This window comes from Fusobacterium sp., from assembly GCF_019012925.1.
GTDB lineage: Bacteria > Fusobacteriota > Fusobacteriia > Fusobacteriales > Fusobacteriaceae > Fusobacterium_A.
In genome coordinates, this window is sequence record NZ_JAGIRL010000043.1 from 1 (window position 1) to 57,671 (window position 57,671).

50 protein-coding genes, 2 pseudogenes and 1 riboswitch (1 of these 53 running past the window's edge) are annotated in these 57,671 nt (G+C 32.0%); of the genes and pseudogenes, 10 read left to right on the top strand and 42 right to left on the bottom strand.

Translation table 11 applies throughout. The features are described from left to right. The 14 genes and pseudogenes from QZ286_RS07590 to rimP all read right to left on the bottom strand — a co-directional run. Nucleotides 1-369, bottom strand: a 369-nt coding sequence (locus tag QZ286_RS07590) for a helix-turn-helix domain-containing protein (protein WP_291256358.1), incomplete at its 3' end; no start/stop codon positions are given. Nucleotides 370-400: 31 nt separating this feature from the next. Further along, a pseudogene (locus QZ286_RS07595) lies at nt 401-535 on the bottom strand (transposase); the annotation flags it as partial. 247 nt (nt 536-782) lie between these two features. Next, the gene (locus tag QZ286_RS07600) at nt 783-3,443 is read right to left on the bottom strand and encodes a valine--tRNA ligase (protein ID WP_291256359.1); all 2,661 of its coding nucleotides are present in this window, start codon (nt 3,441-3,443) and stop codon (nt 783-785) included. Continuing rightward, entirely contained in the window at nt 3,444-4,049 is a 606-nt protein-coding gene (yihA, locus tag QZ286_RS07605) for a ribosome biogenesis GTP-binding protein YihA/YsxC (RefSeq protein ID WP_291256360.1), read from the bottom strand. Between the two features lie 17 nt (nt 4,050-4,066). Next, nucleotides 4,067-6,373, bottom strand: coding sequence for an endopeptidase La (lon, locus tag QZ286_RS07610; RefSeq protein WP_291256361.1), 2,307 nt, complete (start codon nt 6,371-6,373; stop codon nt 4,067-4,069). Nucleotides 6,374-6,391: 18 nt separating this feature from the next. Next, nucleotides 6,392-7,627 (bottom strand): ATP-dependent Clp protease ATP-binding subunit ClpX, encoded by a 1,236-nt coding sequence (gene clpX / locus QZ286_RS07615; protein ID WP_291256362.1) that lies wholly within the window; start codon nt 7,625-7,627, stop codon nt 6,392-6,394. A gap of 14 nt (nt 7,628-7,641) precedes the next feature. Continuing rightward, nucleotides 7,642-8,217 (bottom strand): ATP-dependent Clp endopeptidase proteolytic subunit ClpP, encoded by a 576-nt coding sequence (gene clpP, locus QZ286_RS07620; protein ID WP_291256363.1) that lies wholly within the window; start codon nt 8,215-8,217, stop codon nt 7,642-7,644. Between the two features lie 114 nt (nt 8,218-8,331). Then, nucleotides 8,332-9,618 carry a trigger factor gene (gene tig / locus QZ286_RS07625; RefSeq protein WP_291256364.1) on the bottom strand — a complete coding sequence of 429 codons (1,287 nt, stop codon included), beginning with the start codon at nt 9,616-9,618 and terminating at the stop codon, nt 8,332-8,334. A gap of 16 nt (nt 9,619-9,634) precedes the next feature. Next, a complete protein-coding gene (gene recJ / locus QZ286_RS07630) occupies nt 9,635-11,353 on the bottom strand; it encodes a single-stranded-DNA-specific exonuclease RecJ (RefSeq protein WP_291256365.1) in 1,719 nt (572 codons plus the stop codon). A gap of 7 nt (nt 11,354-11,360) precedes the next feature. Next, the gene (gene rbfA / locus QZ286_RS07635) at nt 11,361-11,723 is read right to left on the bottom strand and encodes a 30S ribosome-binding factor RbfA (protein WP_291256366.1); all 363 of its coding nucleotides are present in this window, start codon (nt 11,721-11,723) and stop codon (nt 11,361-11,363) included. A gap of 35 nt (nt 11,724-11,758) precedes the next feature. Then, complete coding sequence (infB, locus tag QZ286_RS07640) at nt 11,759-13,936, bottom strand: translation initiation factor IF-2 (protein ID WP_291256367.1); 2,178 nt, start codon at nt 13,934-13,936, stop codon at nt 11,759-11,761. Between the two features lie 23 nt (nt 13,937-13,959). Then, the gene (locus tag QZ286_RS07645) at nt 13,960-14,487 is read right to left on the bottom strand and encodes a DUF448 domain-containing protein (RefSeq protein ID WP_291256368.1); all 528 of its coding nucleotides are present in this window, start codon (nt 14,485-14,487) and stop codon (nt 13,960-13,962) included. A gap of 1 nt (nt 14,488) precedes the next feature. Further along, the gene (nusA, locus tag QZ286_RS07650; RefSeq protein WP_291256369.1) at nt 14,489-15,553 is read right to left on the bottom strand and encodes a transcription termination factor NusA; all 1,065 of its coding nucleotides are present in this window, start codon (nt 15,551-15,553) and stop codon (nt 14,489-14,491) included. A gap of 23 nt (nt 15,554-15,576) precedes the next feature. Further along, the gene (rimP, locus tag QZ286_RS07655) at nt 15,577-16,056 is read right to left on the bottom strand and encodes a ribosome maturation factor RimP (protein WP_291256370.1); all 480 of its coding nucleotides are present in this window, start codon (nt 16,054-16,056) and stop codon (nt 15,577-15,579) included. A gap of 417 nt (nt 16,057-16,473) precedes the next feature. Between rimP and glmS the strand changes: the two genes are divergently transcribed. From glmS to asnA, 10 genes are all read left to right on the top strand, one after another. Continuing rightward, nucleotides 16,474-16,893 carry a methylaspartate mutase subunit S gene (glmS, locus tag QZ286_RS07660; RefSeq protein ID WP_291256371.1) on the top strand — a complete coding sequence of 140 codons (420 nt, stop codon included), beginning with the start codon at nt 16,474-16,476 and terminating at the stop codon, nt 16,891-16,893. 22 nt (nt 16,894-16,915) lie between these two features. Further along, nucleotides 16,916-18,322, top strand: a complete 1,407-nt coding sequence (glmL, locus tag QZ286_RS07665) for a methylaspartate mutase accessory protein GlmL (protein WP_291256372.1) — start codon at nt 16,916-16,918, stop codon at nt 18,320-18,322. Between the two features lie 38 nt (nt 18,323-18,360). Then, nucleotides 18,361-19,815 carry a methylaspartate mutase subunit E gene (locus QZ286_RS07670; protein WP_291256373.1) on the top strand — a complete coding sequence of 485 codons (1,455 nt, stop codon included), beginning with the start codon at nt 18,361-18,363 and terminating at the stop codon, nt 19,813-19,815. A gap of 44 nt (nt 19,816-19,859) precedes the next feature. Continuing rightward, nucleotides 19,860-21,107: a methylaspartate ammonia-lyase gene (locus QZ286_RS07675; protein ID WP_291256374.1), complete on the top strand. Its 1,248-nt coding sequence runs from the start codon at nt 19,860-19,862 to the stop codon at nt 21,105-21,107. A gap of 77 nt (nt 21,108-21,184) precedes the next feature. After that, the gene (gene citD / locus QZ286_RS07680; RefSeq protein ID WP_291256375.1) at nt 21,185-21,451 is read left to right on the top strand and encodes a citrate lyase acyl carrier protein; all 267 of its coding nucleotides are present in this window, start codon (nt 21,185-21,187) and stop codon (nt 21,449-21,451) included. Nucleotides 21,452-21,464: 13 nt separating this feature from the next. Continuing rightward, nucleotides 21,465-22,337: an aldolase/citrate lyase family protein gene (locus QZ286_RS07685; protein ID WP_291256376.1), complete on the top strand. Its 873-nt coding sequence runs from the start codon at nt 21,465-21,467 to the stop codon at nt 22,335-22,337. 21 nt (nt 22,338-22,358) lie between these two features. Beyond that, nucleotides 22,359-23,900: a citrate lyase subunit alpha gene (gene citF, locus QZ286_RS07690; protein WP_291256377.1), complete on the top strand. Its 1,542-nt coding sequence runs from the start codon at nt 22,359-22,361 to the stop codon at nt 23,898-23,900. A 103-nt stretch (nt 23,901-24,003) separates the two neighbouring features. Beyond that, a complete protein-coding gene (locus tag QZ286_RS07695; protein WP_291256378.1) occupies nt 24,004-24,615 on the top strand; it encodes an acetate uptake transporter in 612 nt (203 codons plus the stop codon). Between the two features lie 51 nt (nt 24,616-24,666). Next, nucleotides 24,667-24,754, top strand: a riboswitch (SAM riboswitch). An 87-nt stretch (nt 24,755-24,841) separates the two neighbouring features. Then, a complete protein-coding gene (metK, locus tag QZ286_RS07700) occupies nt 24,842-25,996 on the top strand; it encodes a methionine adenosyltransferase (RefSeq protein ID WP_291256379.1) in 1,155 nt (384 codons plus the stop codon). A gap of 365 nt (nt 25,997-26,361) precedes the next feature. Continuing rightward, nucleotides 26,362-27,357: an aspartate--ammonia ligase gene (gene asnA, locus QZ286_RS07705; protein WP_291256380.1), complete on the top strand. Its 996-nt coding sequence runs from the start codon at nt 26,362-26,364 to the stop codon at nt 27,355-27,357. Between the two features lie 54 nt (nt 27,358-27,411). On the opposite strand, the gene QZ286_RS07710 is transcribed toward asnA, so the two are convergent. The 28 genes and pseudogenes from QZ286_RS07710 to QZ286_RS07845 form a co-directional block, all read right to left on the bottom strand. Further along, nucleotides 27,412-28,041 carry a hypothetical protein gene (locus tag QZ286_RS07710; RefSeq protein ID WP_291256381.1) on the bottom strand — a complete coding sequence of 210 codons (630 nt, stop codon included), beginning with the start codon at nt 28,039-28,041 and terminating at the stop codon, nt 27,412-27,414. Further along, the gene (locus tag QZ286_RS07715) at nt 28,034-29,179 is read right to left on the bottom strand and encodes an ATP/GTP-binding protein (protein ID WP_291256382.1); all 1,146 of its coding nucleotides are present in this window, start codon (nt 29,177-29,179) and stop codon (nt 28,034-28,036) included. The genes QZ286_RS07710 and QZ286_RS07715 overlap by 8 nt, the downstream gene beginning before the upstream one ends. A 375-nt stretch (nt 29,180-29,554) precedes the next feature. Further along, nucleotides 29,555-29,887, bottom strand: a complete 333-nt coding sequence (gene trxA / locus QZ286_RS07720) for a thioredoxin (protein ID WP_291256422.1) — start codon at nt 29,885-29,887, stop codon at nt 29,555-29,557. A gap of 49 nt (nt 29,888-29,936) precedes the next feature. After that, complete coding sequence (gene folP / locus QZ286_RS07725; protein WP_291256423.1) at nt 29,937-30,782, bottom strand: dihydropteroate synthase; 846 nt, start codon at nt 30,780-30,782, stop codon at nt 29,937-29,939. 3 nt (nt 30,783-30,785) lie between these two features. After that, nucleotides 30,786-31,196: pseudogene (locus QZ286_RS07730) on the bottom strand (GNAT family N-acetyltransferase); the annotation flags it as partial. Next, nucleotides 31,186-32,022: a 2-amino-4-hydroxy-6-hydroxymethyldihydropteridine diphosphokinase gene (folK, locus tag QZ286_RS07735; RefSeq protein ID WP_291256383.1), complete on the bottom strand. Its 837-nt coding sequence runs from the start codon at nt 32,020-32,022 to the stop codon at nt 31,186-31,188. The gene folK and the pseudogene QZ286_RS07730, both read right to left, overlap by 11 nt. A gap of 10 nt (nt 32,023-32,032) precedes the next feature. Then, nucleotides 32,033-32,584 (bottom strand): GTP cyclohydrolase I FolE, encoded by a 552-nt coding sequence (gene folE, locus QZ286_RS07740; protein ID WP_291256384.1) that lies wholly within the window; start codon nt 32,582-32,584, stop codon nt 32,033-32,035. Nucleotides 32,585-32,654: 70 nt separating this feature from the next. After that, the gene (gene glyS, locus QZ286_RS07745; protein WP_291256385.1) at nt 32,655-34,721 is read right to left on the bottom strand and encodes a glycine--tRNA ligase subunit beta; all 2,067 of its coding nucleotides are present in this window, start codon (nt 34,719-34,721) and stop codon (nt 32,655-32,657) included. 13 nt (nt 34,722-34,734) lie between these two features. Then, entirely contained in the window at nt 34,735-35,604 is an 870-nt protein-coding gene (gene glyQ, locus QZ286_RS07750; RefSeq protein WP_291256386.1) for a glycine--tRNA ligase subunit alpha, read from the bottom strand. Beyond that, nucleotides 35,601-36,071 carry a signal peptidase II gene (gene lspA, locus QZ286_RS07755; protein WP_291256387.1) on the bottom strand — a complete coding sequence of 157 codons (471 nt, stop codon included), beginning with the start codon at nt 36,069-36,071 and terminating at the stop codon, nt 35,601-35,603. The genes glyQ and lspA overlap by 4 nt, the downstream gene beginning before the upstream one ends. A gap of 8 nt (nt 36,072-36,079) precedes the next feature. Beyond that, nucleotides 36,080-38,881, bottom strand: coding sequence for an isoleucine--tRNA ligase (gene ileS / locus QZ286_RS07760; protein ID WP_291256388.1), 2,802 nt, complete (start codon nt 38,879-38,881; stop codon nt 36,080-36,082). Next, the gene (locus QZ286_RS07765) at nt 38,881-41,289 is read right to left on the bottom strand and encodes a sensor histidine kinase (protein WP_291256389.1); all 2,409 of its coding nucleotides are present in this window, start codon (nt 41,287-41,289) and stop codon (nt 38,881-38,883) included. Before QZ286_RS07765 ends, ileS begins: the two co-directional genes overlap by 1 nt. A 5-nt stretch (nt 41,290-41,294) precedes the next feature. Continuing rightward, nucleotides 41,295-43,460, bottom strand: a complete 2,166-nt coding sequence (locus QZ286_RS07770) for a Tex family protein (RefSeq protein ID WP_291256390.1) — start codon at nt 43,458-43,460, stop codon at nt 41,295-41,297. Nucleotides 43,461-43,582: 122 nt separating this feature from the next. Then, nucleotides 43,583-43,846, bottom strand: coding sequence for a 30S ribosomal protein S16 (rpsP, locus tag QZ286_RS07775; RefSeq protein WP_176846417.1), 264 nt, complete (start codon nt 43,844-43,846; stop codon nt 43,583-43,585). 57 nt (nt 43,847-43,903) lie between these two features. Then, the gene (ffh, locus tag QZ286_RS07780; protein WP_291256391.1) at nt 43,904-45,244 is read right to left on the bottom strand and encodes a signal recognition particle protein; all 1,341 of its coding nucleotides are present in this window, start codon (nt 45,242-45,244) and stop codon (nt 43,904-43,906) included. Between the two features lie 11 nt (nt 45,245-45,255). After that, nucleotides 45,256-45,567: a YlxM family DNA-binding protein gene (gene ylxM, locus QZ286_RS07785; protein WP_291256392.1), complete on the bottom strand. Its 312-nt coding sequence runs from the start codon at nt 45,565-45,567 to the stop codon at nt 45,256-45,258. 129 nt (nt 45,568-45,696) lie between these two features. Then, a complete protein-coding gene (locus tag QZ286_RS07790) occupies nt 45,697-46,785 on the bottom strand; it encodes an antitoxin (RefSeq protein WP_291256393.1) in 1,089 nt (362 codons plus the stop codon). Between the two features lie 89 nt (nt 46,786-46,874). Next, nucleotides 46,875-47,219, bottom strand: a complete 345-nt coding sequence (locus QZ286_RS07795; protein WP_291256394.1) for a DUF1667 domain-containing protein — start codon at nt 47,217-47,219, stop codon at nt 46,875-46,877. Next, nucleotides 47,220-48,482 carry an FAD-dependent oxidoreductase gene (locus QZ286_RS07800; protein WP_291256395.1) on the bottom strand — a complete coding sequence of 421 codons (1,263 nt, stop codon included), beginning with the start codon at nt 48,480-48,482 and terminating at the stop codon, nt 47,220-47,222. A gap of 13 nt (nt 48,483-48,495) precedes the next feature. Beyond that, complete coding sequence (locus tag QZ286_RS07805; protein ID WP_291256396.1) at nt 48,496-49,929, bottom strand: NAD(P)/FAD-dependent oxidoreductase; 1,434 nt, start codon at nt 49,927-49,929, stop codon at nt 48,496-48,498. A gap of 146 nt (nt 49,930-50,075) precedes the next feature. Next, a complete protein-coding gene (gene glpK, locus QZ286_RS07810; protein ID WP_291256397.1) occupies nt 50,076-51,578 on the bottom strand; it encodes a glycerol kinase GlpK in 1,503 nt (500 codons plus the stop codon). Nucleotides 51,579-51,604: 26 nt separating this feature from the next. Continuing rightward, nucleotides 51,605-52,345, bottom strand: a complete 741-nt coding sequence (locus QZ286_RS07815) for an MIP/aquaporin family protein (RefSeq protein WP_291256398.1) — start codon at nt 52,343-52,345, stop codon at nt 51,605-51,607. A gap of 190 nt (nt 52,346-52,535) precedes the next feature. Further along, nucleotides 52,536-53,099, bottom strand: coding sequence for a glycerol-3-phosphate responsive antiterminator (locus QZ286_RS07820; RefSeq protein ID WP_291256399.1), 564 nt, complete (start codon nt 53,097-53,099; stop codon nt 52,536-52,538). Nucleotides 53,100-53,173: 74 nt separating this feature from the next. Beyond that, nucleotides 53,174-54,790 (bottom strand): chaperonin GroEL, encoded by a 1,617-nt coding sequence (gene groL, locus QZ286_RS07825; RefSeq protein WP_291256400.1) that lies wholly within the window; start codon nt 54,788-54,790, stop codon nt 53,174-53,176. A gap of 18 nt (nt 54,791-54,808) precedes the next feature. Further along, nucleotides 54,809-55,078 (bottom strand): co-chaperone GroES, encoded by a 270-nt coding sequence (locus QZ286_RS07830; RefSeq protein ID WP_291256401.1) that lies wholly within the window; start codon nt 55,076-55,078, stop codon nt 54,809-54,811. 70 nt (nt 55,079-55,148) lie between these two features. Next, nucleotides 55,149-56,363: a M20 family metallo-hydrolase gene (locus QZ286_RS07835; RefSeq protein WP_291256402.1), complete on the bottom strand. Its 1,215-nt coding sequence runs from the start codon at nt 56,361-56,363 to the stop codon at nt 55,149-55,151. A gap of 14 nt (nt 56,364-56,377) precedes the next feature. After that, nucleotides 56,378-56,617 carry a hypothetical protein gene (locus tag QZ286_RS07840; protein WP_291256403.1) on the bottom strand — a complete coding sequence of 80 codons (240 nt, stop codon included), beginning with the start codon at nt 56,615-56,617 and terminating at the stop codon, nt 56,378-56,380. A gap of 102 nt (nt 56,618-56,719) precedes the next feature. Beyond that, on the bottom strand, nt 56,720-57,671 hold the 3' portion of the coding sequence (locus tag QZ286_RS07845; RefSeq protein ID WP_291256424.1) for a sodium:alanine symporter family protein. 383 nt of this gene lie beyond the right edge of the window; only the last 952 of its 1,335 coding nucleotides appear in the window; its start codon lies off the right edge, out of view — the gene reads right to left on this strand; the stop codon is at nt 56,720-56,722.

Sequence of the window (57,671 nt, forward strand, 5' to 3'; positions counted from 1 at the left end):
AATATTTACAGTTCCATTCTGATTATTAGTCGTATAACTTTGTACAGGATTTTTCTTGGATTTGAATTTAGGAAATCCTACTGACTTATCTCTAAAAAAGTTTTTATATCCTTTATCTAGATTCATTTGAGCATTAGCAAGAGCAAGACTATCAACTTCTTTTAGAAATTCATATTCTTTTTTATATTTTGCAGGGGTAGGATATTTTATTTTTTTATCAACATTACTCTTACTCTCTTCATATGCTTTAAGTCTATCATTTAGCATAAGATTATAGACAAGCCGAACACAACCAAAAGTTTTACTAAAAAATATTTTTTGTTCTTCGCTTGGATAAATTCTAAATTTATATGCTTTTAGCTGTTTCATTAGTCTACCTCCTTCAAAATTATTTACTCTTTTATCCTTGTTCCTCTATATACTTTTTTATGACTTCAAGTGGAGCTCCTCCAGTGGTCAACAAACAAAAACTTTTAGACCAAAACATTTCTTTCCAAAGATATTTTCTTGTATGTGGAAATTCTTTTTTTATTATTAATACAGCAAAAATACTGAATGACAATTACTATCTAATTCCATTGCTTTCACTCCTATTTTTATATATTTACTGATTATGTTATATCACTTTATCTTCTAAAAAGCAATAGAGCAAATTCATCGCACCACCTATAGAGGTGGGCAACTTCTTGCTCGTTAAGTTAAAAATTGAGAGTGACTCAAAAGCCACTCTCCAATCTTAAAACTATTATAATTTTATTAAAACCTTTTAGCTTTCCTATTTATTATTGAAAGTTCTTTAAGTTTTCAGTTAATTTATCCATCTTATCTTGATACTCTTTCTGGATTCTTCTCTCTCTCTCTAAAATGTGAGCAGGTGCTTTTGATGTAAATCTCTCATCAGCAAGTTTATTATTTACCTTATCTAGATCTTTTTGAACTTTTTCTATCTGTTCTTTTATCTTCTTAACCTCAGCCTCTACATTTAATAATCCTGTAAGTATCATATATACTTCTGAATTTCCTGTTACTCTAAATCCACTCTGATCAGGTTTAGCTACATCTTTTCCATAAGTCATCTCTTCTATTTTAGCTAATTTAGTTATAAATAGATAGTTATTTTCTAAAGTTTTTAACTCATTCTCGTCAGAAGTTTTAATTACAACCTTAACCTCTTTAGCTGGAGATATTCCCATCTCTGCTTTTATATTTCTAAGTGATGAGATCACTCCTTGAATATATTTAAATGAGTTTACAACTTCTGGTTTTATTTGAGCTTCATCTACAACTGGGAATCCCTCAAGCATAATAGTCTCTCCTGAAACTTTTATCTTTTGCCAAATCTCCTCAGTTATAAATGGCATAAATGGATGTAATAGCTTTAATCCTGATTCTAATACTGTCCATAAAACATATTGAGCTGTTAATTTTGATTGTTTTCCTGACTCCTCATTGTTGTATAGTCTTACTTTTGCAAGCTCTACATACCAGTCACAGAAATCTCCTCTCAAGAACTCATATACAGCTTTAGCTGCATCATCTAATTGGAATTTTTCAAGGTTTGTATGAACCTCTTTAGTAGTTTCATTTAATCTTGAGAATATCCACTCATCAACAAGTTCAAATTTTAACTCCTCTTTATTTACAGATTTTACATCAAATCCTTCTAGATTCATTATAACGAATCTTGCTACGTTCCATATTTTATTAGCAAAGTTTCTTCCCATCTCTAATAATTTTTCAGAGAAGTAAACATCTTGCCCTTGTGAAGTATTGTATAGCATTGAGAATCTTATTGCATCTGCTCCATACTCATCTATTAGATTTAATGGATCTGGTGAGTTTCCTAAAGATTTCGACATCTTTCTTCCAATCTCATCTCTTACTATTCCATGGAAGAATACATTTTTAAATGGTATCTCTTCCATCTCATATAGACCAAACATTATCATTCTAGCTACCCAGAAGAATATTATATCTGCTCCTGTTACTAGAGTTGAAGTTGGATAGAATGTATCTAACTCTTTAGTTTTTTCTGGCCAACCCATAGTTGAGAAAGGCCATAATGCAGATGAGAACCAAGTATCTAATACATCTTCCTCTTGAACTAACTCTACAGCTTTTCCATAATGAGCTTTTGCTTGTTCATGAGCTTCCTCTTCTGACATAGCTACGAACATGTGATTGTCTGGACCATACCAAGCTGGTATTCTGTGTCCCCACCATAATTGTCTAGAGATACACCAGTCTCTTATATTTTCTAACCAGTTGAAATAAATTTTTTCCATTCTTTTTGGAATAATTTTTATCTCTCCATTTCTTACTACTTCAAGAGCTTTTTTAGCTAATGGCTCCATCTTTACAAACCATTGTTTTGAAACTCTTGGCTCAACTACAGTAGAGCATCTATAGCAGTGTCCTACATTGTGCTTTAAGCTCTCTATTTTTACTAATACTCCGCTCTCTTCTAGCTCTTTAACTATTACTTTTCTAGCTTCAAATCTGTCCATTCCAGCATATTTAGGATAATCATCAACAATATTTCCCTCTGGAGTTAACATATTTATTATTGGTAGATCATATTTTTTACCTAAATTAAAGTCATTAGGATCGTGTGCTGGAGTTATTTTTAAAGCTCCTGTACCAAACTCCATCTCTACATACTCATCTGCTATTACAGGAATCTCTCTACCAACTAATGGAAGTATTAATTTTTTACCTACAAGATGCTTATATCTCTCATCTTCTGGGTGTACAGCAACAGCTACGTCAGCAAGCATAGTTTCTGGTCTTGATGTTGCAATAATTATATACTCATCAGAATCCTTTACTGGATATTTTAAATGCCATAGATTTCCATCTTTTTCTGAGTGCTCCACTTCATCATCTGCTAGAGCAGTTCCACATCTAGGACACCAGTTTACCATATATTCACCTTGATAGATCAATCCATCATTATATAGGTCTACGAATATCTTTCTAACTGCTTTTGAAAGTCCCTCATCCATTGTGAATCTCTCTCTATCCCAGTCAAGTGATGCTCCTATTTTTCTAAGTTGGTTAGTTATTATTCCACCATACTTCTCTTTCCACTTCCAAGTTTCCTCTAAGAATTTCTCTCTTCCTAAATCCTCTTTTTTTATACCTTGCTCTGCTAACATTCTCTCTACTTTATTTTGAGTAGCAATTCCAGCATGGTCACAACCTGGTACCCAAAGAGTATTTAATCCACACATTCTCTTATATCTTACTAGTGTATCTTGTATAGAGTTATCTAATATATGTCCCATATGAAGTATTCCTGTTACATTTGGAGGTGGTATAACTATTGAATAGCTATCTTTTCCTTCTTCCATTTTTCCAGCAAAATACTTGGAATCTTCCCATATTTTGTACCACTTAGACTCTATTTCCCTAGGGGAATATGTCTTATTTAACTCTTCCATTTACTCCTCCTCTTCTATTTCCTCTTTATTTAAAAGAGACTCTATATAATTTAAAATATCTTCTTTTCCAGTGTCATTAAGTGAAGAGTGATAAAAAACATCATCATTATGAAACTCGATTTTCTTTTTTATATCCTTTAAACACTTAAATTTCTCGTTATTTGAAACTTTATCTATCTTTGTAAATATTATTTTGAATGGTATATCATGGTGATCTAGCCATACAAGCATCTCAATATCCTCTTCACTCGGTACTCTTCTGATATCTAGTAGAACGAATACAAGTTTTTTACGATTACTTGCTACGTATCTCTCCATTGTTTTTCCCCATTCAGCTTTCATCTCTTTAGGTACTTTTGCAAAACCATATCCAGGTAGGTCAACTATATAGAACTCATTATTTACTTTAAAATAGTTTATAAGTTGTGTTCTTCCTGGTGTTTTACTTGTTTTTGCCAACTTTTTTCTTCCTGTTATACTATTTATAAGAGAAGATTTTCCAACATTAGAACGTCCTACAAAGGCAAATTCCATATTATTTAATTCTGCTGGATAATCTTTTTCATAAACTGCAGATTTTACAAATTCAGCCTGTTTTATCTTCATAATTACCTCACCTATCACTATTCAGCAAAAACTAGCTTCTCTACATCTTCATAAGTAGTAGCAAAATGTATCTTCATCTCTTTTGCTATCTCTGCTGGGATCTCATCTTTATCTATTCTATTATCTTCTGGTAAAATTACCTCTCTAATTCCAGCTCTGTGTGCTCCTATTACCTTCTCTTTTACTCCACCTATTGCTAAAACTTCACCAGTTATTGTTATCTCTCCAGTCATTGCTATATCCTGTCTAATTTTTCTACCTGTTAATACAGAGATTATAGCAGAAGTTATTGTTATTCCAGCAGAAGGTCCATCTTTTGGTGTTGCTCCCTCTGGAAAGTGTAGATGTATTCCTCTTTTCTCAAAGAAATCCTCTTGTTTAGGTTTATATTTATCAATATTAGCTTTTACAAATGTATAAGCAACTTGTGCAGATTCCTTCATTACATTTCCCAATGTTCCAGTTAGAGAGATCTCTCCTTTTCCTGGTATAGATACACCTTGAACTTCAAGAGTTACTCCTCCTACTGATGTCCAAGCCAATCCATTTACAACTCCTAACTTAGGTGTCTTTTCCTTCTGTTTCTCTGGTCTAAATTTAGGTTTACCTAAATATTTTTCCAATGTATTAGTTCTTACAACAATTTTTTTCTTGTTCTCTTCTACTACTTCTCTTGCTGCTTTTCTGCATAGAGTTATTATCTCTCTCTTTAGATTTCTCACTCCAGCTTCTCTAGTATACTCATCAATTATCTTCAAGATTACATTATCTGATAGTGTAAGCTCTATATTTTTCAAACCACTTTCCTCTTTAGCCTGTTTTACTAGATATTTTTGAGCTATGTGTAATTTCTCAAACTCTGTATATGAAGAGATATTTACTATCTCCATTCTATCTCTTAATGGAGCTGATATAGTTCTTAGATCATTTGCTGTGGCTACAAAGAATACCTTTGATAGATCAAAAGGCATATCTATGTAGTGATCTTCAAAATGACTATTTTGCTCTGGATCTAATACCTCTAACATTGCTGAGGCTGGATCTCCTTTATAGTCATTTGACATCTTATCTATCTCATCTAATAGTATTACTGGATTTTTTGTACCAGCTTCTTTTATCGCCTTTATTAATTTACCTGGCATAGATCCTATATAAGTTCTTCTATGTCCTCTTATCTCAGCTTCATCTCTTACTCCACCTAGAGATACTCTCACGAATTTTCTTCCCATTGCATCTGCTATTGATTTTACTAGAGATGTTTTTCCTATTCCAGGAGGTCCTGCTAAGCATAGTATACTTCCCTTCATATTAGGATTCAATTTTTTTACGGCTAAAAAGTCCAATACCTTGTTCTTAGCATCTTTTAAACCATAGTGATCTCTCTCTAAAATCTCACTTGCTTTCTTTAAATCAACTATATCTTTAGTTGATTTTTCCCAAGGTAACTCTATAACTGTCTCAATATAATTTCTTGAAACTGTTGCTTCTGCTGAAAAAGGAGGCATTTTAGCTAATTTTTTCATTTCACTATCAATTTTATCTTTTACATCTTTTGGAAGTTTTGCTTTCTTTACTTTTTCAACTAATTCAAGCATATCATCATCTTGTGAATAATCTCCCAATTCCTCTTTCATAGCATTTATTTTCTCTTTTATAAAGTAATTTTTTTGAGCTTCATTCATCTTAGCTTTTACTTTATCATCAATCTTTTTCTCTAATGAAACTATCTCCATTTCAGAAGTTAAAAGCTCTAGTATCTTAATTCCTCTTTCAGTTACATCTAAAACTTCTAGTAGCTCCTGTTTTTTCTCACTCTTTAATGGAAGATTTGCTGCAATTATATCTAAAGCACTATTTATATTTTTTATACCTTTTAAGTTTACCAATAGTTCTGATGAAACTTTTCCAGTAAGTCCTATATATTTTTCAAATAGTCCCAATACCTTTCTATATACTGCTTCAGCCTCTTTTGTAGCTCCATTTACACACTTTAATACCTTGTATTCAGCTTTATAAATGTCCTCTTCAACTGTAGTAGAATTTATCTCTACTCTCTCTTCTGCCTCTACTAAGACCTTTATATTATTATTTGGCATCTTAACTATCTGTAGTATATTAGCCACAACACCAATTTTATATATGTCTTTCTCTAAATTTGGCTCCTCTTTTGTTGGATCCTTTTGCATTCCAAGTACTAATTTACTCTTGCTACTTACAGCAACTTCAAGTGTACTTATACTCTTTACCCTACCTACATAAAGAGGGGTTACTATCCCTGGGAAAACTATTAAATCCCTAGTAGGTAAGAACAATGTTTTACTCATTAGTCATCCCTCCGTTTTTTACTTTTCTATTATAGCTTTAGTTGAATCAAGAATTGCATCTTCACCAATTATTACTTTTGAAATATCATCATCTGAAGGTACTTCATACATAAGTTCTAACATTGTTTGCTCTATAATAGCTCTCAATCCTCTTGCACCTATTCTTCTCTCTAAAGCTAACTGTGCTATTCTTTTTAATGCTTCTGGAGTGAACTCTAACTCTACCCCTTCAAGATCAAAAAGTTTTTTATACTGCTTAACTATTGCATTTTTAGGTTCTGTTAATATTTTTATTAAAGCATTTTCATCTAAGTCTTTAAGAGTTGTTATTATTGGTAATCTTCCTACAAGTTCAGGTATGATTCCCTGTTTTACTAAATCTTCTGGTAAAACTTTAGCAAATACCTCTCCAACTCTCTCCTCTTTCTCTTTTGAAATATCAGCTCCAAAACCAATTACTTTTTTATTCGTTCTAGATTTTATAACTTTTTCCAATCCTTCAAAGGCTCCACCTACAATAAATAATATATTACTTGTATCTATCTCTATTAGCTCTTGATTTGGATGTTTTCTTCCACCTTGAGGTGGAACTTGAGATCTTGTCCCTTCGATTATTTTTAGAAGAGATTGTTGAACTCCCTCTCCTGAGACATCTCTTGTTATTGAAACATTTTCAGATTTTCTTGCAATCTTATCTATCTCATCTATATATATAATTCCTCTCTCTGCTGCCTCTACATCATAATCAGCTGCTTGTAGTAGTCTAACTAAAACATTTTCAACGTCATCTCCTACATATCCAGCCTCTGTAAGTGTTGTTGCATCAGCTATTGCAAAAGGAACTTTTAAACTTCTTGCAAGTGTTTGTGCAAGAAGAGTTTTTCCCGATCCAGTAGGACCTATCAATAGTACATTTGATTTTTGTAACTCTACACTATTCTCATCAGATCTTTCCACATTATCTAAAATTCTCTTATAGTGGTTGTATACTGCAACTGCAAGAATTTTTTTTGTCTCATCCTGTCCTATTACATACTCGTCCAATTTCTCTTTTATCTCTTTTGGTGTAAGTAATGTTTCCTCTAACAACTCTTCTGGCATTGCTGTCTTTATATGCTCTTTTGAAAGTTCTAAAATATCTGAACAACTCTCAATACATCTATCACATATAAGTGCTCCATCTATTCCACTAAATAATTTTGATACTTCATCTTCAGTGCTTCCGCAGAAAGAACATCTAGCTTTTTTACTCATCTCTCTTCTCCTTTCTACTTTTTAAATACTTGATCAATTAATCCATACTCAACAGCTTCCTGTGCTGACATATAGTTATCTCTCTCAGTATCTTTTAATATTTGTTCAATATCTTTACCACTAGCATCTGCTAAAATTTGTGATAACATCTCTTTCATTCTCAATATTTCTTTTGCTTGTATCTCTATATCTGTAGCCTGTCCCTTTGCTCCACCTAATGGTTGGTGTATCATGATTCTTGAATGCTCAAGAGCAAATCTCTTTCCTTTTGCTCCTGCAGTCAATAATAATGCTCCCATACTTGCTGCTTGACCTATACATACAGTTTGAATATCTGGTTTTATATAGTTCATTGTATCATAGATAGCCATTCCAGCAGTTACCACTCCACCAGGACTATTTATATACATTATTATATCTTTCTCAGGATCTTCAGCTTCCAAAAATAAAAGTTGAGCCACTATAGCATTTGCAACATTATCATCTATCTCTGTTCCTAAAAATATTATTCTATCTTTTAAAAGTCTTGAGTATATATCGTAAGCTCTCTCTGACCTACCATTACTCTCTATAACAGTTGGATTATACATTTTTACCTCCCTTAAATAAATAGTTAAAAAATTAATATCATTTATTTCTTGACTATTTATTTAAATTTAATGGCATAGGAAGCAGAAAAATCTGCTTCCTATGTTTTAAATTAATTATTTTGCATTATTTACTATTACATCAATAGCTTTTTGCATTAAACATTCACCTTTAACAGTCATTTTAAAGTTGTCATAGTTGTTGTGTTTGTTTAACTCTTCTTCTAATTTAGCTAAATCCATTCCATACATTTTAGCTATTTCAGTCATTTTTTCTTTTACTTCATCTTCAGAAACTTCTAAGTTTTCAGCTTTTGCTATAGCTTCAAGAATTAAATCAGCTTTTACTTTTCCAGCTGCCATTGGAGCTATTTGAGCTTCTAATTTAGCTCTGTCCATTCCAGTCATTTGTAAGTACATATCGAATCCGATTCCTTGAGCTGCTAATTGTTGCTCCATCTCAGATATTCTAGCTCTTACTTCAGAAGCTATCATTGATACAGGAATTTCAACTGTACTTGTTCCAGAGATTTTCTCTAATAATTTTCCAACGTACTCGTTTTTAACTCTTGCTTCTTCTCTAGATTTGATTCTCTCTTCTGTTTTAGCTTTCATATCTTCAACATTTTCAAATCCAAACTCTTTTGCTAACTCATCGTTTAACTCAGGAGTTACTAATTTTTTAATACTGTTGATTTTTACTTTAAATACAGCAGGTTTTCCAGCTAAATTTTCTGCATGGTACTCAGCAGGGAAAGTTACATTTACTTCTCCTTCTTGTCCAGCTTCATATCCTACTAATTGATCTTCAAAGTTATCTATGAACATTTTTGATCCTAATTTTAATACGTGAGAATCAGCTTTTCCACCTTCGAATGCTACACCATCAACAAATCCTTCGAATGCTAAGTCTACAGTGTCTCCCATTTCAGCTTTGTATCCAGCTTCTGTATCTTCTAATTTAGATTTGCTGTTTACCATCATTTTGATCTCAGCATCTAATTTTTCTGGAGTCATTTCAAAAGTTTCTTTTTCTACTTCTAATCCTTTGTATTCTCCTAAAGTTACTTCTGGATATACATCTACAGTAAATGTTACTTCGAAGTCATCTCCTAAGTTAGCTTTTACACTGTTTATGTAGCTGATTGGCATTATTTTTTCAGCTTTTATTACTTCTTCATAGTATTTGTGTAAAACTTTATCAGTTACTTCTTCTTTTACTGCATCTTTAAATTGAGTTTCTACAGTACTTACAGGTACATGTCCTTTTCTGAATCCTGGAACCTCTACTTTTTTAGATAGTTCTTTTAAAACTTCCTCTTTTACTGGTTTTACTTCTTCAGCAGTAAGAGTTATTTTTATCTCAACTGCAGAATTTGCAACTTTTTTTAATTCGTGTTTCATTGTTCCTCCTTAAATTCTATTTAGTAAAAATTTCATAAAAGTCATCTTTTATTTTTATATCTTTAATTCTTATTTGCATAATCTCTTCTCCTTTATAATAAACTTTTTCAGGATAGTAGACTATATCAAATTTTTGAATTTTTGACTCTATCTCATTTATTTTATGACCTAAATCAAAGGCAACCATATGGTATTTTTTTCCATTTTTTACAATTATACCATTAAAATGTCTATCGTTTACTCCAAATTTTTTTATATATTCAAAAGATAGATCTTCATCTAAAAACAGTGGGTATGGATTCTCTAATCCAAATGGAGCCATACTCTCCATAGCAGTAAATATTTCATCATCAATATTTTCTATTGAGTACTTCATATCTATTTTTAAAATTTTCTTTTCCTCTTCTGCTTTTAACTCTCCTATCTTCTCTTTAAAAATCTCTTCAACTTCCTTCAATTTACTCTGTTTTACTATGAAACCTGAAGCTAAATCATGCCCTCCAAATCTTACAAGCTTGTCTTTCATATCTTGAAAAATATTGAACACACTTATACCCTTTACACTTCTACATGAAGCTTTTCCAACTCCATCTTTCACTGCTATTAAAGCTACAGGCATATTATATTTTACACTCAGTCTTGATGACACCACTCCAATTACACCAGGATGCCACTTCTCAGAGTATAAAAATGCACATTTAACCTCATCTTTTTGCATTTTTCTTATTTTATAGTCCGCTTCATCATATATGTTTTTCTCCAGCTCTCTTCTCTTCTTATTTGATTTTTTCATCTCTTCTATAATATTATAGATTTCAAACTCATCATTTTTCAAGAAAAAATCTGCTCCAATTTTTGAGATACCAATTCTTCCCAAAGAGTTTATCAACGGAGAGATAAAGTAACTTACATCTGTTGTATTTAGATCCTTAGATTGGAATTTCAAATATTTTAAAAGATACATAAGACCCTTAACTTTTGTTCGTTTTAATGCCTTTAATCCCTCTTTTATTATAATTCTATTCTCATCAATCATAGGTACTACATCAGCAACTGTTCCAATCATTACTATATCCATATATTGATACAATTTATTCAAATCAGACTCTAATTTTAAATAAACTCCCTGTGCCACCTTTAAAGCTACTCCAGCACCAGATAAAAATTTAAACTCATATGTGTCACTCAATTTAGGATTGAGCAATAACAACTCATCATCTTCATCCTCTTTTATCGACTTATGATGATCAGTTATTATCACCTCTATTCCCAAAGAATTAGCATATCTTACATCTTCAATAGAGTTTATACCTGTATCCACTGTTATTACAAGCTTACAGTTTCTTTTTTTCATAAAGTCTATAGCTTTTTTATCCAAGCCATAGCCCTCTTCCATTCTGTTAGGAATATAATAGTCAACGTCTATTCCTATCTCACTAAATACCTTCACTAAAAAAACTGCAGCTGTAATTCCGTCTACATCATAATCTCCATAGATGAAGATCTTTTCATTCTTCTCTCTTTTTTCTAATATCTTTTCTACTACACTAGCCATCTTTTCAAATTTAAAAGGATCTCTGAAGTCAGAAATTTTAGGACTTATAAATTCATTAACACTCTTTTCATCAGAAAATCCTCTATTGAGTAATAAGGTAGTCAGTATCTTACTTTTTTTCCATTGTACAGCCTTAGTTTCAATTAGAGATTGAGGTAGTGAACTATATTCCCAATACATTATATCACTATCCTTTTAAATCATTTAAAAGTTTTGATATTTTTATTGCATGTTCTATAGAATCATCTAACTTTACTCTTATTTCTGGTATATATCTAATCTCTATCTCCTCTGCTACTCTCTTTCTCAAGTAACCTTTGATTTGATTTAGTCCTTCTAAAACAGTGTCTTTATCTACTGATTTTTCACCATTCATCTGTCCAGACATTATACTGAAGTACACATCTGCAAACTTCAAATCCTCAGTCACTTTTATATTAGTAACAGAAACCAATCCTTTTATTTTTGGATTTTTAACCTCTTCAAAAAGAACTTGAGAAATTACTCTACTCATCTCTTTTTCTATTCCAGCTAATCTTTGTCTCTTCATAAATAATCCCTCTCTTTCTGTAATTATTTTTTAGATTATTTTAGAGTTCTCTTAATTTCTTGTAATTCAAAAGCCTCAACTATATCTCCCTCTTTAATATCATTAAAGTTTTCAATTCCAAGTCCACACTCTTGTCCTACAACTACTTCTTTAGCATCATCTTTAAATCTCTTAAGTGATGATAATTTTCCTTCATACATTACGATACCATTTCTTAAAAGTCTGATGCTTGAATCATTTTTAACTTTTCCATCTACAACTATACATCCTGCTACGTTTCCAACTTTAGAAACTTTAAACACTTTTTTGATCTCTATTCTTCCAAGATAGATCTCTTTATATTCAGGATCTAACATACCTGTTAAAGCTTTTTCAATATCTTCAGTTATATGGTAGATAATATTTGATGTTCTTATCTCTACACCATTTGCTTCAGCTTCTTTGATTGCTTTTGTAGTAGGTCTAACGTTGAATCCTATTATAATTGCATTTGATACTTCAGCTAGTTTTACGTCACTTTCAGTTATAGCTCCTGAAGCTGCCTGTATTATATTTACTGCTACTTCACTTGTTGAAAGTTTTAATAATGATTCTCTTAAAGCATCTACAGATCCTCTTGAATCTGCTCTTAATACTAAGTTTAACTCTTTTATATTCTCATGATCAAATTGCTCTGACAATGACTCTAGAGTGATAGTTTTCTTACTTGTTTCAGCTAATTTTCTCTCTTTAGCTACCTCTTCAACTATTCTCTTAGCATGTTGTTCATTTTGAATTACATACATAGTATCTCCAGCTTGAGGTACTTGTGTAAATCCTATAATCTCTGCTGGTTGAGATAGTTCAATTTTCTCTACTCTATCTCCTCTGTCATTTAATAGAGCTCTTACTTTACCATAAGTTTCTCCAGCTACAATAACATCTCCTATTTTTAAAGTTCCCTCTTGAACTAAAATATCTGCTATTGGTCCAACTTTTGGATCTAGTCTTGACTCTAGTACAACACCTTTAGCTCTCTTTCTTGGGTTAGCTTTTAACTCTAAAATCTCTGCTGTAATAAGTATTGTATCTAATAGGTCATCTAGGTGTAATTTCTGTTTTGCTGATACTTCAACAAACTCAGTCTCTCCTCCCCACTCTACTGAAACAAGACCATGTTCCATTAACTCTTGTTTTACTCTCATAGGGTTTGCTTCTGGTTTATCTATTTTGTTTACTGCTACTATTATTGGTACATTTGCAGCTTTTGCGTGAGATAATGCTTCTATTGTTTGTGGCATAACTCCATCATCAGCAGCAACTACTAATATTGCTATATCAGTTACTTGTGCTCCTCTAGCTCTCATATCAGTAAAAGCTTCGTGTCCAGGAGTATCTACGAAAGTTATTTTCTTTCCATTTTTTACAATTTGGTATGCCCCTATTTTCTGTGTGATTCCTCCAGCTTCTCCCTGTACTACATTACTTGCTCTAATTGCATCTAGTAATGATGTTTTTCCATGGTCAACGTGTCCCATTATTGTGATTACTGGTGGTCTCTCTTGTAAATCTTCATCTCTATCCTCTAATTCAAGAGCGAATTTTTCTCCAAAATCTAATTCAATTTCCTCTTCCTGTTCAACTAATGCATCATAGTCCATAGCTATCTCTTCTACTATGTCAATAGATAGTGGGCTATTTATTGTTAACATCTGTCCTTTTAAGAAAAGTTTCTTAATTATCTCTGAACTTGATACTCCTAATCTTTCAGCGAAATCTCCTAAAGTGATCTCACCTCTGATTTTTATTATCTTCATTCCATCTTCTTCTATTGTTTCAGAACCTGCAGCTTCAACAGTTTTCATTACGAAATCTGTTCTTCTACCCTTTTTCTTTTTATTTTTCTTTCTTTTATCATCTTCACTGTTTTCAACTGTATCTTTACTGTTGTTACTTTTTTTACTTTTCTTTGCTTTTTTTGAAGTCATCTCTTCTTCAAAAATCTCGTCTTCTTCTAATAGTTTTTTATTCAAAGCTACTCCTTTTCCCCCTTTTTCATCTTTTTCTGGGGCTACTTTTCTTTCAAAATACTCTCTTACCCTCTCAATATCCTTCTCATTTACTCCCGATAAAATTGATGTAACCTCTAACTTAATCTCATCTTTTAGCAAGTTTAGAAATTCGTTACTATTTATCTCATACTCTTTTGCTAACTCATGTACTCTTTTTTTCATCAAGATACCTCCTATTTTATAGGTTAATCTATGAGTCCACGGGCCATCTTCTTACTTTTTACAGCAATCACACTAACTTCTTCTTTTCCAAAAATTTCACCAAGTTGATTTTTATTTCCAAAATATACAAATTTTATATTTAATTCTTTTGCTTTTGCTAAAAGTTTTCTCTCATTTTTTTCACTTATATCTTCTGCAAGAACTAAAAAATGTGTATGTTCTATCTCTTCTAAAACCATATTCATTCCAAAAGATAAAGTTTGTGAGTTCTTCATTGCCTTCAAAATATTTAAATAGTCCTTTTCACCTTTTTTCAAGTGATTTAACATTTTCATTAAATCATCTGCACTCATTTTTATTTTTTTATGCTTAGCTAATCTTTTTAAACATTCGTGAGATTTACAAATATAGTATCCTCTACTTTGTGATCTCTGTTTCTCATCAAAACCATACCTATCTTCGCTTACTTTTGTAAGTCTAAAAAGATCTTTCTTCTCTCTTTTCTCCTTACATATAAGACAAGTTCTTTCATGAATAATAGTAGTATCCAACTTACTCTCCCTCTTCAACACTATTTGCAGTTTTAATGTCTACTCTCATTCCTGTTAATTTTGCTGCAAGTCTTGCATTTTGTCCATTTTTTCCTATTGCTAGTGATAATTGTGAATTGTCAACGATTACTCTTGCAGTGTTTTCCTCTTCAAACACATCAACACTTACAACTTTTGCTGGACTTAAAACAGCTGATACAAACTCTTCAACTGACTCTTTCCAGATAACGATATCTATCTTTTCACCATTTAGTTCGTTAACTATGTTTTTAATTCTTAATCCTTTTTGACCTATACAAGCTCCAACAGTATCAATATTAGCATCTGCTGAGTAAACTGCTACTTTTGCTCTTGATCCAGCTTCTCTTGCCACTGCTTTAATCTCTATTAGACCAGAAGTGATCTCAGGAATCTCTAATTCAAATAACTTTCTTAATAGCCCTTCATGTTTTCTTGAAATTACTATTTTAGGGAATTTGTTAGTTTTTTCAACTTCTGCTAAATAAACTTTAATTCTCTCTCCAACTCTATATGTATCTGCTGGTGACTGTTCTATTGGTGGTAAAACAGCTTCTACACCATCAAACTCTATGAATACATTTTTTCTTTCGTCTATTCTTCTGATAATACCATTTATGATATCATGCTCTTTTACTTTGAATCTGTCATAAACATACTCTCTCTCTGCTTCTCTTACTTTTTGAATAACGATCTGTTTTCCGTTTTGAATAGCATTTCTTCTGAACTCTTCACAGTTAACTTCTATTCTTATAACTTCTCCAATTTTTACTCTTTTCTTTATCTCTAATGCATCATCATAAGAGATTTCAATAGCAGCATCATAAAGGTCCTCAGTAGGTACTACAGTTTTTATCTCATAGATCTTAACATCTCCTGTTTCTCTATCTATTACAACCTCTACGTTCTCCTCTTCTCCATGGTTCTTTTTATACGCTGCTAATAAAGCTTGCTCAACAGTTAAAAGAAGATTTTCTTTGCTTATCCCCTTCTCTTTTTCTAACTCTTCCAAAGCTTCTAAAAATACTTTCGCATCTTTACTTTTCATTATTTACCCTCCTGAAAACTTCTTTAAAACTCATCAAATTCATAAACAAGATTAGCTTTTCTAATCTCTGTAAAAGGAATCTCTAATACTTTTTCTGCTTCTAACTCTAAAAATACTACATTGTTTTCACACTTGATTATGATACCTTCAAAGTTTTTATTATCTTCAACCTTGTGTTTTAAACTTACTTTTATCTTCTCCCCTTGAAATCTAATGAAATCCTCTATTTTCTTTAGTGGTCTTTCAATTCCTGGTGAAGAAACTTCTAAGAAAAATCTCTGCTCTATTAACTTATCTATATCTTCATCAATTTTTCCACTAATAGCAGCACAATCCTCTAGTGTTATCTCTCCATTTAAGTTCTCAACATATACTCTTACATACCAGTATCCGCCATCTTGCATATACTCTACATCTACAAGAGATAACCCCATCTCCTCTATTACAGGAGTTACAATACTCTCTATCTTCTCTACTAGCTGCTTGTCATCCAACTTTGCCATTATAATTTCACCTCTTTTCTCAATTTTTAAAACTTCTATTAAATAGGGAGTGGATATTTTCACCCACTCCCTCCTTAAAAAAACTAGTTTACTACTTTATTCAAGTTATTATATCATATAATTTCTAAAAAATCAATTAATAGTATATAAAATTTGGACTTTTTTAGGTTATTTTTGTTTTTATTTTCCTTTTTTTTATATTAAATATTTATTTAATTTATACTATTTTTTACCTAATATTTTTTCTAAATTTTTTTCTAGCTGAAAATAACGTTTAAATAAATCCAATCTAAATATATATAATTAAATTCTTAAATGTTAACGATTCATTTTTTTAATAATTGTTGATTTTTTGTCTAAATGTTGTATATTATTATCAAAGGTTTAAATATAAAACACTTAAGGAGGAATTTTTTCATGAGAAAAAATGGGAAAAAAGTTGTTATTGGAGTCATTGGTTCAGACTGTCACGCAGTTGGAAATAAAATAATTCATCACGTTTTAGAAGTTAATGGTTTTGAAGTTATTAATGTTGGAGTTCTTTCTCCTCAATCAGACTTTATCAATGCTGCTGTTGAAACTAACGCTGATGCAATAATCGTTTCTTCTCTTTATGGACATGGTGAATTAGATTGCCAAGGAATGAGAGAAAAATGTAAAGAGGCTGGATTAGATAATATCCTCCTTTATGTTGGTGGTAATATTGTGGTTGGAAAACAGGTTTGGGAAGATGTTGAAAAGAGATTTAAAGCAATGGGATTTGACAAAGTATATAAACCTGGTACTCCTATCGAAGATACAACTGAGGATCTAAAAAAAGATTTAGGAATTATTTAACCTAATTAAAGAGAGTGATATTATGAATGTTTACTTAGCTATTGATTTTGGAAGTACATATACTAAATTGACAGCTATTGATCTTGATAATGAGACTATCCTAGCTACTGCAAAGGATATCACTACCATTGAAGATAACATAATGGTTGGCTTTAATAAAGCCTTTGAAAAATTAAAATTTGAAATTAATAAAATAGTTGATTTTAACTCTATAAACTTTGTTAATAAGACTGCTTGCTCCTCTGCAGCTGGTGGTTTAAAGATGATAGCTATCGGTTTAGTTCCAGAACTCACTACTGAGGCTGCTAAAAAATCTGCCCTAGGTGCTGGTGCTAGAGTTATAAAAACATATGCATATGAACTAAATCACAAGGAGCTGGAAGAGATTCTTAACACTCCATTGGATATCATTCTACTTGCTGGTGGAACTGACGGTGGAAATAAAGAGTGTATCATTCATAATGCTAAGATGTTAGCTGAGCACAATGTTAAAATCCCTATTGTAGTAGCAGGTAACAAATCAGCTATTGATGAAATTGAAAGTATTTTTAATCAAGCTGGACTTGATTATTACATTACTGAAAATGTTATGCCTTTCTTCAATAAATTGAACGTAGATCCTTCTCGAGAGGAGATCAGAAAAGTTTTTATGAGTCGAATTGTAGAAGCTAAGGGTATGAAAAGTGCTGAAGAGTTTATTCAAGGGATTTTGATGCCTACTCCTGCTGCTGTTTTAAAAGCTGCTGAAATCTTAGCTAAAGGAACTAACAATGAAGAGGGATTAGGAGATCTAATAGTTGTAGATATCGGTGGTGCTACTACTGATATACACTCTATCGCCAAAGGTGAGCCCACTAAGCCATCTATGATAATTAAAGGGCTTATAGAACCTTATGCTAAGAGAACTGTTGAAGGAGATTTGGGAATGAGATACTCAGCTCTAGCTCTATTGGAAGCCTCTGGTGAAAATAAAATAAAACATTATCTAGATTCCTCACTAAAAGATACAGATATAAATAAAAGTTGTCAATATAGACACGAGCATATAAAGATGACACCGCAGACAGATGAAGAGTTCAAATTTGATGAAGCTATGGCAAAAGTAGCTACTGAATTGGCAATGACTAGACACTGTGGTGAGTTAGAGTGTGTATACACTCCAATGGGAACTATGTTTAACTTAACAGGAAAGGATCTTACTGAAACACCTTATGTTATTGGAACAGGAGGGGTTATAGTCCACAGTGAAAATCCTTCAAAGATTTTGGAGTCAGGTAATTTTAAAGAGGAGGATCCAATCCATCTAAAACCTGTAAATCCTAAATTTTTAATCGATAAAAGTTACATCTTATCTGCTATGGGATTACTTGCTCAAGAGTATCCAGATATGGCTATTAGAATAATGAAAAAATATTTAGTCAAAGTTTAAGTTCTAATTTTAGGAATAATAAGGAGGATTAATTACATATGAAGTTGAGATTTACTAAGTGGACTGAAGATGAGTTCTTTGAAATAAGAAAGGAAGTTTTAAGTACTTGGCCTACAGGAAAAGATGTAGATTTAGAAGAGGCAGTTAGATACCATAAATCACTGCCTGAATCAAAAAATTTCTCTAAAAAGTTACTTAATGCTAAAAACGAAGGTATTACATTAGCTCAACCAAGAGCTGGAGTTGCTCTAATAGATCAACACATAGAGCTTTTAAATTTCTTAGATAACGAAGGAGGAGCAGATCTACTTCCTTCTACTATAGATTCTTACACTAGACAAAATAAATATGAAAACTGTGAAAAAGGTATTGAGGAGTCTAAAAAAGCTGGTAGATCTCTTTTAAATGGTTTTCCTGGTGTCAATCACGGAGTTAGTGGATGTAGAAAAGTGGTTGAAGCTACAAATCTACCTCTACAATTAAGACACGGTACTCCTGATGCTAGACTTCTTTCAGAGATTATGCTTGCTGCTGGTTTTACATCTGATGAAGGTGGTGGAATTAGCTATAACGTTCCTTATGCTAAATCTGTATCAATTGAAAAAACTCTTATGTATTGGCAATATGTTGATAGACTTGTTGGTTGGTATGAAGAGCATGGTGTCTCTATCAATAGAGAGCCATTTGGACCTTTAACTGGAACTTTAGTTCCTCCTTCAATGTCAAATGCTATTGGGATACTTGAAGGATTAATGGCTGCTGAACAGGGGGTTAAAAATCTTACTTTAGGATATGGTCAGTGTGGAAATCTAATTCAAGACGTAGCTGCTGTAAGGGCTTTAGAAACACAAGCTCAAGAGTACTTCAAAAATTTTGGCTATGAAGATGTACAGTTGACAACAGTATTCCATCAATGGATGGGAGGTTTCCCAGAAGATGAAGCTAAAGCCTTTGGAGTAATTTCTAATGGTGCCACTGCTGCAGCTCTTTCTGGAGCTACAAAGGTCATTGTTAAAACTCCACACGAAGCTATTGGAGTACCTACTAAAGAGGCTAATGCTGCTGGTATTAGAGCTACAAAAATGGTTCTTAACTTACTTAAAGGACAACAGTTATCATCTTCTCCAGAATTAGAAAAAGAGATTGAAATTATAAAAGCTGAAACAAAATGTATCCTAGATAAGGTATTTGAATTGGGAGATGGAGATTGGGCTATTGGAATTGTTAAAGCTTTTGAACAAGGTGTTTTAGATGTTCCATTTGCTCCTTCTATATACAACGCTGGAAAGATGATGCCAGCTAGAGATAACGTTGGAAAAGTAAGATATCTATCTCTTGGAAATGTTCCATTAAGCAAGGAGTTAGCTGAATTTAACTTAGCACAATTGGAAGAAAGAGGAAGATTTGAAGGAAGACCAGTAACTTTCCAAATGACAGTAGATGATATCTTTGCTGTTGGCAAAGGAACTTTAATTGGAAGACCTGAAAAATAAAGTTAGTTTAAAATTTATCTATTAAAGAGTAGGAGGAATATATTATGAAAATTATAGATGTTGTTTGTTCTGCAGGAAAAACAGGTTTCTACTTTGATGACCAAAGAGCTATAAAATTAGGAGCTAAACATGACGGAATGTTTTATCTTGGAGATTCTGTTACTTCAGGATTTGAGAGTATTAGACAATCTGGAGAATCTATCTCTGTACAATTGATTTTGGAAGATGGACAAGTTGCTTTTGGAGATTGTGCTGCTGTTCAATATTCTGGAGCTGGTGGAAGAGATCCTCTATTTCTAGCAAAAGATTTTATCCCAGTTATTGAAAATGAGATAGCACCTAAACTAGTAGGTAGAGAATTAGATAATTTTAAATCTTTAGCTGAAGAGTTTGACTCAATGAGCATCGATGGAAAAAGATTACATACAGCTATCAGATATGGAATAACTCAAGCTCTTTTAGATGCTGTGGCTAAAGCTAGAAAGGTTACTATGGCTGAAGTAATTCAAGCTGATTATAATACAGGGATCAAAATTTCAAAAAGACCTATATTCACTCAATCTGGTGATGATAGATATATAAATGCTGACAAAATGATAATCAAGGGAGCTGATGTACTTCCTCACGCTCTAATCAATAATGTTAAGGAAAAATTAGGTGAAAGAGGAGAGATACTGCTTGATTATGTAAAATGGTTGAGAGATAGAATAATTGCTAAGAGAGTTAACCCTGAATACTACCCTATATTCCATATAGATGTATATGGAACTATTGGTGCAGCATTTGATTGTGACACTACAAAAATGGCAGATTATATCTCTACATTAGTAGAAGCTGCTAAACCATTTAAATTAAGAATTGAAGGTCCTATGGACGTTGAAGATAGAGATAAACAGATTGAAGCTCTAGCTGCCCTAACAGCAGAGGTTGATAGAAGAGGTATTGAAGTAGAATTAGTTGCAGATGAATGGTGTAATACTCTAGAAGATATTAAACTTTTTGCTGATAAAAAAGCTGGTCACGTAGTTCAAATAAAAACTCCAGATTTAGGTGGAGTAAATAATATAGCTGATGCTATACTTTACTGCAATAAAGTGGGAATAGGTTCTTACTGTGGTGGAACTTGTAACGAAACTAACAGATCAGCTGAGATAACAACAAATATTGGAATGGCTTGTGGAGCTTTACAAGTACTTGCTAAACCTGGAATGGGTGTTGATGAAGGATTTATGATAGTTTTCAATGAGATGGCAAGAGTGGAAGCCCTAGTAAATAGAAGAGCAAAAAAATAGTATTTTTAATAGAGAATTTTAGTAAGAAGGTGGTTTGTTACTACCTTCTTATCTTTATAATATTTTGAGGTGAAACAATGACTATAAATAAAATAAGTAGATGTGGAACATTGGAATCTAATGATATCTTTATAATTCTTGCTCCTGGAGAAAATGGTATAGAGATCGAGTTAGAAAGCAGTGTTGAAAAGCAATTTGGAAATCATATAAAAAAAGTTATCACTGAAAAACTTTTAGATCTTGGAGTTAAAAATGTTCAAGTTCAAGCACAGGATAAAGGGGCTCTTGATTTCACTATCAGAGCACGTATTGAAACTGCTGTAAATAGAGGACTTGCAAAATAGGGAGTGATTTGTTGTGAAATTGAGAAGAACTATGTTATTTATGCCAGGGAACAATCCTGGTATGTTACAAACAGCCACTGTCTTTGGGGCAGATGCTGTAATCTTTGATTTGGAAGATGCTGTTGCTCTTGGAGAAAAAGATGCAGCCAGAGTCCTAATCAGTGAAGCTTTAAAAACTATAAACTATGATGATATTGAAGTAGTTGTCAGAATAAATCCTCTATCTACATCTTTTGCTGAAAAAGATATTGATGTAATTGCTAGACTAAAACCTGATGCTATACTTCTGCCTAAAGCTTGTCCCGAAGATATTACTGTTTTAGATAAAAAATTAACAAAAATAGAGAGTGAAGAGGGGATGGAAAATGGAACTATTAAGATACACCCCTTAGTTGAAACAACTTATGGAGTTGAAAAAGTATATGAAACAATCAAAGCTAGTCCTAGAGTTATCTCTGTCCTACTTGGTGGAGAGGATCTAGCTGTGGATCTTGGAGTTAAGAGAACAAAAACTTCAGATGAATTACTCTATGCTAGAACAAAGATTGTAAACGCTTGTAAAGCTTGTAAAGTTGATGCTATAGATACTCCCTTCACTGATACCAATGATCAAGATGGACTTTTAGCAGATACTTTAAAAGCAAAAACACTTGGTTTCACTGGAAAATTGAGCATAAATCCTAGACAGATTGATATTATTCATAAGGCTTATGCTCCTTCTGAATCAGAGATCAATTACGCTCAAAGAGTTATCTCAGCTAAAGAAGAGGCTGAAAAAGAGGGGCTTGGTGTGTTCTCTTTAGATGGAAAAATGGTGGATCTTCCTATCATCACTCGGGCTATACAAACTTTAGACACAGCTAAATTAATGGGGCTTATTGATTAATTTTAAAGGGGGATGTTTTTGATGAAAAATATTTTAGGAAGAGAGATTCCTGATTTTATAGATGGATATGGAGAGGTTACTCATTATGAAGGGTACCTAAAAAAAAGAGATGGTGAAATTAAAAGAAACCATACCTTCAAAGTTGCAACACCTGAAACTAACAAACTTTTTTATGATTTAAACAGTTTACTAGATCAACTTCCATTAAAAGATGGTATGAAAATCTCATTTCATCATCACTTAAGAAATGGAGATTACGTTTTAAATTTTGTAATGGAAGAGATAGCTAAAAGAGGATATAAAGATATCACTTTGATGGCAAGTTCTATCTTTCCTTGTCATAAACCACTTGTAGAATACATTGAAAACAAGGTTATTACACAGATATATGCTGGATATATTTCAGGTCCTGTAGCTCAAGCTATATCTGATGGAAAATTAGAAAAACCTGCTGTTATGCATACTCATGGTGGAAGAGCTAGAATTATGGAGAGTGGTGAAGTTGAAATTGATATCGCCTTTGTTGCTGCTCCTACATCTGATGAATATGGAAATATCAATGGGGTAGATGGAAAATCAGCCTGTGGTGCTTTGGGATATGCTCACTCTGATGTAGAAAATGCAAATATAGTTGTGGCTATAACTGATAATTTAGTTGAGTTTCCAAATACAACTATTGAGATCAATCAAACTCTTATTGACTATGTCCTTGTAGTTGATGCTATTGGTGACCCAAAAGGAATTGTCTCTGGAACAACACAGATTACTAAAAATCCAATTGGACTTAAGATTGCTGGTCTAGCTGCTAAATTTATTGAGCAGTCTGGATATTTAAAAGATGGAATGAGTTTTCAAACTGGAGCTGGTGGAATCTCCCTTGCAGTTGCTGCTGAAATTAAAAACCTTATGAAAAGCAAAAACATAATTGGTAGCTTTGCTTCTGGTGGAATTACTGGTTATATTGTTGATATGTATAAAGAGGGGTTATTTAAAGCTCTATTTGATGTGCAATGTTTTGATTTAAATGCAATCAAATCAGCTAAAGAAAATCCTAACCATATAAAAATGTCAGCCTCTATGTATGCTAATGTAAATAATAAAGGGGCAATTGTCAATAAATTAGATGTGGTAATCCTTGGAGCAACTGAGATGGATACAAATTTCAATGTCAATGTTACTACAGGATCTGATGGAGTGATTATGGGAGGATCTGGAGGTCATAGTGACACTGCTGCAGGTTCAAAACTTTGTATCATAGTTTCTCAGCTTGTCAATGCTAGAATCTCTGTTGTAAAAGATAGAATAACTACTATTACTACTCCTGGTGAAACTGTTGATGTTTTAGTTACTGAAAGAGGTATAGCTATAAACCCATTGAGAAAAGATCTAGTTGAGAGATTTAAAAACTCTAAACTTCCTATAAAAACTATTGAAGAGTTAAAAGAGATTGCTGAAAATATGACTGGAAAAGAGGAGCCATTAGAGTTTGAAGATAAAATAGTTGCTCTTGTACAATATAGAGATGGTTCTATACTTGATGTTATAAAACAGATAAAAAGATAGTGTTTTTCATTATTTTGTAATTAATTTCATTATTTTATTGACAATATTTAGAAAAATAGATAAAATACTCCTTGTATTTAAATTTTATATTAAGGAGAGTTAAATGAAAGAAATTAATTATGTTAAACACGAAGTTGCAGATCCTTCTGCACTAGGACTTTTTGGACTTGCAATTGTAACTTTAGTTGCATCAGCTAATAAGTTTGGAATTGTTAGTGGAGTATCTTTAGTGGTACCTTGGGCTGTATTTTTAGGAGCTTTTGTTCAACTTATTGCATGTTTAAATGATATTAAACATGGTAATGTTTTTGGTACTACTGCTTTTGGTGGATATGCCTTTTTCTGGTTTGGTATGGCTATGAGCTGGATGATTCAATTGGGAGTTTTTGGAGAAGGAATGAAAGCTGCAGCTGATCCTAAAGCTTTTGCATTTGTATTTTTAGGTTATTTAATTTTCACAATATATATGACTATTGGAGCAATAGAAACTAATAAAACTCTATTAATTATCTTTATTTTTATAGATCTTTTATTTTTAGGGTTAACTCTTTCTTCTTTAGGAATAGCTTATCACGCTACACACCTATTAGCTGCAATAGCTGAATTATCAATAGCTTTATTCTCTTTCTATGGTTCAGCAGCAAATGTTTTAAATAAAACTTTTGGTAGAGAGTTTTTACCTTTAGGTAAACCTTTAGGAATACTAAAAAAATAAATCTTGATTTTTTTAGTATTTAATGATATAATAATTTGAAAATTAAAATGTAACCCATCAAGAGAGATTGAGGGACTGGCCCTATGACATCTCAGCAACCTGCTTTTTAAGTGTGGTGCTAACTCCTGGTAGATGGCTGAGAATATAAGTCTGAACTTTATTCCCTTCATCTCCTAGGTGAAGGGATTTTTTATAGTATTTTGTTTAATTTTAGGAGGGAAATTTAATGAAAAATTTAACTTATTTCACATCTGAATTTGTATCACCTGGTCACCCTGATAAAGTATCTGACCAAATATCTGATGCTGTATTAGATGCTTGTCTTGCTGATGATCCTAATTCTAGAGTAGCATGTGAAGTTTTTTGTACTACTGGTCAAGTTATAGTTGGTGGAGAGATAACTACTTCTACATACATTGATATTCAAGATATCGTTAGAAGTAAAATTGATGAAATCGGATATAAAGAGGGAATGGGATTTGACTCTAACTGTGGTGTTTTAAATGCTATACACTCTCAATCTCCTGATATTGCTATGGGTGTAGATGTTGGTGGAGCTGGAGACCAAGGAATAATGTTTGGAGGAGCAGTTAAGGAAACTCCTGAATTAATGCCTTTAGCTCTAGTTTTAGCAAGAGAGATCCTAGTTAAATTAACTAGAATGACTAGAAGTAAAGAGCTTAACTGGGCAAGACCTGATGCTAAGTCACAAGTTACTTTAGCTTATGATGAAAATGGTAAAATTGCTCACGTTGATACAATAGTTCTTTCTGTACAACACAATCCTGATGTAACTCAAGAGCAAATAAAATCTGATGTTATTGAAAAAGTTATAAAACCTGTATTAGAGTCATATAACTTAAATCCAGCTGATGTTAAAAAATATCACATCAATCCTACTGGAAGATTTGTAATCGGAGGACCTCACGGAGATACTGGACTTACAGGTAGAAAAATAATAGTTGATACTTATGGAGGATACTTTAGACATGGTGGAGGAGCTTTCTCTGGTAAAGACCCTTCAAAAGTTGACAGATCTGCAGCATATGCAGCTAGATGGGTAGCTAAAAACATAGTAGCTGCTGACTTAGCTGATAAGTGTGAAGTTCAATTATCTTATGCAATAGGTGTAGTAGAACCTACTTCTGTAAAGGTAGATACATTTGGAACAGGAAAAGTTAGCGAAATTGAATTAGCAGAAGCTGTAAAAAATGTATTTGACTTAACTCCAAGAGGAATTGAAAAATCTCTAGAATTAAGAAGTGGAAAATTCAAATACCAAGATCTAGCAGCATTTGGACATATTGGAAGAACTGATCTAGATATTCCTTGGGAAAAAACAAACAAAGTTGAAGAGTTAAAAAAAGCTTTAAATAGATAGTTTACTATAGAAGTTATAAGGGCTAAGTTCTTATAACTTCTTTTTAATTTCTAAAAAAATAAAAAGAAATTTTAATTTTTTCTTGACTTTTAAATTAAAAAATAGTATTCTAAATACATAAGTTTTAATTTAATCCTATTTTAGATAATATTGGAGGCAGAAATGAAGATTTTTTCAATAAAATATACTGCACAATTTAATAATAATAATATGTCGAGGTTTGGACTTAAGTAGATTTTTCTACTTGTGGTACAAATCCTTTTTCACTTAAACGATTTGTACCCGACCTTGTTTGTAAAGATAAGCCATTCGGGTACACCGAGTGGCTTTTTATTTTATATAATAATTTTTAAGGAGTGATAAAAATGATTAAACAATATGATTGTAAATTAAATCTATTTGAAACTGAAGTTGCCATAAAAAAAGTAAAAGACTTTTTTGAGAGAGCCTTAGCTTATGAATTAAATCTAACTAGGGTTTCTGCCCCTCTATATGTTAGAAAATCTTCTGGATTAAATGATGACTTAAGTGGAATTGAAAGACCTGTTAACTTTGACACTCACTGGGATAAAGAGGAGGAGTATCAAATTATTCACTCTCTAGCTAAATGGAAAAGAATGGCTTTAAAAAGATACGAATTTCCTGTTCACACTGGATTATATACTGATATGAATGCTATTAGAAGAGATGAGGATTTAGATAATATCCACTCTATGTATGTTGACCAATGGGACTGGGAGCTTATAATCAATAAAGAGGAGAGAACTACAAAAACTTTAAAAGATATTGTTAGCAATATATATAAAGCTCTTAGAAAAACAGAGGAGTTTATCAATAGAGAGTATCCTGTATTCTCAACTAAACTTCCTGAAAATATATTCTTCATAACTTCACAAGAGCTAGAAGATGCATATCCTGAACTTACACCTAAAGAGAGAGAGAATGCTATCTGTGAAAAATATAAAGCTGTATTTATATCTCAAATTGGTAAAACTTTAAAATCTGGAAAAAAACATGATGGAAGAGCTCCTGACTATGATGACTGGGAATTAAATGGTGATATCTTAGTATGGAACCCTATATTAGAGCAAGGTTTTGAACTATCTTCTATGGGAATCAGAGTTAGTGAAGAGACTCTTCAATTACAACTTAAACTTGATGGAAAAGAGGAGAGAAAAGAACTTCCATTCCATAAATCTCTACTTGCAAAAGAGCTTCCATATACAGTTGGAGGAGGAATTGGACAATCTAGAATATGTATGTTCTTCTTAGAAAAACTTCATATTGGAGAGGTTCAAGCTTCTATTTGGCCTGAAGAGATGGTAGCAGAGTTTGCTAAAATCGGAGCTCACTTCCTATAATATATAAAAAACAATAAGAGGTTAAATAACTGTATATTTAGCCTCTTTAATTTTTTATTTAATATTAAATTCAATATTTAAAACATCTTTTAAATATTCTAATAAATATGTTAAATTACTTTGAACTTTCATTATATTTTCTTCTTTAAAAATACCTTTATTTAATCCTTTTTTCAAATAATAAAGATTATTTTCTTTAAATTTTTTCTTAGCTATTGTATAGATAGCTCCCTTAACTACTAATCTTTGGTAAATATCCTCTTTACCTTTAGATTTACCACTATATCCCAATTCAGAAGCTAAATCATTCACTTTATAAGGTAATGTTGCTATTTGCCAAGTTTCAATATTTTTATATGTTAAAAATATATTATTTTTTATATTTAATTTTTCTAATAAAGTAATTAAATCAAATAATTTTTCTTTTTCTCCTGTATGAGCACTTGCTCTATCTAAATCAGCTATTATTATAACTATATCATATAAAGACTTATTTTTATTAAGCTCTCTAGTAAAAGCAAAATATCCTCCTCCGTTAATATTATCAATATCTAAATGAAGTGAATATCCTTCATCTTTTAACAATTCTTTAAAATAAAATTTTTCTGTAGCTCCTTCTACAAGAAATTTAATTCTTATTAATGGTTCTCTGGTTCCTCTTTTATCTATTCTCTTCTTAGCCATTTATACCACCATATTTTCCTTTTAGAAAATCATGATATAAATTTTCTTTTTCACTTCTTATTTTAAATTCTGATAAAGAATATAATTCTGATGATAAATTCTCTTTTTTATTTACAATATATATCTGTTGAGGTTCAAAAATATTATTATCAAAAAGGAAAAGGTTATGTGAAGTAACTATTAATTGTCCATTTATATTATTATCTACATTAATAAAATTATTAAATAATTTTATTAAAGAAATAGTACTGATAGAAGAATCTAGTTCATCAATTATAATAGTTTTACCCTCATAAACTTCTAATAAATCAAGCATTAAGTTTATTATCTTTCTTATTCCTTCAGATTCATTTCCTAAATAAAATTTATTTTTACTTCTTTCTCTTAAAAAGTACATATCATATACAATCTCATTATTAGCAGTTCCAAGCTTTTCAAATTTTAAATCTTCAATAGTATAGTCTAATAATTTTATAATTTGTAACACTTCTTCTTTTTTATCTTCCAATCTTAATTTTATATTTTCGTTAATAAGATTTGGAGTATCTTTAGCTTCATAATTTATTCCTTTATTTCTTTTGATTTTTACATTTTCTAAAGATAAAATAAAATTATTAATTTCTTCTAATTGAAAATCTCTTAATTTTTTTAAAATAGTTTCTGTTGATATGATAGAAAAAATTTTATTAACTTCTTTAGGAAGTTTTTTAGAAAAAAGAGTATCATTTTTAAACTCATAGATTATCTTATCATTACACTCTAATTTTTCATATATTAGATTTTCTTTATTAAATTCAATAGAGTAATCATATGTATTTTCTTTTTTATCTAAAATTCCAATTTCAAATTTAATAGTATTAGAATCATAATTTAAATTTTTTTCATTAAAATCTTTAGGAAGATTTATTCCATTAAAAATAATATCTTTTAACCTCTCTAAACCTAATATAAGATTTGTTTTTCCAGAAGCATTAGCTCCAAATATAATAGCTGATTTCATTACTCTATTAGTTTTATCTATATAAAAATTTTTTTCATATTTAGTATTTTTTAATCTAGTACCTAAATAAGCTGTTAAAAATAAATCTTGTATTTCCTTAAAAGAACAAAATCCACCAACTGAAAAATATAACAACATATCTTCCTCCTATTTATCCATTATTATCTATTTTACCATTTTTTTCTATAAAGATAAACAATTTTCATGATTATAATTCCATATTTGTTTAATACTATTTTTGACTAAGTTTTTTATATTTATGATACACTTAATTTTGGTGGAATACTTACTAACATACATATATGCTAAACTATTATTTTTCATTCCTTTAATTAATTTAATTGATTGACAAACCTAATTTTATTATATCAAAGAATATTTTTTGTCTATGCATAGCCTTCCACTTCCTTTGACCACTCACTCAGCAAGTGGTTTACTTTATAAAAAAAAGGAAAAAATTACTTTTCAATTTCAGTAATTTTTTCCTTTTTTAATTAATTTATTTTATTTTTATTATGATCTTGAAAAATCTATAACGTCTTCTCTTGAAGAAAGTCCAACTAATTTATTTGTAACTTCTCCATTTTTGAAAAGTAATAGAGTAGGTATACTCATAACTCTAAATTGAGCTGCTAACTCCTCTTCTTCATCAATGTTTATCTTAGCGATCTTTACAGTTCCTGCTAACTCTCCATCAACCTCTTCTAAGATTGGTGCTAAAGCTTTACAAGGTCCACACCAAGATGCCCAGAAATCAACTACTATTGGTTCTTTTGATTGTAATACTTCCTTTTCAAAGTTTTCTTTTGTTATATGTAATATTGCCATTTTATAAACCTCCTTAATATTTTTCAATCTATACTATTAGTATACACTATTTTTCCGTTTTTGTCTATTATCTTCTTATAATTCTATCTGCAACCATAGCTGCTCTTTTATTGGATAATACATCATGAACTCTAACTATATCCACACCTTTTTCTATACCTATAACTGTAGTTGCAACTGTCCCATCTACTCTCTCTTCAGGGGCTACCTCACCTAATATTGTACCTATAAATCTTTTTCTTGATGCACCTAAAAGTAATCTTCCTAAATCTCTTAATTCCTGTAATCTTGACAATACTTCTAAATTCTCATCTATCCCTTTTCCAAAACCAATTCCAGGATCCAATATAATTTTTTCCTTAGAGATTCCATAATTTTCAGCTATTTTATAAGTTTTTTCAAAAAACTTTTTCATAGTTGTAATTATATCCTCTCTATATTCTTTTCCATTCTGATTGTGCATAGCAATCACTGGTACATCATATTTTTTTACCACTTCTGCCATCTCTCCACTATCATATTGTAATCCCCATATATCATTTAGTATATGAGCTCCAGCTTCAAAAGCTGCCTTTGCTACCCTATGTTTATATGTATCTATAGAAACAACAGCCCCCAATTCAACAACTTTTTTTATAACTGGTACTACTCTATCTATCTCCTCTTCTGCACTTATCTCAACATATCCAGGTCTAGTAGATTCACCACCAATATCTATTATGTCAACTCCCTCATCTATCATCTTTTTGGCATGTTCTACAGCTTTCTCTAGGGTATTATGTTGTCCTCCATCAGAAAAAGAATCAGGAGTTACATTTAAGATACCCATTATTAAAGTCTTTTTACCAAGTTCTATCTCTTTATCTCTACATTTTAATACCTGTACTTCTCTTCTATTTTTTTTATATACCATGGGTACAAATCTAATCCCTTTTATATTCTGCTCCTCATCTGTAACTGTAAATCCCATCTTTTTATAGATATTTACAGCATTTAATGATGAGTTTACTGTTATCTCATTCTCCTTAGTCAAAGATAGTACTTTTTGAAAAAGCTCTTTCCCTATTCCCTTTCTTTGATAGTACTTTTTTACAAAGAACAAGCATATGTGTTGTCTATCTTGCAATCCAATTATTCCAACTAACTCTCTTCTGTCATAAGTTCCATATATTTCAAATGAATTAATTAATTCTCTACAGTCTAAAAATTTTCTAAACTCTTCGACACCTGAACGATTATAGTTGAATGCCTCACTCTCTAAAAAAACGTCCCAAACAAGTTTTAACGCCTTATTTATCTCTAATTTTTCAAGCTTCCTAATCTCCATTTTTTACCCCACTCTCTTTTATCTTTCTAGCTAACATTGAGATACTCTTTCTTTCCAATGGATGAATGTAATTTGGAGCAATCTCTGCTAGTGGATCTAGTACAAACTCTCTTTCACATATCCAAGGGTGTGGAACAGCTAAATTATCTTCTCCTATTACCTCATTATCATAGAATAAGATATCAATATCTATTATTCTAGGCCCCCACTTTATCTCTCTCACTCTTCCCATTTCTAACTCTATTTTTAAAATAGAACTCAAAAATTCTTGGGCTGTCATAAGTGTTTTTACTTCTAAACAAGCATTTAAAAAATTATCCTGCTCTATATAACCAAAAGGTTCTGTCTCTAGTATTGTACTTTTTTTAGTTACGGTTGTATCCTTCAATTCTCCAATTCTCTTGATAGCTTCTAACAGATTCTCTCTCTTTTCTCCCATATTACTTCCTAAAGAGAGATATATTCTATGCCATTTTCTCGTAATCTCTACAGCTACATTTTCAAAGTGCATCTGTAGTGGAGCCCACGGTTTTTTTACTGTGACTTTTACCTCTTTTACCAATTCATATTTTTTTAAAATCATCTCTGCTATCTCTTCAGCACAGCTCTCTATCAAATCCACACTCTTCTCAAGAAATAGTTTTTCTACATCTTGAGCAACTAACCCATAGTGAACTGATTTACTTAAATCTCCTGTTTTCCCAGCTTCTCTTGTATCTACAGTAAGCTCTAAAGATACCAAAAATTTTTGTCCCAATTTTTTCTCTTCAGGAAATACCCCGTGAAATCCTATAAACTCTAGGTTATTTATATATATTTTATCCATTATATCACCACTATTTTAATAAAGTTAAAACCTCTACTCTTCTATTTGTATCCTGTTCAAAGATTCCTCGATATGAAGTAGTTATTATTTGACTATTCTCTTTTTTAGCACCTCTCATTGTCATGCACAGATGTCTTGCTTTTATTATTACCATAACTCCTTGGCAATCAAGTGTATTGTATATTACATCTGCTAACTCACTTCCTAATCTTTCCTGTATTTGAGGTCTTTTTGCTAGTATCTCTATACTTTTGATAATATCTCCAAAACCTACTATCTTCCCATTTGGAATATATGCTACATCTATTGTTCCAAAAAAGGGTAGAAAATGGTGCTCACACATAGAGTAAAAGTCTATTGATTTTTCCATTACTAGATCATTACTATTCACTGAAAAATGTCTCTGTAAAGGTTCACTTGGATCCTTGTCAATTCCTGCAAATAACTCTGAATAACTCTGAGCAACTCTTTGTGGAGTCTCTCTCAATCCCTCTCTTTCTCTATCTTCTCCTATCCCATCCAATATGGCTTTAAAAGCTTCCTCTATCTTCTCTAACTCCATCTTCTCTTCCTCTTTCTATTATTTTAAAATTTTATAAAAAAGAGGATAACAATAGCTATCCTCTTTTATCTTATCTTTCTTCTATTTGATTTAAATCTGCCATCTTACTAAAGATATCAGTTAAAAATCTTAGTTGAGATAGTCTATTATTTTTAATAGTTTCATCTTTGTCCATAACTATTATTTTATCAAAGTAGTTATTGATTATATCTTTTCCAGTAGTTATCTCTTTTAAATATTTAGAATAATCTTTATTAGCTAAAGCCTCTTCCACTTTTTCACTTAAGTTCATTGAGAAGTTATATAACTCTTTCTCAATCTCCTCTTTAAATAGAGCTGTATCTACTGTCATATCTCTATGATCTTTTGAGATGTTTCCAACTCTTTTTAATACAGGTAAAAGCTCTCCAAATTCCTTCTCTTTTGCAAAAGCTTCAAGAGTTTTTACTCTCTCTAATGCCTCTACTATATTGTCATAATCTCTGTTTAACACAGCATCTATTACATCTTTACTGAATCCCATATCTCCAAAGATATTGATCTCTCTCTGCTTAAAGAACTCTAATACCTCTGCTTCAACCTCTGCTCTATCTCTTTTTAGTACTCCATCAGCTTGTAAAGTATCTAGAGATCTATTTACAAGAGCTTTTAAAGAGATATTTAATTTTGAATTGATAATTACATTTACAATTCCTAAAGCCGCTCTTCTTAAAGCAAATGGGTCTTTAGATCCACTTGGTATAACTCCTACACCAAAACAACCAACTAGAGTATCCAATCTATCAGAGATACCAGCTATAATTCCTTCCATCTCTGTAGGTAGTAAATCTCCTTGGAATCTTGGATAGTAATGCTCTTTTATTCCTAGAGAAACTTTCTCATTTTCACCTGATTTTAAAGCATAGTCTGCTCCCATAAATCCTTGTAATTTAGTAAACTCTTTCTCTCCAATCATATTTGAAACTAGGTCTGCTTTTGCTAAGTATACAGTTCTTAAAACATCTTCTCTTCTATCTGCACAACTTAATACGTCCACTAAATAGTTAGCTATCTCTCTACTTCTCTCTATTTTTTGGTATATAGTCCCTAAATCTTTTTGGAAAACAACAGTTTTTAATTTCTCTACATTATCTGCTAATGGGTGTTTTAAATCCTCTTGATAGAAGAATCTAGCATCTGCTAATCTAGCTGATAATACTTTCTCATTTCCTTTTCTTACATAATCAGAACTCTCTACACCATTTCTTACAACAACAAATTTAGGTAGTAATTTTCCATTATTATCTAAAATTGGGAAATATCTTTGGTGTACTTGCATTGATATTATTAAAACCTCTTGTGGTACCTCTAAGAAATCTGAATTAAAAGTTCCAACTATAGGACAAGGGTACTCTATTAAGTTTGTTACCTCATCTAATAGCTCATCTTCTATGTGTACTTGCTCTCCAGCTTCAGCACACTTTGCTACTAGATCTTTTACTAAAGCTCTTCTCTCATCTAGATCTATAATTACATTATTTTCTCTTATTTTTGTAAAATACTCATCTATATTTGATACTTCAAACTCTTTTCCAAAGAATCTATGTCCTCTTGATCTATTTCCGCTAGTTATTCCCTCTATTTCAAAAGGTATTACCTCTGAATCACATAGAGCTAAGAACCATTGAACTGGTCTTGCAAATCTTAATTTTTTATCAGCCCATTTCATTGATTTTGGGAAGTTTAACTCAAGAACTAGAGATTTTAATATCTCTGATAATAACTCTTTTGTCTCTCTTCCTTCCATAAATTTTCTAGTAGCTATATACTCTCCCTTTGGAGTTTCCACAATCTCTAATTGCTCAGGCTCTATACCTTGTGACTTAGCAAATCCAAGTCCTGCTCTAGATAGCTCTCCATTTACATAAGCTATACTCTTAGCTGGTCCCATATTTACAAGATCTAAGTCCTCCTGTTTTTCAGCTAAATTATGAACATCTAAAATAAGTCTTCTTGGTGTTCCATAAGTTTTTATCTCATCAAATTTAATTCTTTCTGTTTCTAATTTTGTTTCTAAATTATGTTTTAAATCATTTAATGCCTGCTTCAAAAATCTTGCTGGCAACTCTTCCATTCCAATTTCAAATAGTAATCTCAACGTTCTTCCTCCTCTATTTCTTTAATAATGGATATCCTAAATCTTTTCTATTTTGAACATAAACTTCAGCACATCTTCTTGCCAAGTTTCTAACTCTTAATATATATGCCATTCTCTCAGTAGTAGATATAGCTCCTCTTGAATCTAGTACATTGAAAACGTGAGAACATTTTAATACATAATCATATGCTGGTAATACTAATCCTTCATCTAGTATTCTTGTAGCTTCTTTTTCATACTCATCAAACCATTTAAAGTGTTTGTCTAAATCTGCTAATTCAAAAGAATATTTAGAATTCTCATATTCAAACTGGAATCTCATATCTCCATATTTAACACCAGGTGCCCACTCTAAATCATAAATATTCTCTTTATTTTGTATGTATAGTGCAATTCTTTCTAGTCCATAAGTGATCTCAACAGGAATAGGATCTAATTCTAAACCTCCTACTTGTTGGAAATATGTAAACTGAGTAACTTCCATTCCATCTAACCATACTTCCCAACCAAGTCCCCATGCTCCTAATGTAGGTGATTCCCAGTCGTCTTCAACAAAACGAATATCATGTTTTTCTGGCTCTATCCCCAATACTCTTAAACTTTCTAAATAAAGTTCTTGAATATTTAATGGAGATGGTTTCATTATAACTTGAAATTGGTGGTGTTGATATACTCTATTTGGATTTTCTCCATATCTTCCATCTTTTGGTCTTCTTGATGGCTCAACATATGCCACACTCCATGGCTCTGGTCCTAGTGACATAAGGAATGTATTTGGGTTAAATGTTCCTGCTCCTTTTTCTATATCATAAGGATTTCCTAATACACACCCTTTTGAACTCCAATATTTTTGAAGAGCAAAAATTATCTCTTGAAATGTCATTGCTTATCCTCCTCTTTTTCTCTCTTCCCTTTTAAAATTAATTGATCTAACAATATAAATATTACACCTATATTTATCCATACATCTGCAACATTGAATACATATGACCAGATACCTCTAAAGTCTACCATATCTACTACGTATCCTCTAAAAGCTCTATCTATCATATTTCCAACTGCACCTGACAATATATAGATAAATCCAAGCTTCTCTATAAAAGATAATTTATTTTTCTCTTTATATAAGTAATAAGCAATAGCTACAATTGCTATAATTGTAGCTACACTTATTATATCTAGTTTTCCTTGAAACATTCCAAAGGCAATACCTCTATTTTTTACATAAGTTATGTGAAAAAAGTTGTTTATCATAGGTATTGTCTCTCCCTCTAGCATATTTAAATCTATTAAATATTTAGACAATTGATCAATACCTACAAGTATCAAGATTAAAACTATATATATCATACTTTCTCCTAGTTATTATTTAATACAGCTGCACATCTTGGACATAGTGTTGGATGGTTGCTATCTTTTCCAATCTCTGTCGAATATTTCCAACATCTTTCACATTTTTCTCCATCAGCATGTACTACTTTTATGTATAGATCTTGTAACTCTTCACCTTTTACAAATGTATCATCAATAGCATCTACTATTTCAACATCTGATACAATTAAAGCTAATTCCAATCTATCTCTATTCTCCACTAAGAAGTTTTGCATTTCAGAGTTTGCAAAATGTAAAATTACTTTAGCATCTAAAGAGTTTCCAATTATTCTGTTCTCTCCTTGTCTTGCTTTTTCTAGCATCTTATTGCTCTCTTTTCTAATTTTTATAATATCTGCCCATTTTGCTTCTACTTCTGAATTTAGATACTCATCATTCTCTTCATACCAAGAGCTTAATAATACTGATTCTTCATCTTTTAAAGACTCTGGTAATGTATCCCAAATCTCCTCAGCTGTGAATGAAAGAATTGGTGCTATCATCTTAGTTAAAGTTAATAGTATCTCAGTCATTACTGTTTGAGCTGATTTTCTGTCTAGAGAGTCTGTTCCCTCTGTATAAAGTCTATCTTTTATGATATCTAGATAGAAAGCAGACATATCTACTCCTGCAAAATAGTGTATATCTTGGAATAAGTTATAGAACTCATATTTTTCATAGTTCTCAGTAACTTTTCTTTTTAAAATCTCCAACTTATTTAATGCCCATTTATCAATTTCCATTAAATCTTTATATGCTACTTTGTCAGTTGCAGGATTGAAGTCATTGCTATTTCCTAAAATATATCTAGCAGTATTTCTTACTCTTCTATATGCTTCTGCCATCTGTTTTAGAATGTTGTCAGAAATTTTTACATCTTCTCTATAATCTACTGAAGCACACCATAATCTTAAGATATCTGCTCCATATACTTTTATTACATCAGCTGGTACTACAACGTTTCCTACTGATTTAGACATCTTTTTACCCTCTCCATCATTTACAAATCCGTGTGTTAAGATCTTTTTGTATGGAGCATCATGAGTAGAACCTATTGATGTTAATAGTGATGTTTGGAACCAACCTCTGTGCTGGTCTGATCCCTCTAAGTACATATCAGCTGGTCTATGTAATAACTCTCCTCTAGTTTCTAATACAGATCTATGAGATACTCCAGAGTCAAACCATACGTCCATTATGTTTGTCTCTTTTCTTAGAGTTACTCCTTTTAAGTTATATTTCTCTAATAACTCTTCACCTATTAACTCCTCTGCTGTATGTGTTAACCAAGCAGCTGTTCCCTCTTTTCTAACTATCTCTACTATTCTTGCTAAGATCTCTTTATTGTATATCTCTTTTCCAGTCTCTTCGTTATAGAATACAGGAATTGGTACTCCCCACACTCTTTGTCTTGAGATACACCAGTCAGGTCTTGTCTCTAGCATAGATCCTATTCTATTTCTTCCCCAAGCTGGTACAAACTCTACATCATCTAATGCTCTTAGAGCTCTCTCTCTTAAGTCTGATCCCTCTGCTTTTACGAACCATTGCTCAGTTGCTCTAAATATTACTGGAGTTTTTGATCTCCAATCATGTGGATATGAGTGCTCTATATTTTTTAATTTTAATAGGTGTCCTGTCTCTTCTATATGAGCTACTATTGCCTTGTTAGCTTTTAAATAGAATAATCCTGCAAACTCTCCTGCCTCTTCAGTTAAAACACCTTTATTGTTGATAGGTGAGATTACCTCTATACCATATCTAGTTGCCACTACATAGTCATCTTGTCCATGCCCAGGAGCTGTGTGTACACATCCTGTTCCTGCATCAGCTGTAACGTGTGTTCCTAAGATTATCATTCCAGTTCTATCTATGAATGGGTGCTTATATGTTGTTCTTTCAATCTCATTTCCTATGAACTCTTTTATTAACTCATAAGATGTTATCTCCATCTCAGCAAAAGCTTTCTCTGCTAACTCTTTTGCTAAAATTAAGTTTCCTTTTTCAGTTTTATATACTCCATATTCAAAGTTAGGATTTAATGATATTGCCATATTCGCAGGTAAAGTCCATGGAGTTGTTGTCCAAATTACTACCCAAGTTTGCTCTGTTAATCCTAATTTTTCTAATAGATCGGAGTTAGCTTCCATTCTAACATAGATAGATGGAGATGTTACATTTTTATACTCTATCTCTGCTTCAGCTAGTGCTGTTTCTGTAACTGGTGACCAGTAAATTGGTTTTAATCCTTTAAATACATATCCATTTTCATAAAGCTCTCCAAATACCTCTAATTGTTTAGCTTCATATTCTGGTTTTAATGTTAGGTATGGATTTTCCCAATCTCCTAATACTCCTAATCTTTTAAATCCTTCTCTTTGGATAGATACCCATTTTAAAGCATATTCTGTACAAAGTTTTCTTATCTCTAATGGAGACATCTCTTTTGCTTTATCTCCTAATTGCTCAGTTACTTTTAATTCGATAGGTAATCCGTGAGTATCCCATCCAGGTATGTATGGTGCATTATACCCTCTTAATCTTTTATATTTTAAAATGATATCTTTAAGAATTTTATTCAAAGCATGACCTATGTGGATATCACCGTTAGCATAAGGTGGTCCATCATGTAATATAAATGATTTTGTACCTTTTGTTAATCCTTTTTCATAGATCTTATTTTCTTCCCATTTTTGAATAATTTTAGGTTCCTTATTTGGAAGATTTGCCTTCATTTGAAAACTTGTCTTCGGAAGGTTTAATGTTGCTCCGTAATCCTTTTCACTCATTATAAAATCTCCTCCTTATATATATTTAAAGTTATTTTTACGTCCGTTCCTTCATTCTCTTGAGATAAAATCTTAATTACTCCGTGGTGGTCCTTCACAATCCTTGATACTATTGCTAGACCTAGACCTGGAGAGTTTTCATTATAACCTACAAATGGTTCAAATACATTTTCTAACTGCTCTTTTGTCATTCCTATTCCATTATCGATTATATTAATTCTTATTTTATCCACATTTTTTTCTTTTGTCACTATAATATTTATTTTTTTATTATCTTGATTTTTTTTATCAAAAGATTCTTTAGCATTTTTTATAACTTCATATAGAGCTCTCTTTAATCTCGCTCTATTTCCTATTATCTTTCCATTATAGTTAATAAAAGTCGAGATGTTTATCCCTATTTTCTCCAATTTTTCCTCTACTCCAGAGATTACTTCTGAGATTATCTCCTCTATATCTATAATTTCAAGTGGTTCATCACTTTTTACATTGATGTACTCATTCAATATCTCTTTTTCACGCTTAAGTTTGATTATCTCATTTTTTATCTCTTGAATCTGAATTTTAAGCAAAATATTACTTTGATCATATTCAGTCATCTTCTCCATAAAATCTAGCATCTTCTCAAAGGAATTCTCCCTACTCTTAAAAAACCTCTCCACAAGTTTTCCTGTAGTTACAGCTCTTTCTAAGTCGATCTTCTCCTCTTCAATAGTTCTATTTTTTATTCTAATTGCTATATTTAGAGATAACAATGTTAGTAACTCAACCTCTTCTTGAGATATGTTGTTATCCTTCCCAAAATAATCAACTACTATACAACCATAGTTTCTCTTCTCACTATAGATTGGCATAATCAAAAATCTATTGATTCCAAAACTTTTAAATAATTCATTTCCTAAATTATATTTGTATCCTTTATCATTTTCGAAAATTATTCTTTTCTCCACAAGAGATTTCACAATTAAACTATCTGATTTAAATGGTATTTTTATAAGTTTTACAAGCTCATTCAATTCAGCTATTTGGAATTTAAACCCTGAAGTATTTCCTTCATTGTTTAATACCTCTCTTTTTACACGATTATTTATAACTGCCAACTCTCCTACTAATCTATCTGCTTCTCTACTATATCTAAAGTACATAGCACGACTATAGCCCAGCCCTACCTCTGAAGTAAAGGCTGACATTATCTCCTTTACAGTTACAGTCATATCATTTTCAATCTGTATATTCATCAAAATTCTTTCAATTGAATCCAGTCTTTTCAAAGTTCCCAAAAGCTTTTTATTTTTATTTTTTGCTTGTTCCTCATTATTTCTAATATCTTCAGCCATTTTATTAAAACTTTTTGAAAGAGTTCTTATCTCATCTACTCCCTCAGGTTTCACAAAAATCTTATAATTTCCCTTGCTTACCTCTTCAGCTGCATCTATTATCTTAGATAAAGGTTCCAAAAGATTCCCAAATAACTTTGCTGAAACAGTTGTACTAACTGCCACAAATAGAAGTATTATCATTATTACTGATAAAGATACTACTCTTTTCAATTTCTCAATAGCTTCATAATATATAGCCACTCCCATACTTCCTATATACTCATTTTTATAATCATATAGATCTGTCAAAGCTATATAATAAACCTCTTTATTGCTATCTTTCTTTTTATAAATATAACTAAATCTTTGAATAAAATTTCTACTTGGGTCTCGCTTCTTGATTGCTCTCATCTCATCTGTAAAATTAAGTCCATTAGAAATATATTTACCATCAATTAATAGTATTATACTATCCTCTTCTCCTAATCCTCCTACAGCTTCTAAAGCATTTAAAACATCTTGATTAGTTGGCATAGTCAATACAACATAGAGTTTTCTCGACCTTTCAACCTCATATCTCAATATCGTTCTAGAGTATATGTTATCCCCATTTTTAAAGAAATATGTGGCTTTTATCTCACCATCATTTTGAGCCACATTCTCTTTAAATCCAGTTTGATCTATGATTGTTTTTCTATGATTCTCATTTGATTCTGCCAATACAATTCCATCTTCATCTACTATTGATAGATTTGAATCCTTATACATGCTAAAGTTTTTCTTTAATAATCTAGTTTGAAGCATCTTTGCCTGTTGAGTATAGGTAAAATTTTTCCTAAAATTTCTATCACCCAAAGCCCCCACATTTCTTATTACTTGGTTAAGATCATCCTTAGACTTTAAAATCTCACCACTGTATGCCCTTGTTATTAAAGCTATCTTATCTCTAGCCGAATCTATAAATTTAGACTCAATATTTTGAAATGCTGTAAAAGTTAAAAAGAGGGCAATAGTGATTGATACCATCACTATTGCAATATCATTATAAAATACCATTCTAAATAAAAGAGAACTTCTACTTACCTTCATTGAAATTATTTCTCCTTCTTAGTTAATCCTACTCTCTCTCTCTCTTTATCAATATCTTTTATTCTTACTTTAATTATCTGTCCAACTGATAATACCTTACTTGGATCATCTATAAATTTATTTGAAATCTCTGAAATATGTAAAAGTGCATCATTTTTTAATCCAATATCTATAAAAGCACCGAATTTTACCACATTTCTAACTGTTCCTTCTATCTCCATTCCTGGTTGTAAATTATCTATGTTCAATATATCTGATTTTAAAAGTGGTTTCTCAAAACTATCTCTAGGGTCTCTTCTATCTCTAATCAATGCTTCATAGATATCCTTAACTGTCTCTAATCCATACTCTTTCTCTTTTGCAAATTTTTCATATGCAAAACCTTTTAATTTCTCTCTAGCTACATTTAGATCACTCTTGTAGTCAGCTATTGAAATTCCTGCTTCTGTCAATATATCTGTTGCTATATGATAAGATTCAGGGTGGATTATTGTATTATCCAGTACATTCTCTCCATCAACTATTACTAGGAATCCAGCCATTTGCTCATAAGCTTTAGCTCCAATTCCCTTAACTTTTAATAGTTCTTTTCTATTTTTAAAGTTTCCATTCTCTTTTCTATAATCAACTATATTTTTAGCTATATTTTTCTTTATTCCAGAGATATGTGATAGTAAAGCCCAAGAAGCTGTATTTAGATTGGCTCCTACACTGTTTACCACATTTGTTATAACAGCATCTAGTGAATCATCTAATCTTCCTTGATTGACATCGTGCTGATACATTCCTACCCCTATTGATTTTGGATCAATTTTTACAAGTTCTGCAAGTGGATCTTGAACTCTTCTTCCTATAGAGATAGCTCCTCTAACTGTAACATCTAGATCTGGAAACTCCTCAGCTGCAATTTTAGATGCTGAATATATTGACGCTCCAGCTTCGTTAGCTATAAGATATTTAGCTGGTAGATTGTATTTTTTTATAACTCCTGCTACAAAGCTCTCAGTCTCTCTAGAAGCAGTTCCGTTTCCTATTACAATAATATCAATCTCATATTTTTTCACATAGTCAACAATCTTATTCTCAGCAGTTTCTAGTTGTTTGGCATTATGCATATCTGCCACTAAAAAGAAAACGTCTTTCTCTCTATAAAATCCATTCTTATCTATAATTGCTACTTTACATCCTGTTCTATAACCAGGGTCTAAAGCTAATATATTTTTTTCATTTAAAGGTGCTTGCATTAAAAGATTTTTTAAGTTATCCTTAAATACTGCTATCGCCTCTTCTTCAGCCTTATCAGTAAGAATATTTCTCACTTCTCTCTCTATAGCTGGTAATATCAATCTATCTAAAGCATCTACAACAATCTTTGAGTATAGATCCTGTAAATTTTTATTTTCAAAATCCTTCAATATAAGGTTTTCTACTCTAGCTCTTACCTGTTCATCAAAATCAATTGCAGTGGATAATATATCTTCCTTCTCTCCTCTATTTACAGCTAAAATTCTATGAGAGGGTATCTTAGCTATAGGTTCGCTATATTGGTAATAATCTGAATATACCTTTTTTATATCCAGCTCTCTTGCCTTTTTACTCTCTTTAGTTACTAATATTCCCTTGGTTAACATTATCTCTCTAATTTTTTCTCTGTATATTGGAGTTTCAGATATATTTTGTGCTAAGATCAACATAGCTCCTTCAATAGCCTCTTTTTCATCAGCTATCTCATCAGTTAAAAACTCCTTAGCCTTTAACTCCAAGTCCTCCATTGATTTAGCTTTTAACATATACTCAGAAAACGGCTCTAAACCTCTTTCCTTTGCTATATCTGCCTTTGTTTTTCTCTTCTTTCTATAAGGGAAGTATATATCTTCAACCTCTTGAAGTTTTGTTGCAGAAAAAACAGCTTTCACTATATCATCAGTTAATTTTCCTTGCTCTTCAATTAATCTGATTACCTCTTCTTTTCTCTTCTCTAAGTTTCTTTGATATGTAACTGTTTCTAGTATTTTCCCTATCTCTACCTCGTCAAGATTCTTAGTTACCTCTTTTCTATATCTTGCTATAAAAGGTATTGTTGCACCTTCATCTAAAAGTTGCATTGTATTAACTACTTGTACTGTAGATAAATTTAATTCTTTAGCCACTTGTTCAAATATCTTATCCATTTTTCACCTTTGTTTTATATTTTATTGAACTTCTCTATATTATATCAAAACTTTATTAGCTTGTCTAATAGAAAAAAGGACTTTATACAGTAGTATAAAGCCCCTAAAATTCTTCTAATTAATTATTTTCTTTTTGCTTCTTCGAATTTTGCCCATACTCCAGCTTTAACTAATATTGATTTTACAGTTCTAGTTGGTTGAGCTCCGTTTAATAAGAATTTTACAATTTCTTCCTCTTTTAATACAACTCTAGAATCTTCTAATGGGAAGTAGTTTCCTAAGTAAGCAACTGCTTTACCATCTCTTTTTGATAATGCTTCCATAGCTGCGATTCTATAAGAAGGTCTTTTTTTGTCTCCTAATCTAGTTAATCTTAATTTTAACATAAATTTCACGTCTCCTTTTATTATTTATATTTTATTCTTTAAATTATTTATATGTTATTAAAATGGAAATTTTCCACCTTTAAATCCACCGAATGAAGGTAATGAAGGCATCTTACCACCACTGAACATCTTCATCATAGCTTTCATCTGTTCAAATTGTTTTAACAACCTGTTTATATCTGCCACTTCAGTTCCACTACCCTTAGCTATTCTCTGTTTTCTACTAGCCTTAAGTATCTCAGGTTTCTTTCTCTCTTCTCTAGTCATTGATTGAATAATAGCTTCTACCTTTTTCATCTCTTTTTCAGCTGGAGCTAAATCTCCAATCTGTCCCATTCCAGGTATCATCTTTAAGATACTTCCTAGTGAACCTAATTTTTTTATATTTTGTAACTGTTTTAAGAAGTCATCTAAATCAAATTTTTGAGTTCTGATCTTCTCTTCCAGTGACTTTGCATCTTCTTCATCTATTGCACTTTGAGCCTTCTCAACTAATGAAACTACATCTCCCATTCCAAAGATTCTTGAAACAAGTCTCTCTGGGTGGAATAGTTCTATATCATCAATTTTCTCTCCAACTCCTACAAATTTTATTGGTTTTCCTACCACTGCTTTTATTGATAACGCAGCTCCACCTCTAGTATCTCCATCTAATTTTGTAAGTACAACACCATCTATATTTAAAACATTATTAAATGACTCTGCTAAGTTAACAGCATCTTGACCTATCATTGCATCTACTACCAGTAAAATCTCCTGTGGTCTAGTTACTTTTTTTATATCTCTTAACTCATCCATTAATTTTTCATCAATGTGTAATCTTCCAGCAGTATCAATTATCATATATGTAGAACCTAGCTCTTTTGCTTTAGCAAGTCCTCTCTCACAGATTCCAACAGCATCCTGATGATCTAGCTCTGAGTAAACCTCAATTCCTGTTTGCTCTCCTAAAACTTGTAACTGTTTTATCGCAGCTGGTCTGTACACGTCAGCTCCAACCATTAGAACTTTTTCACCCTGTTTTTTTAGGTAATTACCTAGTTTAGCAGCAAATGTAGTCTTTCCTGCTCCCTGTAATCCCGCTAACATAAGTACAGTTGGATTTCTTACTCCTTTTGTTAATCTGGCATTAGTTCCACCTAAAAGTTCTATCAATTCATCATTTACAATCTTTATAAACTGTTGTCCTGGATTTATCCCCTTTAAAACATCTGTTCCTATAGCTTTTTCTTGAATCTTAGCTGTAAAATCCTTTACTACTTTATAGTTAACATCGGCTTCTAAAAGTGACATTTTAACTTCTTTAAGAGCATCTTTTATATTGCTCTCACTCAATTTTCCATGTCCTCTTACTTTTTTAAAAACCTCTTGAAATCTAGAACCTAAATTATCTAACATATACACCTCGACTAAAATAATCTTTCTATTATCTCATCTAGTCTTTCAAGTTCAAAGTTCTCTCTCAGTCCTAAAAGTTCATCATAAATCTTTTTCTCTTTTTTATGAAAGCCTAGTTTCTCTTCATACTCTCTTAGTTGTTTTATCCCTCTTTTTATATTATCATAGACAGCCTGTCTACTGACACCATTGTTTTTAGCAATCTCTGACAGTGATAAATCTTCTTCAAAATGATTGATCAAGTACTCTTTTTGCTTATCACTCAACAAGTTTCTATAATAATCTAATAGAGTCGATACTTCTAAAAATTCATCTAATTCCATTATATCACCAGCATATTATATAAGATTATACAAAAACTGTCAAGTGTTTTTTCTTTACATTATACATTTTTTATAAAAAAAGTGCCAGTGAAACTTTTCTCACTAGCACTATCTATTAATTTCTATCTCTTATAGAAAATTTTCATTAAAATATACCATCAATGCTTCAAACTCTTTTTGAGTGTTAGCCACTGTAAACATATCTATTCTAAATCCACCCATAGATGTCTTTAACTCTAAAGATAGAGTGCTCTCATAATCAGCACTATCAAGAATAAAAAACTTAGAAACCTTTAATTTTCTATTTGGATTGTGGAAAACAACTTTTAATTTATTAATATATGGAGATGCTTTTAGCATTTTTAACATATCCAAAAGCTCCTGTGGTCTCTCCTCTACAGTTGAAGGTAGCTCCTTTTCCCAAATACCAACATTTGTTGTTCTTCTTGGTAAATGTCTACAATCCTTTACTCTTCTTACATAGAAATCTCCCATTGCAGATAGTTCTACATAGATCTTTCCATCTTTTTCTATCTCTTCAACAAAGTAGCTAAGTTCCAATTTCTCATCTAAATATTTAGCTATAAGTGACTTTTCAATCTCTGTTCCTTTTACTAAAATATTGAAAAACTCTTTATTCTCTAGATAATAATTATAGTCAAGTTTTATAGGTAGTGGTGGAATTTCAGTTACATGTTCAAACTCTCTAAACATAAAATAAGATTTTACACCTAAGATTTGAGCCATTAAACTAACCATAAATATCTCTGCTGTATATCCTCCAACAGTACAAACAGAAACATTATACTTATTTCCAACTGTATCTACTATATTTCCAATCTCTTCTACTAAATTTCTTAATCCCTTTGTTTTAAATTCAATTGGATTTCTTTTATTCATAGCTGGAATAGCTTTTTTTGTAATATTTTTTACTATCTGTTTCTTTAGGAAAAACTCCTCTAAAACCTCACCAGCTAATCTTCCATTAACAGTATCATGAGTTATCATAAATAGGTGTTCCCCTGAAAAAACATTTTTCTCTCTCAAGTTCTCAACAGAGATGATCTCTATTCCAAATCTTATATCTCTTAAGTCCTCTATCTTTTCCTCTTCATAGTAGCTTAAAATATCGTCCTTTGTGATACTCTCTTTCTCAGGATTGTGCTTAATATAGTTATCTATTAGACTTGTTCCAACTGTAATTATTAAATTATCCAATTTCTTCCCTCCTACCTTTAATCATAAATTATCCTTACAGATATTATTACCTTTAATTAAAAGTTTGTCAATACTAAAGATAGTTTATTTTACATATCTCTACAAGCTATTATATTTGCACCTGTTCCTAAAACATTTTCTATGATTATCTCACCATGTTTTATTGGTGATTTTACCTCTATATTATTCAATAGTTTCATACACTCAAAATTTAGCTCTTTTGGAATACTCATATCTGTTTTTACAGGTAATCTATTGTGAACTCCACCAACTATTCTAATAGTTGAAGTTATAACTCTCTTAGGAGCAGTCAACTCCTCTTTAGCATATACTGGTCCTCTTGGACAAGTGTTTCCTGTCACATTCAAACTCTCTGTATCTATCTTTAGATGACATCCCATTGGACAAACTATACACACCATCTCTTTTATCATCTATCTCCCCTCCTCTGCTACTAAACATACTTCTATCTCTTTTCTTTTTACACCTTCTAATAGTTTCTTTGGAACAACTATTTTCTCCATCTCTCCTGGAGCTAGATGTGATTTTTTTAGATTTACAAGTATATTCTCTCCATCCCTCACCTGTAATCTCATATTTCTGTAGATATTATTTACTCTCATAGATATCTCCAAAAATTTATCTAAATTCTCTATTCTATACTTTTGAGGCACTGTATAAGTTATTCCAAGTCCAGTTTTAATATCTATATACTCACCTGTCTGTGCCTCTCCCTTAACAAATTTTGCTGCTGCTTTCCCTGCTTTTCTTGCTTCTGCACTTACAAAGTCAACTAGGTCATGTACATGAACCACATTTCCACAAGCAAAGATTCCAGGTATACTTGTTTCCATCATCTCATTAACAATTGGTCCTGAAGTTCTTCTATCTATTACAATTCCTGTTTTTCTTGAAATATCGTTCTCTGGTATAAGTCCTACTGACAGTAGTAGTGTGTCACACTCATACTCTATCTCTGTTCCTGGTATAGGTCTTCTATTTTCATCAACCTTAGCAATTGTAACTCCCTCTACTCTCTCTTTTCCTTTTATATCAATAACAGTATGACTCAAATATAATGGAATGTTGTAGTCATTTAGACACTGAGCTATATTTCTAGCTAATCCTCCTGAAAATGGCATAAGTTCAACAACAGCTTTTACCTCTGCTCCCTCTAATGTCATTCTTCTAGCCATAATAAGTCCAATATCTCCAGATCCTAAAATCAAAACCTTCTTACCTACCATATATCCTTCCATATTGATAAATCTTTGAGCTGTTCCTGCTGTAAATACACCTGCTGGTCTCTCTCCTGGAATTGAGATAGCTCCTCTTGTTCTCTCTCTACAACCCATAGCTAGTATTATAGATTTAGCCTCTATCATCATATATCCATCCACTGTATTTATTGCATGAACTATCTTCTCTGGAGTTACTTCCAATACCATTGTATCTAATTTATACTCAATATTATTCTCTTGTAATTTTTTTATAAATCTCTCTGCATACTCTGGTCCTGTAAGTTCCTCTTTAAATTCATGCAATCCAAAACCATTGTGGATACATTGTTGTAAAATTCCACCCAATTCCTTATCTCTCTCTATTACTAATATGCTCTCTACTCCATTATTTCTAGCCTCTATTGCTGCTGCAAGACCTCCAGGTCCTCCCCCTATTACCACTAAATCATATCTCATTTCCTAGTTCCTCCTACTTTTTAGTCTCTCCTGTAAGTATGTATGCCCCAACTTTATCTTGAACAATCTCATCTAAATTCTTATTTAACTCTCTTGCTAATATCTCCTGTACTCTCGGCCCACAGAATCCACCTTGGCATCTTCCCATACCAGGTCTACATCTCTTTTTAACTCCATCTACAGTTTTAGCTCCCACCATTCTATGGATAACATCTACTATCTCTCCCTCAGTTATGCTCTCACATCTACATATGATTCTTCCATATCTTGGATCTTTCTTTATTACTTCTGCTTTCTCTTCTGAAGATAGTTCCATAAAATGAATCTGTGGTCTATTTTTTTTATGCTCCTCTTTCTTAGATACATCTCCCAACTTCTCTACTATCATTCTAGCCACATCTAAACCTATTGCTGGTGCTGATGTTAATCCTGGTGATTTTGTTCCAGCTATATTAAAGAAATATGGTGCATCTTCCACTTCACCTACTATAAAGTCTGGACAGTCTGACTCAGCTCTTAAACCATTGAAATTTTTTATATTATCTCTAAAGTTTATATCTTTTACACTCTTTACAGCAGCTGCTCTAACAGCATCTAATCCTGCTAATGTGTTTCCTACATACTCCTTATCATCAGTCAAACTTGCTGTAGGTCCAACTATTAAGTTACCATGAGCTGTTGGTGCTACTAAAACTCCTTTTCCAACTTTTGTTGGACATTGGAATATAACATTATTTACTAAGTTTCCTTGAACTTTATCTAATAGATAATACTCTCCTGCTCTTGGAGTTATCTTTATCTTTCTAGAACTTACTAAATTATTTATCTCATCAGCAAACAATCCAGCTGCATTCACTACTACCTTTGTTTCAAACTCTCTTCCATCAGTTAATATAACCTTGTATCCCTTTTCTAACTTCTCTATCTTTTCTACTTTTGCATCTGTAAGAACTTCTACTCCATTTATTGCAGCATTTTCCAATAACTTTATAGTCACTTCCCAAGGACCTGTAACACCAGCTGTTGGAGCATATAGGGCAGCTACTACTTCACCACTTACATTTGGCTCCATTTTAAGTATCTCTTCCTTCTCAATAATTCTTAACTCTGGTATTCCATTTTTTAATCCTCTCTCATAAAGTTGTTTCAAATGCTCTCTCTCTTCCTCTGAAAAAGCTAAAACTAATGAACCTGTTCTTTTAAATGGTGCATCTATCTCTTTGCACAACTCTTCATACATAGAGTTTCCAAGGGCATTGTACTTAGCCATTAAAGTTCCCTCTTTTGCATCATAACCTGCGTGTACTATTCCTGAGTTTGCTTTACTTGTACCATTTGAAACATCATGCTCTTTTTCCAATACTTTTATTTTTAAATTATATTTTGCCAATTCATATGCAGTTGCAGCTCCCATAACTCCTGCACCTATTATAATTACATCTACCATATAGCATTTCCTCCCGTTCTTTTAATAAAAAAAGTCAGCAAATAGACAGATCTCTCTGCCCTTTGCTGACTCTCCTATTCACTAGTCATTTATTCTATTTTCTCATTAATTATCTTACTTTTCTTTTCATTTGTCAAGAGATATTATTACTCCTCTTCCCAAGCAAGAGCTCTTTTTACAGCTTTTTTCCATCCACTATATTTTTTACATCTCTCTTCTTCACTCATATTTGGAATAAACTCATTATCTAGTTTCCATTGTGAGCTAATCTCATCTTTTGTCTCCCAGAATCCCACTGCTAATCCAGCTAAATATGCTGCCCCTAGTGCTGTTGTTTCAAGAGTTACTGGTCTTCTTACTGCTGTTCCTAAAATATCAGCTTGGAATTCCATTAAGAAGTTATTAGCTGCTGCTCCACCATCCACTTTTAAACTAGCTAATTTAATTCCTGAATCCTCTTGCATAGCCTCAAGAACATCTCTTGTTTGATAAGCAATTGATTCCAAAGTTGCTCTGATTATATGATTTTTATTAGCTCCACGTGTAAGTCCTACTATAGCTCCTCTTGCATACATATCCCAGTATGGAGCTCCCAATCCTACAAATGCTGGAACTACATATACTCCTGCACTATCCTTTACCTTTCTAGCAAAGTACTCTGTATCCTTTGATTCTCCTACTAATTTTAATTCATCTCTCAACCATTGAACACTTGCTCCACCAATAAAAATACTTCCCTCTAATGCATACTCTACTTTTCCATTAAGTCCTATAGCTATTGTTGTTACAAGTCCGTTTTGGCTTCTTACCATCTTAGTTCCTGTATTCATCAATAGGAAACATCCTGTTCCATATGTATTTTTGGAATCTCCCTCTTTAAAGCAAGCTTGTCCAAATAGTGCTGCTTGTTGGTCTCCTGCTACCCCAGCTATTGGTACTCTATGACCACCTTTTCCTCCTAAATTTGCATAACCAAATGTTCCACTACTATCTTTTACTTCTGGTAACATTGATTTTGGAATTCCTAATATATCTAATAATTTTTCATCCCATTCTAATTTCTTAATGTTGTATATCATTGTTCTAGAGGCATTCGTATAGTCAGTAGCATGAACCTTTCCATTAGTTAATTTCCAAATCAACCAAGTATCTACAGTACCAAATAGTAACTCTCCTCTTTCAGCTTTCTCTCTAGCACCCTCTACATTATCTAATATCCATTTAATCTTAGTACCAGAGAAATAAGCATCTATTAGTAATCCTGTATTCTCTCTTACATACTCATCTAAACCTTCTATCTCTTTCAACTCATCACATATCTTAGCTGTTCTTCTACACTGCCATACTATTGCATTGTATATAGGTTTTCCTGTATTTTTATCCCAAACTATTGTTGTCTCTCTTTGGTTTGTAATTCCAATTCCTATAATATCATGTTGTGATATACCTGTTCTTGCAATTACTTCTGCTAAAACTCCACTCTGACTTGACCAGATTTCCATTGGATCATGCTCTACCCAACCCTCTTTTGGATAAATTTGAGTAAACTCTTTTTGTGCTACTCCAACTATTTTTTGCTCACTATCAAATACTATTGCTCTTGAACTTGTTGTTCCTTGATCCAATGCTATTATATATTTTTTCTCCATAATTTACTCCTCCGTTTATTAAGTAATTATCCACAAGCTACACAACTGATTGAAAAGAAATTAAATAAAGCTATTCCTATTAATGCACCTATAATAGGTCCAACAATTGGTACCCAAGCATAACCCCAGTTAGAATCTCCTTTTCCTTTTATTGGAAGTATAGCGTGAGCTATTCTTGGTCCAAGGTCTCTTGCAGGGTTAATAGCAAATCCTGTAGCTCCACCTGTTGCCATACCTATAACACTGATTAACATCCCTACTAAAAATGGCTTTATTCCTGGTTCTACCATATTTTTTCCATATCCTATTGCTAGTATTCCAATTACTAATATAGCTGTTCCCACAGCCTCTGTTACCACATTCCAAAATTTATTAGGTATTGCTGGTCCTGTTGAAAAAACCCCTAACTTTGTTGCTGGATTAGGCTCTTCGTCCATAAGGTTTTTATATGTTAAGTAAGCTAATATAGCTCCTACCATACCACCTAAAATCTGTGCTATTATATAACCTGGTACCAATGCCCAATCTAAAGCTCCATCCACTGCTAAAGCTATTGTTAATGCTGGATTTAAGTGAGCTCCACTTACCCAACCTGTTAGGTAGGCTGCCATAGAAACTGCTATACCCCAACCAAAGCAGGTTACCATCCAACCTCCACCTTTTCCATAACTTTTATTTAGGCTTAATGTCATATTGATTCCATTCCCTAAAAGTAAAAGAAATGCTGTTCCTAAAAACTCTGCTAAATACATTGCACTTGCTGTCATAAAAATGCCCCCTTTTTAGATTCAAAACTGCAAAAAAAGCTCAAAAAAATCGCCCCCTATTAGCAACTCTTTTAAGCTTCTCCATCTCACACAGCTTTTATTACGTTAACATAATTCTAACATTTTTTTACAATTATGTCAATACAGATAAAATTATTTTATTACTATTTGATTTATTTATGTACACTATTTAAATATCCCATATGTGACTATATGTTGTTGATACCCCTACAGCACCTGCTGCTAACGCATTTATAACATCCTCTTTCTCATTTACAAGCCCTCCAGTTATCACAGGAATCCTTGTAGAATTATTGATTTTCTTTATTATTTTTGGCATAAGCCCTGGCAAAATCTCCACTGCACTCGGTTTATTTTCTTTGATATGATTTATTGTATTTTCCAATGAGAAAGAATCCAAGATAAAAAATCTTTGAATAACCTTTATCCCTTTTTTATTTGCAAAAGCTACAATATTATGTTTTGTTGTTATAATTCCATCTGGTTTTACCTCTTGCATCAGATACTCCACTCCATTGTTAGAACTAGATATTCCATCTATCATGTCCATATGTACATAGACTATCTTATTTGCATCTTTTAATTTTGTAACAATACCTTTAATGTTTAAGATATTTGCCATAATTACAAAAACTATCTCACTTCCACTTTCTATTGCCTCGTCTAAATAAGCTTCATTCTTTAATGCTGGTATCACTGGATTTCTCTCCAATATCTCCTTTATATTTGCCATACCCATCTCCTTAAATATTTTTACTATATTATAACATATTTAGAAAAAAAGGGAGAAAAAATTCTCCCTTACTTCTACATCATTCCTGGCATCATTCCTGGATTCATCTCTGGTTGTTTAGGCTCTTTTTTACTCACTACCAAAACCTCTGTTGTCAAGATTAACGCTGATACTGATGCAGCATTTTGAATAGCTGATCTAGTAACTTTTACTGGATCTAATATCCCCTCCTCTATCATATCCACATATTTTTCTGTAGAAGCATTAAATCCAAATCCTTCTGGCATATCTTTTACTTTTTCTAATACAACTGCTCCATCTATTCCTGCATTTTCTGCTATCTGTCTCAAAGGTGCTGTCAATGCTTTTTTAACAATCTCCACTCCTATTCCCTCTTCTCCAGATAACTTAAATTCATCCATATCCTTAGCAATCTCTACTAATATAGTTCCTCCACCAGGTACTATCCCCTCTTCCACTCCAGCTCTAGTTGCATTCAAAGCATCTTCGATTCTAAGTTTTTTATCTTTCATCTCCACTTCAGTTGCAGCACCAACTTTTATAACTGCCACTCCACCTGAAAGTTTTGCAAGTCTCTCTTGTAATTTTTCTTTATCATAATCTGAAGTTGATTCCATTATCTGATTTTTTATAGAATTAACTCTAGCTGCTATTATCTCTTCTTCTCCAACTCCATCTACTATTATCGTAGCATCTTTAGTTACTTTTACCTTTTTAGCACTTCCTAACTGTGGTATAGTAGTCTCCTCTAATTTCAATCCCTTCTCTTCAGAGATTACCTCTCCACCTGTAAGTATAGCTATATCCTCTAACATCGCTTTTCTTCTATCTCCAAAAGCAGGTGCTTTAACAGCTACTACATTTAAAGTTCCTCTCAATTTATTTATAACTAAAGTAGTTAAAGCTTCTCCCTCCAACTCATCTGCTATAATAAGTACAGGTCTTGAAGTTTGAACTGTCTGCTCCAATATTGGTAGTATATCTTTCATATTTGATATTTTTTTATCAGTTATAAGAATAAATGGATTATCTAGCTCTGCCACCATTCTCTCAGAATCCGTTACCATATATGGAGATACATACCCCTTATCAAATTGCATTCCTTCAACTACTTCCAAAGTTGTTTCTAAAGATTTTGCCTCTTCAACAGTTATTACTCCTGTTTCACCAACTTTTTCCATAGCTTGAGCAATCAATTTTCCTATCTCCTCATCTCCTGCTGAAATAGATGCTACTTGAGCTATCTCATCATTTGATTTTATCTTTTTAGCTCTAGCTTTTAAGTGAGTAATTACCTCTTTAGTTGCCTTCTCTATACCTTTTTTTATAAACATAGGATTAGCTCCAGCACTAACCATTTTTAATCCCTCTTTTACAATAGCTTGAGCTAATATAGTTGCAGTAGTTGTTCCATCTCCAGCCACATCATTAGCTTTAGTCGCTACCTCTTTTATCAGTTGAGCTCCCATATTTTCAAAAGGATCTTCCAATTCAATCTCTTTAGCTATTGAAACACCATCATTAGTGATTAAAGGAGCTCCATAACTTTTTTCTAAAACTACATTTCTACCTCTAGGTCCCAATGTAACTTTTACAGCATCTGCTAAAGTATTTACTCCTGATTCAAGTTTTTTTCTAGCTTCCTCATTAAATTTTAAAATTTTTGCCATTTTCAATCCCTCCGATAATTACTCTACTATTGCTAATACATCTTCTATATTCAATATTAAATATCTATCTTCGCCATCTTTGATCTCAGTTCCTGAGAATTTTGAATAAACTACTTTATCTCCAACTACTATTTCAGAAACTTTCTCACCTTTTCCTACAGCTATTACTTCACCAATATTTGATTTTTCTTTGTCATCTGATCCCGGAAGAATAATTCCACTCACTGTTTTTTCCTCTAATTTAACAAGCTTAACCAAAACTCTTTCACCAATAGGTTTTATCTTCATTGTTCTATCCCTCCAACTTATTAGCACTCTTTATCAATGAGTGCTATTTTTCTCATAACTTAATAATAAATCATTTACTCGTAACTGTCAATAGTTTTTTTAAGTATTCATATATTATTTTACTTCCAAGTATTATATCTTCAACATCAATATCTTCAGCAATATTATGGCTTATTCCCTCTTTACAAGGTATGAATACCATTCCTGTAGGAGCAATATCCCAAAACTTCATAGCATCATGTCCTGCTCCACTATTCATTATCATATAATCTATATTTAACTCTCTAGCAGTATTCTCCAAATCCAATAACAACTCCTTATCCAGTATTACTGGTTTGCCCTTTGAAACTGACTCCAACTTATACTCTAACTCTCTTCTACCACAAATATCCTCTATTATCTTTTCAATAGACCTATCAATTCTTTGGATACTCTCCCAATCCACTCCTCTAATATCTATTCCAAGTTTTACTCTTCCAGGCACTACATTAAAAGCATTTGGAGAATTTTGCAAAAATCCAACTGTTGCTACACTCTTATTCTCTTTTTCCACTAGAGCTAATTTCTCTAGTTCACACACTATCTCTGCTCCTGCACAAAGTGCATCTTTTCTCATTCCCATAGGTGCTGCTCCCGAATGATCCTGCCTTCCCTCTATTGTCAACCAATATCTCGTAGCATTAGCTATAGCATCAACTATTCCAATTTTTAAATTGTTATTCTCTAAAATACGACCTTGCTCTATATGAACCTCAAAATATTTTTTTATTCCTGATATTTTTTCACACTCTGGATTATACCCTCTAAATTTTAACATCTCATATAGAGAGATCCCCTCTACATTTCTTACAGCTTTCAGTTTTTCAACATCTATCTTCTTAGTTACCAAGCCACTTCCTACAGTTGCTATTCCAAAAGCACTAGATTCCTCGCATCTAAAGGCTGCTACCTTCAATGGAATATTTAAATTATTCTCTTTTATCCATTTTAAAACCAATAATCCAGCTACTACTCCAACTACACCATCATATCTTCCACCATTTATAACAGAGTCCAAATGAGATCCCATCAAATAATACTCAGACCAATTCTCCTCATAGATATATGTATTTCCTACCTCATCACTGGAATATTTCAGTCCCAACTCTCTAGCTATATTTCTAATAGCCCCGTGCATAACATCTTCATTTTTAGTATAACCTAGTCTAGTTACACCTCCACTTTCATCTGCACCTATAGAATAAAAAGCTTTAAACCACTTTTCCAAACACTCTAAATTCTCCATTCTTCACCTCACATTTATTCCAAATCCTCTTCTACAAGTAGATTCATTTCATGCCAATCATAAAACTCTTTCATTTTAAAAGGGATTGTTCCATTTCTATATGCAAGAGCTGCCATCTCATCTGGCTCTAATTTGTATACAATTTGATGCTCCTCATAATCATCTAATATCATATCATGAAACTCCCTGTATTTTCCATTCTCTTTCATCTCTAATAATATTTTTTCTAACTCTATTTTATTTAATTTTTCCATTTTTACACCTCTTAATTATATAATATACTCACATTATATAATTCTTTATCAAAATAGTCAACTTTATTAAAAAATACCCTTTTTAAAAAGGGTATTTTTTTCCTATTTTTTCTTTAATTTCAACTCGTATTTCTTTAGTTCTTCAATAGCCTCCTTAGCAATTGGCAATATACATATTATATTTATTACGGTCATTATTCCCAATCCAAAATCTGCTAATGACCAAACGAAAAGATTCTGCTCTATTCCTCCAACGTATACCATCAATACCACAACTATATGGTATAGATATCTCATCTCTTTAGATTCCATTATGAAATTTATAGCATTCTTACCATAAAATGTTACAGCTAATATTGTACTTAATGAGAAGAAGAATAATACAACTATTGTGAAAGGAATTCCTATCCATCCTATATGACTCTTTATTGCCTCTTGGAACATCGCCATCTCTCCAATTTTCTTTCCTGCTTCTACCACTTCTGGATCTGCAAGTAGTATTATAAACGCAGTTGCACTACAAACTATAAGTGTATCTACAAACACTCCTAGAGCCTGAACCATACCTTGCTTAGCCGGTTCATCAATATCAACAACAGCTGCTGCATAGTTAGAATCTCCACTTCCTGCTTCATTAGAAAATAGTCCTCTTCTTACTCCCTGCATTATAACTATTCCTATTCCTCCACCTGCTACCTCTTTTATTCCAAAAGCTTGTTTTACTATAGTCTCCAACATACTTGGAATAGCTGTGAGATTTGTTACCACTACATAAGCTACTAATACTAAATATAGGATAGCCATCACTGGTACAATCTTATTTAAAGCCACTATAATAGTATCTTTTTTCCCTCTGAAAAATACAATCACTCCAACTATTATTGCTAAAACTATTGCAATCTCTTTCACTCCATAACCATAAGCATTATTTATTGATTGTGTCACAGAGTTCGACATAACTTGAATAACTCCCACATAGCAAATTAATGATGCAATAGCATATATTATTCCCAACCATCTCTTATTTAAACGCTTCTCTATTATCCAAGGAGTT

What these genes read in the sequence shown, in the direction of transcription:
- clpP (WP_291256363.1), bottom strand. Translation starts at nt 8,217, where the DNA reads ATGTATAATCCAACTGTTATAGAGAGTAATGGTAGGTCAGAGAGAGCT.
- QZ286_RS07795 (WP_291256394.1), bottom strand. Translation starts at nt 47,219, where the DNA reads ATGATAAAAGAGATGGTGTGTATAGTTTGTCCAATGGGATGTCATCTA.
- QZ286_RS07710 (WP_291256381.1), bottom strand. Translation starts at nt 28,041, where the DNA reads ATGGCTAAGAAGAGAATAGATAAAAGAGGAACCAGAGAACCATTAATA.
- citF (WP_291256377.1), top strand. Translation starts at nt 22,359, where the DNA reads ATGAAAAATATTTTAGGAAGAGAGATTCCTGATTTTATAGATGGATAT.
- QZ286_RS07600 (WP_291256359.1), bottom strand. Translation starts at nt 3,443, where the DNA reads ATGGAAGAGTTAAATAAGACATATTCCCCTAGGGAAATAGAGTCTAAG.
- yihA (WP_291256360.1), bottom strand. Translation starts at nt 4,049, where the DNA reads ATGAAGATAAAACAGGCTGAATTTGTAAAATCTGCAGTTTATGAAAAA.
- folE (WP_291256384.1), bottom strand. Translation starts at nt 32,584, where the DNA reads ATGGAGTTAGAGAAGATAGAGGAAGCTTTTAAAGCCATATTGGATGGG.
- QZ286_RS07840 (WP_291256403.1), bottom strand. Translation starts at nt 56,617, where the DNA reads ATGGAAAAATTAAATAAAATAGAGTTAGAAAAAATATTATTAGAGATG.
- ylxM (WP_291256392.1), bottom strand. Translation starts at nt 45,567, where the DNA reads ATGGAATTAGATGAATTTTTAGAAGTATCGACTCTATTAGATTATTAT.
- glyQ (WP_291256386.1), bottom strand. Translation starts at nt 35,604, where the DNA reads ATGACATTTCAAGAGATAATTTTTGCTCTTCAAAAATATTGGAGTTCA.
- asnA (WP_291256380.1), top strand. Translation starts at nt 26,362, where the DNA reads ATGATTAAACAATATGATTGTAAATTAAATCTATTTGAAACTGAAGTT.
- rbfA (WP_291256366.1), bottom strand. Translation starts at nt 11,723, where the DNA reads ATGAAGAGACAAAGATTAGCTGGAATAGAAAAAGAGATGAGTAGAGTA.
- lspA (WP_291256387.1), bottom strand. Translation starts at nt 36,071, where the DNA reads ATGATATATATAGTTTTAATCTTGATACTTGTAGGTATTGATCAATTG.
- QZ286_RS07675 (WP_291256374.1), top strand. Translation starts at nt 19,860, where the DNA reads ATGAAAATTATAGATGTTGTTTGTTCTGCAGGAAAAACAGGTTTCTAC.
- rimP (WP_291256370.1), bottom strand. Translation starts at nt 16,056, where the DNA reads ATGGCAAAGTTGGATGACAAGCAGCTAGTAGAGAAGATAGAGAGTATT.
- groL (WP_291256400.1), bottom strand. Translation starts at nt 54,790, where the DNA reads ATGGCAAAAATTTTAAAATTTAATGAGGAAGCTAGAAAAAAACTTGAA.
- glpK (WP_291256397.1), bottom strand. Translation starts at nt 51,578, where the DNA reads ATGGAGAAAAAATATATAATAGCATTGGATCAAGGAACAACAAGTTCA.
- QZ286_RS07695 (WP_291256378.1), top strand. Translation starts at nt 24,004, where the DNA reads ATGAAAGAAATTAATTATGTTAAACACGAAGTTGCAGATCCTTCTGCA.
- QZ286_RS07815 (WP_291256398.1), bottom strand. Translation starts at nt 52,345, where the DNA reads ATGACAGCAAGTGCAATGTATTTAGCAGAGTTTTTAGGAACAGCATTT.
- ffh (WP_291256391.1), bottom strand. Translation starts at nt 45,244, where the DNA reads ATGTTAGATAATTTAGGTTCTAGATTTCAAGAGGTTTTTAAAAAAGTA.
- QZ286_RS07805 (WP_291256396.1), bottom strand. Translation starts at nt 49,929, where the DNA reads ATGGTAGATGTAATTATAATAGGTGCAGGAGTTATGGGAGCTGCAACT.
- citD (WP_291256375.1), top strand. Translation starts at nt 21,185, where the DNA reads ATGACTATAAATAAAATAAGTAGATGTGGAACATTGGAATCTAATGAT.
- QZ286_RS07770 (WP_291256390.1), bottom strand. Translation starts at nt 43,460, where the DNA reads ATGGATAAGATATTTGAACAAGTGGCTAAAGAATTAAATTTATCTACA.
- rpsP (WP_176846417.1), bottom strand. Translation starts at nt 43,846, where the DNA reads ATGTTAAAATTAAGATTAACTAGATTAGGAGACAAAAAAAGACCTTCT.
- glmL (WP_291256372.1), top strand. Translation starts at nt 16,916, where the DNA reads ATGAATGTTTACTTAGCTATTGATTTTGGAAGTACATATACTAAATTG.
- lon (WP_291256361.1), bottom strand. Translation starts at nt 6,373, where the DNA reads ATGAGTAAAACATTGTTCTTACCTACTAGGGATTTAATAGTTTTCCCA.
- QZ286_RS07820 (WP_291256399.1), bottom strand. Translation starts at nt 53,099, where the DNA reads ATGGCAAATATAAAGGAGATATTGGAGAGAAATCCAGTGATACCAGCA.
- ileS (WP_291256388.1), bottom strand. Translation starts at nt 38,881, where the DNA reads ATGAGTGAAAAGGATTACGGAGCAACATTAAACCTTCCGAAGACAAGT.
- folK (WP_291256383.1), bottom strand. Translation starts at nt 32,022, where the DNA reads ATGGATAAAATATATATAAATAACCTAGAGTTTATAGGATTTCACGGG.
- nusA (WP_291256369.1), bottom strand. Translation starts at nt 15,553, where the DNA reads ATGAAAAGTAAAGATGCGAAAGTATTTTTAGAAGCTTTGGAAGAGTTA.
- metK (WP_291256379.1), top strand. Translation starts at nt 24,842, where the DNA reads ATGAAAAATTTAACTTATTTCACATCTGAATTTGTATCACCTGGTCAC.
- QZ286_RS07715 (WP_291256382.1), bottom strand. Translation starts at nt 29,179, where the DNA reads ATGTTGTTATATTTTTCAGTTGGTGGATTTTGTTCTTTTAAGGAAATA.
- clpX (WP_291256362.1), bottom strand. Translation starts at nt 7,627, where the DNA reads ATGAGTAAAAAAGCTAGATGTTCTTTCTGCGGAAGCACTGAAGATGAA.
- infB (WP_291256367.1), bottom strand. Translation starts at nt 13,936, where the DNA reads ATGAAAAAAAGAGTACATGAGTTAGCAAAAGAGTATGAGATAAATAGT.
- QZ286_RS07765 (WP_291256389.1), bottom strand. Translation starts at nt 41,289, where the DNA reads ATGAAGGTAAGTAGAAGTTCTCTTTTATTTAGAATGGTATTTTATAAT.
- recJ (WP_291256365.1), bottom strand. Translation starts at nt 11,353, where the DNA reads ATGTATTGGGAATATAGTTCACTACCTCAATCTCTAATTGAAACTAAG.
- QZ286_RS07670 (WP_291256373.1), top strand. Translation starts at nt 18,361, where the DNA reads ATGAAGTTGAGATTTACTAAGTGGACTGAAGATGAGTTCTTTGAAATA.
- QZ286_RS07800 (WP_291256395.1), bottom strand. Translation starts at nt 48,482, where the DNA reads ATGAGATATGATTTAGTGGTAATAGGGGGAGGACCTGGAGGTCTTGCA.
- folP (WP_291256423.1), bottom strand. Translation starts at nt 30,782, where the DNA reads ATGGTATATAAAAAAAATAGAAGAGAAGTACAGGTATTAAAATGTAGA.
- QZ286_RS07830 (WP_291256401.1), bottom strand. Translation starts at nt 55,078, where the DNA reads ATGAAGATAAAACCTATTGGTGAAAGAGTTTTGGTTAAGCTTGTTAAA.
- glmS (WP_291256371.1), top strand. Translation starts at nt 16,474, where the DNA reads ATGAGAAAAAATGGGAAAAAAGTTGTTATTGGAGTCATTGGTTCAGAC.
- QZ286_RS07835 (WP_291256402.1), bottom strand. Translation starts at nt 56,363, where the DNA reads ATGGAGAATTTAGAGTGTTTGGAAAAGTGGTTTAAAGCTTTTTATTCT.
- tig (WP_291256364.1), bottom strand. Translation starts at nt 9,618, where the DNA reads ATGAAACACGAATTAAAAAAAGTTGCAAATTCTGCAGTTGAGATAAAA.